At 69.6% G+C, this 44,810-nt stretch carries 35 protein-coding genes; 13 read left to right on the top strand and 22 right to left on the bottom strand.

From position 1 onward, the window contains the following. The first annotated feature begins 262 nt into the window (after positions 1–262). From FLV34_RS33610 to larE, 3 genes are read left to right on the top strand one after another with little or no spacing between them, the layout of a single operon-like run. Positions 263–1,555, top strand: coding sequence for an L-fuconate dehydratase (locus tag FLV34_RS33610; protein ID WP_147945014.1), 1,293 nt, complete (start codon positions 263–265; stop codon positions 1,553–1,555). Between the two features lies 1 nt (position 1,556). Beyond that, positions 1,557–2,270 (top strand): FadR/GntR family transcriptional regulator, encoded by a 714-nt coding sequence (locus FLV34_RS33605; RefSeq protein ID WP_142651605.1) that lies wholly within the window; start codon positions 1,557–1,559, stop codon positions 2,268–2,270. After that, a complete protein-coding gene (gene larE, locus FLV34_RS33600; protein WP_205831098.1) occupies positions 2,263–3,132 on the top strand; it encodes an ATP-dependent sacrificial sulfur transferase LarE in 870 nt (289 codons plus the stop codon). The genes FLV34_RS33605 and larE overlap by 8 nt, the downstream gene beginning before the upstream one ends. Before the next feature lie 83 nt (positions 3,133–3,215). Here larE and FLV34_RS33595 read toward each other — a convergent pair whose 3' ends face one another. From FLV34_RS33595 to FLV34_RS33585, 3 genes are read right to left on the bottom strand one after another with little or no spacing between them, the layout of a single operon-like run. Further along, positions 3,216–4,262: an ABC transporter permease gene (locus FLV34_RS33595; RefSeq protein WP_147945013.1), complete on the bottom strand. Its 1,047-nt coding sequence runs from the start codon at positions 4,260–4,262 to the stop codon at positions 3,216–3,218. Beyond that, entirely contained in the window at positions 4,255–5,820 is a 1,566-nt protein-coding gene (locus FLV34_RS33590; protein WP_142651603.1) for a sugar ABC transporter ATP-binding protein, read from the bottom strand. The genes FLV34_RS33595 and FLV34_RS33590 overlap by 8 nt, the downstream gene beginning before the upstream one ends. A gap of 13 nt (positions 5,821–5,833) precedes the next feature. Then, on the bottom strand, positions 5,834–6,910 hold the full coding sequence (locus FLV34_RS33585) for a sugar ABC transporter substrate-binding protein (RefSeq protein WP_142651602.1): 1,077 nt from the start codon (positions 6,908–6,910) through the stop codon (positions 5,834–5,836). Between the two features lie 341 nt (positions 6,911–7,251). Here FLV34_RS33585 and FLV34_RS33580 point away from each other — a divergent pair, with 341 nt between their 5' ends. Next, complete coding sequence (locus FLV34_RS33580) at positions 7,252–7,965, top strand: FadR/GntR family transcriptional regulator (protein ID WP_147945012.1); 714 nt, start codon at positions 7,252–7,254, stop codon at positions 7,963–7,965. Positions 7,966–8,049: 84 nt separating this feature from the next. Here FLV34_RS33580 and FLV34_RS33575 read toward each other — a convergent pair whose 3' ends face one another. Beyond that, complete coding sequence (locus FLV34_RS33575; protein ID WP_142651600.1) at positions 8,050–8,754, bottom strand: FadR/GntR family transcriptional regulator; 705 nt, start codon at positions 8,752–8,754, stop codon at positions 8,050–8,052. 435 nt (positions 8,755–9,189) lie between these two features. On the opposite strand from FLV34_RS33575, the gene FLV34_RS33570 reads away from it, so the two are divergent. After that, on the top strand, positions 9,190–12,777 hold the full coding sequence (locus FLV34_RS33570) for a glycoside hydrolase N-terminal domain-containing protein (protein WP_261985997.1): 3,588 nt from the start codon (positions 9,190–9,192) through the stop codon (positions 12,775–12,777). Positions 12,778–12,974: 197 nt separating this feature from the next. On the opposite strand, the gene FLV34_RS33565 is transcribed toward FLV34_RS33570, so the two are convergent. After that, entirely contained in the window at positions 12,975–13,253 is a 279-nt protein-coding gene (locus FLV34_RS33565) for a hypothetical protein (RefSeq protein ID WP_147945011.1), read from the bottom strand. Between the two features lie 671 nt (positions 13,254–13,924). On the opposite strand from FLV34_RS33565, the gene FLV34_RS33560 reads away from it, so the two are divergent. Next, positions 13,925–15,628, top strand: a complete 1,704-nt coding sequence (locus FLV34_RS33560) for an RICIN domain-containing protein (RefSeq protein WP_142651598.1) — start codon at positions 13,925–13,927, stop codon at positions 15,626–15,628. A gap of 45 nt (positions 15,629–15,673) precedes the next feature. Here the strand turns inward: FLV34_RS33560 and FLV34_RS33555 are convergent, their stop codons facing one another. From FLV34_RS33555 to FLV34_RS33535, 5 genes are all read right to left on the bottom strand, one after another. Continuing rightward, positions 15,674–17,746 (bottom strand): alpha-galactosidase, encoded by a 2,073-nt coding sequence (locus FLV34_RS33555; RefSeq protein ID WP_142651597.1) that lies wholly within the window; start codon positions 17,744–17,746, stop codon positions 15,674–15,676. Positions 17,747–17,932: 186 nt separating this feature from the next. Further along, complete coding sequence (locus FLV34_RS33550; protein ID WP_205831096.1) at positions 17,933–18,979, bottom strand: LacI family DNA-binding transcriptional regulator; 1,047 nt, start codon at positions 18,977–18,979, stop codon at positions 17,933–17,935. A gap of 10 nt (positions 18,980–18,989) precedes the next feature. After that, complete coding sequence (locus FLV34_RS33545) at positions 18,990–20,327, bottom strand: sugar ABC transporter substrate-binding protein (protein ID WP_147945010.1); 1,338 nt, start codon at positions 20,325–20,327, stop codon at positions 18,990–18,992. Positions 20,328–20,357: 30 nt separating this feature from the next. Beyond that, positions 20,358–21,167: a carbohydrate ABC transporter permease gene (locus FLV34_RS33540; protein ID WP_142651595.1), complete on the bottom strand. Its 810-nt coding sequence runs from the start codon at positions 21,165–21,167 to the stop codon at positions 20,358–20,360. Positions 21,168–21,229: 62 nt separating this feature from the next. Continuing rightward, positions 21,230–22,171, bottom strand: coding sequence for a carbohydrate ABC transporter permease (locus tag FLV34_RS33535; protein WP_222709714.1), 942 nt, complete (start codon positions 22,169–22,171; stop codon positions 21,230–21,232). Between the two features lie 181 nt (positions 22,172–22,352). Between FLV34_RS33535 and FLV34_RS33530 the strand changes: the two genes are divergently transcribed. Beyond that, positions 22,353–23,057 carry a hypothetical protein gene (locus FLV34_RS33530; RefSeq protein ID WP_222709713.1) on the top strand — a complete coding sequence of 235 codons (705 nt, stop codon included), beginning with the start codon at positions 22,353–22,355 and terminating at the stop codon, positions 23,055–23,057. Here the strand turns inward: FLV34_RS33530 and FLV34_RS33525 are convergent. Continuing rightward, positions 23,017–24,060 carry a LacI family DNA-binding transcriptional regulator gene (locus tag FLV34_RS33525; protein ID WP_142651594.1) on the bottom strand — a complete coding sequence of 348 codons (1,044 nt, stop codon included), beginning with the start codon at positions 24,058–24,060 and terminating at the stop codon, positions 23,017–23,019. The two genes, FLV34_RS33530 and FLV34_RS33525, sit on opposite strands and share 41 nt — an antisense overlap. Before the next feature lie 169 nt (positions 24,061–24,229). Between FLV34_RS33525 and FLV34_RS33520 the strand changes: the two genes are divergently transcribed. The 3 genes from FLV34_RS33520 to FLV34_RS33505 all read left to right on the top strand — a co-directional run bounded on the left by FLV34_RS33520 (position 24,230) and on the right by FLV34_RS33505 (position 27,821). Further along, positions 24,230–25,855 carry a beta-xylosidase gene (locus FLV34_RS33520; protein ID WP_147945009.1) on the top strand — a complete coding sequence of 542 codons (1,626 nt, stop codon included), beginning with the start codon at positions 24,230–24,232 and terminating at the stop codon, positions 25,853–25,855. Between the two features lie 155 nt (positions 25,856–26,010). Next, positions 26,011–26,958, top strand: coding sequence for a hypothetical protein (locus FLV34_RS33510; protein ID WP_147945008.1), 948 nt, complete (start codon positions 26,011–26,013; stop codon positions 26,956–26,958). 74 nt (positions 26,959–27,032) lie between these two features. Next, on the top strand, positions 27,033–27,821 hold the full coding sequence (locus tag FLV34_RS33505) for a FadR/GntR family transcriptional regulator (RefSeq protein WP_222709712.1): 789 nt from the start codon (positions 27,033–27,035) through the stop codon (positions 27,819–27,821). Positions 27,822–27,931: 110 nt separating this feature from the next. Here FLV34_RS33505 and FLV34_RS33500 read toward each other — a convergent pair whose 3' ends face one another. The 7 genes from FLV34_RS33500 to FLV34_RS33470 are packed head-to-tail and all read right to left on the bottom strand — an operon-like array spanning position 27,932 to position 34,384. Further along, positions 27,932–28,933, bottom strand: a complete 1,002-nt coding sequence (locus FLV34_RS33500) for an aldo/keto reductase (RefSeq protein WP_147945006.1) — start codon at positions 28,931–28,933, stop codon at positions 27,932–27,934. After that, a complete protein-coding gene (locus tag FLV34_RS33495; protein WP_222709711.1) occupies positions 28,930–29,769 on the bottom strand; it encodes an amidohydrolase in 840 nt (279 codons plus the stop codon). The genes FLV34_RS33500 and FLV34_RS33495 overlap by 4 nt, the downstream gene beginning before the upstream one ends. Beyond that, positions 29,766–30,131, bottom strand: a complete 366-nt coding sequence (locus tag FLV34_RS33490) for an L-rhamnose mutarotase (protein ID WP_142651588.1) — start codon at positions 30,129–30,131, stop codon at positions 29,766–29,768. The genes FLV34_RS33495 and FLV34_RS33490 overlap by 4 nt, the downstream gene beginning before the upstream one ends. Next, positions 30,128–31,312 (bottom strand): mandelate racemase/muconate lactonizing enzyme family protein, encoded by a 1,185-nt coding sequence (locus tag FLV34_RS33485; RefSeq protein ID WP_147945004.1) that lies wholly within the window; start codon positions 31,310–31,312, stop codon positions 30,128–30,130. The genes FLV34_RS33490 and FLV34_RS33485 overlap by 4 nt, the downstream gene beginning before the upstream one ends. 28 nt (positions 31,313–31,340) lie before the next feature. Further along, entirely contained in the window at positions 31,341–32,252 is a 912-nt protein-coding gene (locus FLV34_RS33480; RefSeq protein ID WP_142651586.1) for a carbohydrate ABC transporter permease, read from the bottom strand. A gap of 4 nt (positions 32,253–32,256) precedes the next feature. Next, the gene (locus FLV34_RS33475; protein ID WP_147945003.1) at positions 32,257–33,192 is read right to left on the bottom strand and encodes a carbohydrate ABC transporter permease; all 936 of its coding nucleotides are present in this window, start codon (positions 33,190–33,192) and stop codon (positions 32,257–32,259) included. Position 33,193: 1 nt separating this feature from the next. Continuing rightward, a complete protein-coding gene (locus FLV34_RS33470; protein WP_222709710.1) occupies positions 33,194–34,384 on the bottom strand; it encodes an ABC transporter substrate-binding protein in 1,191 nt (396 codons plus the stop codon). Positions 34,385–34,715: 331 nt separating this feature from the next. Between FLV34_RS33470 and FLV34_RS33465 the strand changes: the two genes are divergently transcribed. Together FLV34_RS33465 and FLV34_RS33460 are read left to right on the top strand one after the other, a co-directional pair. Beyond that, positions 34,716–35,744: a zinc-binding dehydrogenase gene (locus FLV34_RS33465; RefSeq protein WP_142651583.1), complete on the top strand. Its 1,029-nt coding sequence runs from the start codon at positions 34,716–34,718 to the stop codon at positions 35,742–35,744. Beyond that, a complete protein-coding gene (locus FLV34_RS33460) occupies positions 35,741–36,526 on the top strand; it encodes an SDR family oxidoreductase (protein WP_142651582.1) in 786 nt (261 codons plus the stop codon). The genes FLV34_RS33465 and FLV34_RS33460 overlap by 4 nt, the downstream gene beginning before the upstream one ends. Before the next feature lie 79 nt (positions 36,527–36,605). On the opposite strand, the gene FLV34_RS33455 is transcribed toward FLV34_RS33460, so the two are convergent. After that, positions 36,606–38,582, bottom strand: a complete 1,977-nt coding sequence (locus FLV34_RS33455; protein WP_222709709.1) for a right-handed parallel beta-helix repeat-containing protein — start codon at positions 38,580–38,582, stop codon at positions 36,606–36,608. Positions 38,583–38,690: 108 nt separating this feature from the next. Here FLV34_RS33455 and FLV34_RS33450 point away from each other — a divergent pair, with 108 nt between their 5' ends. Further along, the gene (locus FLV34_RS33450; protein ID WP_168066513.1) at positions 38,691–39,716 is read left to right on the top strand and encodes a sugar kinase; all 1,026 of its coding nucleotides are present in this window, start codon (positions 38,691–38,693) and stop codon (positions 39,714–39,716) included. A 6-nt stretch (positions 39,717–39,722) separates the two neighbouring features. On the opposite strand, the gene FLV34_RS33445 is transcribed toward FLV34_RS33450, so the two are convergent. The 3 genes from FLV34_RS33445 to FLV34_RS33435 form a co-directional block, all read right to left on the bottom strand. Further along, positions 39,723–41,531, bottom strand: coding sequence for a lectin (locus tag FLV34_RS33445; protein ID WP_147945001.1), 1,809 nt, complete (start codon positions 41,529–41,531; stop codon positions 39,723–39,725). Positions 41,532–41,646: 115 nt separating this feature from the next. Beyond that, on the bottom strand, positions 41,647–44,517 hold the full coding sequence (locus tag FLV34_RS33440; RefSeq protein ID WP_147945000.1) for a lectin: 2,871 nt from the start codon (positions 44,515–44,517) through the stop codon (positions 41,647–41,649). Between the two features lie 187 nt (positions 44,518–44,704). Then, a partial coding sequence (locus FLV34_RS33435) for an RICIN domain-containing protein (RefSeq protein ID WP_147944999.1) occupies positions 44,705–44,810 on the bottom strand: 106 nt, incomplete at its 5' end.

Below are 44,810 nucleotides of genomic sequence, written 5' to 3'. Positions count from 1 at the left end.
TCACCCGTCACCGACGACACATCCAGCACCCGCCCGTCCGGCGCGAGCACACACGGCCGCTCCTCACCCACCGGACCCACCCGCAACAGCTTCACGATCTTGACCTCTCCGCTGGTTCTCAGGGGCGTACGCGTGGAGAGCCTGTCAGATTCATCGGGTTTAAGTAAAGCCTTCGGCCGGATATCAGGGGGCTTGCCTTGACCTATGGTCGGTGTGATCCTACTGTTCCATTCATATTCATCGGATCAATTGGAGTTCGCCCATGCCGACGATCACCTCGGTGAACGTGATCGACATCAGGTTTCCGACCTCCGCGACGCTCGATGGCTCGGATGCCATGAATCCGGACGGCGACTACTCCGCGGCGTACGTGGTGCTGGAAACCGACGACGGCGACCTGGCCGGGCACGGTCTCACTTTCACGATCGGGCGGGGCAACGACCTGTGTGTGGCCGCCGCCCGGCAGATCGGGGCGCGGCTGGCCGGGCGTGATGTGGACGAGCTGGCCGGCGACCTCGGCGGCCTCTATCGGGAGATCATGGCCGACAGCCAGATGCGCTGGCTCGGGCCGGAGAAGGGTGTGGTCCACATCTCGGCCGCCGGCGTGCTCAACGCGGCCTGGGACCTTGCGGCCCGCCGGGCCGGCAAGCCGCTGTGGCGCTTCGTGGCCGACATGACCCCCGAGGAGCTGGTCGCGGCCTGCGACTTCCGTTATCTGTCCGACGTGCTGACCCCGGCCGAGGCCGTCGAGATGCTGGCCCGGCTCGCGCCCACGCGTGAGGAGCGGATCGCCGAGCTGGCCGAGCACGGCTATCCGGCGTACACCACCACCCCGGGGTGGCTCGGCTACGACGACGACAAGCTGCGCCGGCTGTGCCGCGAGGCCGTCGCCGACGGCTGGACCCACGTCAAGCTCAAGGTCGGAGCCAACGTGGAGGACGACGTCCGCCGGTTGTCGATCGCCCGCGAGGAGCTCGGCGACCGCACGCTCATGATCGACGCCAACCAGGTGTGGGACGTGCCCCAGGCGATCGAGTGGGTCAACCGGCTCGCGGCGTACGAGCCGCTGTGGATCGAGGAGCCGACCAGCCCCGACGACGTCCTCGGCCACGCGGCCATCCGGAAGGCGATCGCCCCCGTCGGCGTCGCCACCGGCGAGCACTGCCACAACAGGGTGATGTTCAAGCAGCTCCTGCAGGCCGGGGCGATCGACTTCTGCCAGATCGACTCCTGCCGGCTCGCGTCGGTCAACGAGATCGTGCCGGTGCTGCTCATGGCCGCCAAGTTCGGCGTGCCGGTCTGCCCCCACGCGGGCGGGGTCGGGCTGTGCGAGCTGGTCCAGCACATGGCCGTGGTCGACTACGTGTGCGTGAGCGGCAGCCTGGAGGGCCGGGTGCTGGAGTACGTCGACCACCTGCACGAGCACTTCACCGACCCCGTCCGCATCGGGCGAGGCCGCTACCTGCTGCCCGAAAAGCCTGGTTACAGCGCTCGTATGCACCCTGAGTCGATCGACGCGTACCGCTACCCTGATGGTCACCAATGGGGAGGCTGACGTGGGCGTCATCGAGACGGCGATCGACACGATCAAGCAGATGATCATCGATGGGGAGCTGCGCCCGGGGCAGAAGCTCCCCGTCGAGAAGATTCTGGCCGAACAGCTCGGTGTCGCCCGCAACACGCTGCGCGAGGCCGTGCGCGCGCTGGTCGCCATGAGGGTGCTGCAGACGCGGCAGGGCGACGGCACCTACGTCACCAGCCTGTCTCCCGATCTGCTGCTCGACGGGATGAGCTTCGTCGCCGACATCCACGTCGACGCCGGCGCGGGGGAGTTCCTGCACGTGCGCAGGATCCTGGAGGCGGAGGCGACGGCGCTGGCGGCCACGCGCATCCCGGACGCCGACCTCGTCCACCTGGGCGACCTGCTCGACGAGGCCGAGACGGTGGCCGCCTGTGATCCTGTCGACCACGAGAAACTGGTCGCCCTCGACCAGGACTTCCACGCGCTCATCGCCTCCCATTGCGGCAACGCCGTCCTCGCCGCCGTCATCCAGAACATGTCGGGCCGCACCGTACGAGCCCGGATCTGGCGCGGCATGAGCGACCCCGAGGCCGTTCACCGCACCCTCCGGGAGCACCGGGCCGTCCATCGGGCTCTGCTCGCGCGGGACTCCGAGCGGGCCAGGCTCCACGCCGCCCTGCACGTCCTCGGCGTCGAGGAGAGCCTCGCCGGCTCGCGTCCCTTCACAGGAGAGACCACCCATGACTGATCGTCCCGGTTCCGGGGGAGACACGCCGTCGTCCGCCGGCCGGGTGGACGTGGCGGGCGACGCCATGGACCGGCTGACGGCCCGGCTACGCGATGAGGACGCCGTCGTCGTCGCCTATTCCGGCGGCGCCGACTCCGCGCTGCTCGCCTTCGCCGCCGCGAAGGTGCTCGGAAGGCGCGCACTGGCCGTCACCGCCGTCTCCCCGAGCCTGGCCGCCTCCGAGCGGGCCGCCGCCCGCGACTTCGCGCGCGCCCACGGCCTGGCCCATCTGGAGGTGTGCACGGACGAGGGCGACAGGCCCGAATACGCCGCCAACGGCGCCGACCGCTGCTACCACTGCAAGTCGGCGCTGTTCGACGCGCTCACTCCACTCGCCGCCGCCATGGGCGCCCGGATCGCGCTCGGCACCAACCTCGACGACCTCGGCGACCACCGGCCCGGGCAGCGGGCCGCGGCCGAGCGCGGGGCCATCGCGCCGCTGGTGGACGCCGGGCTCACCAAGGCCGACGTCCGCGCGGTCAGCCGGAGACTCGGCCTGGTCACCGCGGACAAGCCCGCCGCGCCCTGCCTGGCCTCCCGGGTGAGCTACGGCGACCCGGTCACGCCGGAGATCCTGCACAGGATCGAGACCGCCGAGGCCGCGCTGCGCGATCTCGGCTTCCCGGTGTGCCGGGTGCGTGCCCACGCAGGCGGCACACTCGCCCGGGTCGAGGTTCCGGGCGCCGACATCCCGCGCGCGTGCGAGCTGCGCGAGCGCGTCGACGCCGCGGTCCGCGGCGCCGGGTTCACCTTCTGCTCGCTGGACCTGTCCGGTTTCGCGTCCGGGCGCCTCAACGCGCTGCTGCCGCTGCTCCCTTCGTGACGCGCACGTCCGCCTGACCGGAGCCGTACGCGGCGAGGAGAGGAGAGGGGGAGACCGGCGCCGCGATCGGCCTCCCCCTCTCGTCATTCCTGCGACTTTCCGCTGGTGAGGCGGGAGATCGCAAGCGCGGTGAGGATGATCGCCCCGTTGAGCGCCTGGATCCACTGCGCGGGGACGCCCGCGAGGGGGAGGACGTTCTGGATCATGTAGAGCAGCAGGATGCCGGTGAACGCGCCGAACACGGTGCCCTTGCCGCCGTTCAGGCTGACTCCGCCGATGACGGCCGCGGCGAACACCGTGAAGATCGCGCCGTCGCCCTGGGCCGCGGCCACGGAGGCGAGCCGGCCCGTCAGCAGGAGACCGCCGATCGCGGCCAGCAGGCTCGCGGAGATCAGCACGATCCACAGCACCCGGTCGGTGCGGATTCCGGCCGCCTTGGCGGCGTCGACGTTCCCGCCGATCGCGTAGAGCGCCCGGCCGAACCGGGTGAATCCCATGACCACGATGCCGACGGCGAACAGCAGCAGGCAGATCCAGATGGACGCGGGCACGCCGAGCCACATGGCCGAGCCGAAGTAGGTCATCGACTCCGGCAGGTTGAAGAAGGTCTGCCCGCCGGAGATGCCCGTGAGGAGGCCGCGCAGCACGATCAGCATGCCCAGGGTGACGATGAAGCCGTTGAGCCCGAAGCGGACGATGAACAGCGCGTTCACCGCACCGATCAGCACGCCCACCGCGAGCGTGACGGGGATTCCCCAGGCGCCGGGCAGCAGCCCGAGCCCCGGCCCCGTCCCGGCGGCGACCGTGAGCCACGCGGCCACGCCGGGGGCCAGCCCGAAGGTCGACTCGAGCGACAGGTCCATCCTGCCGGCGACCAGCACGAGCGTCTGCGCCAGGACGAGGAGCGAGATCTCCGACATGGTCTGCAGGATGTTGATCAGGTTGTCGCTCTGCAGGAAGATCGGGTTGACGATCTGCCCGACGATCGCGATCACGATGATCGCGGGAACGAGCGCGAAGTCGCGCAGCCGCGCCAGGCGGATGGCCGGGCGGCGTCTCCCCGCCTCCTCGGGAGCCGGCGGGCTCGGAGGGTGTCCCGTCGTGGCGGGAGCGGTGGTGCTGTCAGGCATCGAGGTCGACTCCTTCCATGGCGGCCACCATCTCGTGGTCGTGCCAGCCGGCGGCCAGTTCCGCGACGACGCGGCCGTGGAACATCACGAGCACCCGGTTGCACAGCCGCAGGTCGTCAAGTTCATCGGAGGCGATCACGACGCCGGTCCCGTTGTCGGCGATCTCCTCGACCTTGCCGAGCAGGAACTCCTTCGACCGGACGTCGACTCCGGCCGTCGGAGTGATCAGCACGAGCAGGCGGGGGTCGCTGGCCAGGGCGCGGGCCATCACGACCTTCTGCTGGTTGCCGCCGGACAGCCCGGAGACGGGGAGCTCCGGGCCGGGTGTCTTGATCGCGAGATTCGTGATCATCTCGCGGGCCAGCGCGTCCTTGCGCCGGCCGCTGACGAACCCCGCCTGGCCGAGCCGTTCGGGCACGGTCAGCGTGGTGTTGTCGGCGATGGACATCAGGGGAACGAGGCCCTGATGGTGACGGTCGCGGGGCACCAGGCCCACCCCGGCGGCCAGCGAATCCGGCACACTGCCGGGGCGCGGGCGGTTCCCGGCCACCTCCAGGGTGCCGTCCCGGGGAGCGCGCAGCCCGGCGATGGCCTCGGCGAGCTCGTTCTTCCCGCTGCCGCCCAGGCCCGCCAGCCCCACGATCTCCCCGGCCCGCACCCGGAGGTCGACGTCCTGGTAGACGTCGCCGTCGGACAGGCCCCGTACGTCGAGGACCACCGGGGCGTCCGCCGGAACCGCCGGGCGTACGGCGTGCTCCCGCAGCCCCGCGGCCTCACCGGTCATCGCCGCCACCAGCTCGCCCTGCGGCAGATCGGCCACCGGCGCGGTGAGGATGTGCCGGGCGTCCCGGAACACCGTGACCGTGTCGCAGATCTCGTAGATCTCCTGCAGGTGATGACTGATGAACAGGAAGGTGACCCCCTGCTCGCGCATCGCCCGCATCCGGTCGAAGAGCCGGGAGATCGCCGCGCCGTCGAGCTGGGCGGTGGGCTCGTCGAGGATGATGAACCGCGCGCCGAACGACAGCGCCCGGGCGATCTCCACGAACTGCCGCTGCTCGACCCCGAGCTCCCCGGCCGGCCTGCGGACGTCGACGTCCACCGACCATGCCTCCAGCAGGTCGGCCGCCTTCCGCCACAGGCTCTTCCAGCCGACCAGCCCCAGCCGGTTGCGGTCGTGCCTGTTCAGGTAGAGGTTCTCCGCCACGGTCAGCTCAGGGATGATCGTGGACTTCTGGTAGACGCAGGCGACCCGTTCCCGCCAGGCGTCCCGGTCGGACAGCCGCGGCGCGGGCGACCCGGCGAAGCGGACCTCGCCCTCGTCCGGCGCCTGCAGCCCGGTCAGGATGGAGACCAGCGTCGACTTGCCCGCACCGTTGCGCCCGACCAGCGCGTGCGCCTCCCCGGGCCCGATCGTGATGCGGGCGCCGTCGAGCGCCGTCGTCTCGCCGTACCTCTTGGTGATGTTCTCCGCCGCGGCGACGGGCGGGTCCGTACGGCCCGGCCCGCCGTCGCGGGCGGGTGGAGGGCTCGCGGGCCCTCCCGCGAACGCTTCCATCGGTCACGCCCTCTCAGCTCAGGTTGTTGCCCCACAGCGACTTGTCGTCGTGCTTCACGCTGGAGATCCCGCCATAGGTGCCGCCGTCGGCCGTGACGAGCGGCGCGGACAGCTGGTCCTCCAGCAGGCCCGGCCGCACCTGGATGATGGTGCTGTCGTGATCGGTCGGCCCCGGCTGGAAGGTCTTGCCCTCGATCGCGGCCTGCGCGTACGACAGCGCCCACTTGGCGTACAGGTCCGCGGGCTGGGAGACGGTCGCGTCGATGTTCCCGGCGGCGATGTCCTTGAGCTCCTGCGGGATGCCGTCGTTGGAGACGACGAAGACGTGCTTGGGGTCGTCCGGCGGCACCAGCAGGTCGCGCTGCTTGAGCACCTGCAGCGTGCCGGCGAGGGCGAAGCTCGACTGCATGTAGACGCCCTTGACGTCGGGGTTCGCGGTCAGCACCGTCGAGAGCTTCTGCGAGGCCACGGCGCCGTCCCAGTTCGTCGCCTCGCCGAACACCTTGATGCCGGGATAGTTCTGCTTCATGCAGTCGTTGAACGCCTCGGTGCGGTCCCGGCCGTTGATGGAGGCCAGGTCGCCCTCCAGCATGACCACCTTGCCGTTGCCGCCGAGCTTCTCGCCCAGGAACCTGCAGGCCTTCTCCCCGTACGCGCGGTTGTCGGCGCGCACGACCATGAAGGCGTTCCCGGTGTCGGGCCGGGTGTCCACCAGCACGGCGGGGATCTTCTTGTTCTCGAGCTGCTGCAGCGTGGGCGCCACCGCCGCGGTGTCCTGCGGCGCCATGACCACGCCCTTCACACCCTGGCTCATCAGGGTCTGCACGTTGGCGGTGAGCTTCGCGATGTCGTTCTGGGAGTTGGTGGTCTTGATCTCCGCGCCCAGCTCGCCGGCGAACTTCGGCACGTAACTGATGTAGGAGTTCCAGAAGTCCGTGTCGGAACGCGGATAGTCGACGCCGATGACCGGCTTCGCCGCCGCGTCGTTCCCGGAGCCGCCGTCTCCCGTGCCGCCGCTGCCGCCACAGGCGGCGGCGAGGCATCCGGACAGGGCTAAGGCCGCGGCGAGTGCGAACCGTTTGCGTTCCATCGTCTCTCCTTCTGAAGCACCACGGCTGCCATGCCGTCGCCGACGCTCAGGTGACGTCCGCGTCGTCGTACGGGGCATGGGTGAGGTTGGTCGTGAGGGGGCCAATCACGACAGGACATGGGATGTCTTTCTATGCTCAAAACCGCTCTAGTGTCCAGACCTTGGGTAAGGATGGTGATATTCCGTTACGCACGCGGCTCTCATCACCAAGGGATCCGACGTCTCGGCCATCACCGTACGGGTGGGAAGACCGGACACATCGCATGTCTGCGGGCCGGAAGACGCAGCACGCTACGTGGACCATGTGGAGGTCTGGTGTCCTGACACACCAAAATGCAGGTATGTCGTTGACCGAGCAGGCGATCGAGCGCATCAGGCAGCGCATCAAGGACGGGACGCTTCCTCCGGGCGCCCGGCTGCCTCCAGAACAGGACCTGGCCGCCGAGCTGGGCCTGTCCCGCAACCTGCTCAGGGAGGCCGTCCGCTCCCTCGTCACCACACGCGTGCTGGAGGTGCGCAGGGGCGACGGCACGTACGTCACGAGCCTTTCGCCGGAGCTGCTGCTCGAAGGGGTCGGCCTCGCCGTCGAGATGATGCGGGGCGACGACCTGCTCGAGATCACCGAGGTGCGGCGGCTGTTCGAGCCGGTCGCGACGGGTCTGGCCGCCGCCCGGATCACCGCCGGGCAGCTCGCGGACGTCGAGCGGCATCTCAACGCGATGATCGCGGCACAGAACGACACCGAAGCGCTCAACCACCACGACGACGCCTTCCACCGGGCCGTTTTCGACGCCACGGGCAACAAGTCCCTGGCCGCCCTCCTCGGCGGCATCGCCAGCCGCACTCTCCGGGCGCGGGTCTGGCGCGGGCTGGTGGAGGAGAACGCGGCCGGCCGTACGATCGCCGAGCACGCCGCCATCTATCGCGCGCTCGCGGCCGGCGACGCCGCGCTCGCCCAGGCGGTCGCGCTCGTGCACGTCAGCACCACGGAGACCTGGCTGCGGGAGAACCTCGGCCGGTCGCGTCCCGGCACGGACCCCGACTCGGCGCGGTGATCAGGGCACGGTGATCAGGGCACGGTGATCAGGGCACGGTGATCAGGGCGCGGTGATCCCTGTGTGGTGATCCCTGTGCTGTGATCAGGGCGCGTCGCCGTCGTCGGGCAGCCGGGGGAGGGACTCCTCGACCCCGACGAGATGGTTGGCCATCCGGATGCGCGCCCGTTCGGGATCGCGTGCCGCGAGCGCCGCCCAGATCGCCACGTGCTCGTCGTGGGTACGCCGGTCGGCGCCCTCCTCGTGGAGGCTCCGCCACAGCCGGCCGCGGACGGTGCGCCGGGCGAACGCCTCGATCAGGCCGACCAGGACCGGGTTGTCGGTGTGGGCGGCGATGATGCGGTGGAAGGCGATGTCGATCTCGATGAGGCGCTCGTGGTCGTGGGGCGCCTGATCGATGATCCGGGCCGACTCGCCGAGCAGGTCCCTGGCCTGGCAGAGCGCCTCGTCGGTGATGCTGGTGGCGGCGAGCCGGGCCGCCTCCGATTCGAGCAGACGCCGGACGGTGTAGACGTGCCGCGGGTCGCCCTGGCCGTGCAGGTCCACGACGAAGCCCATCGGAGCCAGCAACTGCGTCGCGTCGAGGTTCGTGATGTACGTCCCGTCGCCCTGCCGGGTGCTGACGATGCCGAGGATCGACAGCGCCGAGATCCCTTCGCGCAGCGCCCCGCGTGAGACGCCCAGCGACTCGGCGAGGTCCTTCTCGACGGGCAGACGGTCGCCGGGCCGCAGGACGCCGTCGAGGATCATCCGCTTGATGCTGTCCACTACATCGTCTGTGCGTGACATGGCAGGTAGGTTCCCAGGGTCGGCGGGAGCGGGGGATTCCCCGTTACCACGGCGTGCGGGGAGCGGATGCGGCCTGCCCGCACGTCGTTCGCGCATGGTCGTCGGGAATCACTGCTGCTCTACGGATACAGGACGCGGCCGCGTGCCGCTACCCGGCGCCGCATGGCCTTTCCCGCCAAAGGTTAGATGTATTCCGGCCTGATAGCGGTCGGATGACCGGCTTGCGGGGGTTTTGCATCACATCGTTGACCGATACATCAAATCTTTGTAGCTTTGCCATCACCCCCTACACAGCCTCGTCACGCAGCCGGTCCCGCCGAACCCCGCCCGTCTCCTCGATGCGGGGCTCTCGCAGCCCAAGGGCGCGGCGCCGGCCGCCGGCAAGGCAGCCATGCGCTTGGAGAGCGAATGCCAGATCTGACGCGAAGGCAATTAATGAAGATCGGCACGGTCGGAGCCGGGGCTCTGATGCTGCCGATGCAGTGGACGGCGGTCGCCCGAGCAGGATCGGTGGCACCCTCGGAGGTGCGCGCCGCCAGCGACATGGCGCTCTGGTACGACAAGGGCGCGGGCACGGACTGGCTCCGCGCCCTCCCCATCGGCAACGGACGCCTCGGCGCGATGGTGTTCGGCAACGTCGACGCCGAGCGCCTGCAGCTCAACGAGGACACGGTCTGGGGCGGCGGGCCGTACGACCAGAGCAACCCGAAGGGCCTGGCGGCGCTGCCGGAGATCCGGCGCCTGGTCTTCGAGGACCAGTGGACCCAGGCACAGACGCTGATCGACCAGAACATGCTGGGCTCACCCGCGGGCCAGCTCGCCTACCAGACGGTCGGCAACATCAGGCTGACCTTCCCCGGCACCAGCGGGTTCACCGAATACAACCGCCAGCTCGACCTCACCACCGCCGTCGCGTCCGTCACCTACCTGCTGAACGGCGTGCGCTACAAGCGCGAGGTGTTCGCCAGCGCGCCCGACCAGGTCATCGTCGTCCGCCTCACCGCCGACAAGCCCGGCTCGATCACCTTCAGCGCGACGTTCGACAGCCCCCAGCGCACGACGCTGACCAGCCCGGACAGCTCCACGGTCGCGCTCGACGGCGTCTCGGGCAACTTCGAGGGCATCACCGGCCAGGTCAAGTTCCTGGCGCTGGCCAAGGCCGTCGCCGAGGGCGGCAGCGTCACGAGCTCCGGCGGAACGCTCCAGGTGTCCGCCGCCGACAGCGTGACGCTGCTGATCTCCATCGGCTCCAGCTACGTGAACTACAAGGATGTCAGCGGCGACTACCAGGGCATCGCGCGACAGCACCTCGAGGCCGCCCAGGGCACGGCGTACGACACGCTGCGCAGCCGGCACGTGGCCGACTATCAGGAGCTGTTCAACCGGACGACGCTCGAACTCGACCGCACCGACGCGGCCGACCAGCCGACCGACGTCCGGATCACCCAGCACGGGGCCGTCGACGACCCCCAGTTCTCCGCGCTGCTCTTCCAGTTCGGCCGCTACCTGCTGATCTCCTGCTCGCGGCCGGGGACCCAGCCGGCCAACCTCCAGGGCATCTGGAACGACTCGATGAGCCCGCAGTGGGACTCGAAGTACACCATCAACGCGAACCTGCCGATGAACTACTGGCCCGCCGACACCACGAACCTGTCGGAGTGCTTCGAGCCGGTGTTCAGCATGATCAACGACCTCACGGTGACCGGCGCGCGCACGGCCGAGGTGCAGTACGGCGCCGGCGGCTGGGTCACCCACCACAACACCGACGCGTGGCGGGCGACCTCGGTCGTCGACGGCGCGTTCTGGGGCATGTGGCAGACCGGCGGCGCGTGGCTGGCCACCATGATCTGGGACCACTACCTGTTCACCGGCGACGTCGAGTTCCTGCGTAAGAACTACCCGGCGATGAAGGGCGCGGCGCAGTTCTTCCTCGACACCCTCGTCGAGGAGCCGAAGCTCGGATATCTCGTCACCAACCCGTCGAACTCGCCCGAGCTCAGCCACCACGCGAACGCCAGCGTCGCCGCCGGCCCGACGATGGACAACCAGATCCTGCGCGACCTGTTCGACGGCTGCGCGGAGGCCAGTGAGGTCCTCGGCGTGGACGCGAGCTTCCGGGCACAGGTCCTGGCCGCCAGGGACCGGCTCGCCCCGATGAAGATCGGTTCGCGCGGCAACATCCAGGAGTGGCTGTACGACTGGGTGGAGACCGAGCAGAACCACCGGCACATCTCCCACCTGTACGGCCTGCACCCCAGCCACCAGATCACCAAGCGCGGCACCCCGGAGCTGTACGACGCGGCGCGGCGGACTCTCGAACTGCGCGGCGACGACGGCACCGGCTGGTCGCTGGCCTGGAAGATCAACTACTGGGCGCGGATGGAGGAGGGCAACCGGGCGCACGACCTGGTCCGCCTCCTGGTCACCCCGGCCAGGCTCGCGCCGAACATGTTCGACCTGCACCCGCCGTTCCAGATCGACGGCAACTTCGGCGCGACCTCCGGCATCACGGAGATGCTGCTGCAGAGCCACACCGGCGAGCTGCACGTGCTGCCGGCGCTTCCGGACGCCTGGCGGAACGGAAAGGTGCGCGGCCTGCGGGGCCGCGGCGGCCATACCGTCGGCGCGGCGTGGAGCGAGGGGCAGGCCGACGAATACCTCATCACGCCCGACCGCGACGGTGTCGTCAAGGTGCGCGGCGGCATCTTCGCCGGGCGTCACAAGGTCCGCGACGTCACCGGCGGCGGCTCGGCCACGGTGGAGAAGACCGAGGCCGACGCCGTCCGGATCACCGCGCAGGCCGGTCACACCTACCGGGCGTACGCGCTGCAGAAGGTCACGGTGACCGCACCGGTCGAGGTCACCCCGGGTGAGGCGGCGAAGGCCGAGGTCACCGTCAGAGCGGTCGAGGAGCCGCTGGCGTCGGCGAGCGTGGCCCTCACGGTGCCGGAGGGGTGGACCGTCACCCCCGAGCACGCCGAAGTGGGGCCGCTGGCGGCGGACGCGAAGGCCACGGTGGAGTTCACCTTCACTCCCGCCACCGGCGCGGCGAGCGGCGCCGCGACCGTCACCGCCGTCCTCAGCGGCACCGAGGGGGGCGACGACTGGGCCGTCTCCACGACGGCCACGGTGCAGGTGTGGGGCGGCGGCGAGAAGCCGCTTGAGGAGCTCTTCAGCAACGTCGCGGTCACCGACGACACCAACACCGCTCCCGGGAACTTCGACGGCAACGGCGCCAGCATCTCCGCCCAGGCGCTGGCGTCGGTCGGCGTCACCCCGGGGGCCACCATCACCAAGAACGGGCTCACCTTCACCTGGCCCGACGTCGCGGTGGGCACCCCCGACAACGCCATCGCCTCCGGGCAGTCCCTCAAGGTGACCGGCACCGGCAAGACGCTCGGCTTCCTGCTGGCCGGGACCTACGGCGCGGTGTCCGGACCGGCCACCGTCGTCTACAAGGACGGCACGAGGCAGACCTTCACCCTCAGCTCGCCCGACTGGTACGGCGCGCCGGCTTCGGGGAGCGACGCCGCCGTCGTGGCCCCCTACCAGAACCGGCCGAACAACCAGCGGCAGAACACCCCCGCCACCATCTACTACTCCGGCGTCACTCTGCAGAACAAGGAGATCTCCCGCGTCGACCTGCCCAACATCAGCCCGAAGGCGGCGAACGGCGTCGCCACGATGCACATCTTCGCCGTCGCCCTCGACTCCGCCACGCCGCCCGAGCCGGAGGTCAAGCTGACCGTCACCGCGTCCTCCCGCTGCATCGGCAGCTCGGCATACGTCGCGGTCACGGCCGTCAACGACTCCGGCGTTCCGGCGACCATCACACTGACCACCCCGTACGGGTCCAAGACGGTGGCCGATGTGGCTCCGGGCAAGCAGGCCTACCAGTCCTTCAACACCCGGACCGCCCAGATCGAGGCGGGCACGGTCACCGTGAAGGCGACCGCCACGATCGACGGCAAGCAGGTCACCTCGTCCTACGACGTCGCGTACAGCGCGGCGAGCTGCGGCTGAGCCGCCGAGATCGCCAAGCCGCTCACACACGTGGCCGGCCGGCAGCCGATCGCCGGCCGTCCGCACCACGGCGGTGTCCTCGTCGCGAGACCTCGGTCCTCACGACGAGGACACCGCCGTGGCACAACCCGGGCCGGCCGCCCAGCCGGCCCTGGCGACTGGGTGCGATTCGCGCCGAAGCCGTCGGCACGGATGAGTCAGAGCTGTTTCAATGTCGCGCCGACTTGAACCACGAGCCAATGTTCATCTCCGAGTAGTCGCCTGGCGTCACTATGAAGCGCCTCGAAAAGCCGGAGGCCGGTCCCTTCATCGCCGGATTCCATGGTCCATCCGGCGAGGGCGCTCCTCGCTGCCAAGGTGACCAGATGTTCGGGGCCGAGCACCCGGTTACTGTCTTCAACCAGCCGAGCGGCCAGGACGGTCGCACGCTGTGGTTCTCCGGCCTTCCCCACCGCTTCAAGGTAGGTGAGCCGCACCTGCAGCGTGCGTGGGTGTTGTGGTTCGTAGGCCTGCTCGCTCTGAGCCAGAGTCTCCTGGAGTATCGCGAGCGCGCTCTCGGCGTCATCGGCCTGGCTCTGAACCGCACCGGGTTTCGTGGAGGCCGGTGGATCAACTCGGTTTCGTGCCGCCCACGGACCTGCACCCCCGAAGGGGACACGGCGTGGACGTGGCCGAACCTCCGACGTCATGGGCCGGGCCGTGCCTGACAGATACAACGCGACCGTGCGGTTTTGCGCTCAGGCGGATAGACCTTCATGACCAGGAACTCCTCATCGGGGTGGCGCTAGTGTTACCGCTATCACTGATGACCGTCAAGGAGAGCACCGCTCGACGGTGAATCTTCCACGTCCTCCCGGTGTCTTTCCAAACCGGCTGCGACCTCGTTCAGCTGCTGTTTCACCTGTTACTCCGGTCTGGCGGAACGGCCGGGCCGGTGACCGGGGCTTGACACCGTCAACGTCACGCTCTACACCGTGATGTTACCGATAACTCATAACAGCGTCGCCGATCCCGTGACGCCGAGCCGACGGGAGCGCGGCTTCCGCGCGCCTCCGCCGTTCCCGCCCTCATGCCCCCGACGACCTGCACGCCCCGACGACCTGCACGTCACCAACGAGCTTCACGCCCCCGATGAAGGAGAAGAACCATGCACCACTTACCCGTTCGCCCGGCGGCCGGGCGGCGACGGTCACCGGGCGCCGTCGCCCTGGGCCTGCTCACGGTGCTCGTCACCCTGGCGGCCACCGCGCTCACCTGGGCGGCGCCGGCCTCGGCGGCCCCCGCGCCGCTGGTGAGCGCGGCCTCCGGCCGGTGCCTCGACGTGAAGGGCAACGTCGACACCCTCGGCACCACGCTGGACATCTGGGACTGCAACGGCCAGGCCAACCAGGGCTTCGAGTTCACCTCGGCCGGCGAACTGCGCACGATGAACGGCACCCGGTGCGTGGACGCCTACAACAACCAGACCTCGCCCGGCACCCAGGTGATCATCTGGTCGTGCAACGGTCAGAACAACCAGAAGTGGCGGCAGAACTCCGACGGGTCGATCACGGGGGTGCAGTCGGGGCTGTGCCTCGACGTGGACCACGCCGGCACCGCCAACGGCACCGCCGTCATCCTGTGGACCTGCAACGGGCAGAGCAACCAGAAGTGGAGCACCACGACCGGCGGCGGGGGCAGTGCCCTCGTGGTCGACGCGAGCAGCGTCGTGCGCCCGGTCACCCGCGTGGCGTCGGGCACCCTCTATGGCCTGTCCGACGCGAACACCCCGCCGGTGTCGATCATGCAGCCGCTGAAGCTGCACCAGCTCCGCCAGCCGCCGCCGCTGCACGAGCACCGGCCGAACGGCTCCCCGGTCCCGATCGGTGACACGCTCAACGTCTGGCGCAACGCCGCCGCCATCGGCGCGGTGATCACGGTCGACATGGCCGACAGCTTCGACGGCTTCCCGTACAACTGGACGAACTGGAACGACTGGTACAGCCGGATCGACAAGATGATCGCGGCGGCGAAGTCGGCGGGCGTCACCAACATCGACGCCTGGGAGCCGTGGAACGAGCCGGACTGGACCTGGCCGTCGGCGGCGGGCGTCTCCTTCAACGAGGGATGGGTGCGCACCTACCAGCGGATCCGGCAGAGTGAGCCGAACAAGCCCATCATGGGCCCGAGCTACTCCTACCTGGACATCAACCGGATGCGGTCCTTCCTCAACAACGCCAAGGCCACGAACACCCTGCCCGAGGTGGTGTCGTGGCACGAGCTGGGCGGATGGCGGAACGTCACCGCGAACGTCCGCGCCTACCGCGCCCTGGAGCGCGAGCTGGGCATCTCGCCGCGGCCCATCTCCATCAACGAGTACGCCACGACAGGCGAGATCGACGTGCCGAGCAGCGTCAACCACTACGTCGCCCAGTTCGAGCGCGAGGGCGTGCGCGACGCCGAGCGGGCGTTCTGGTACGAGGCCGGCACGCTCAACGGCCTGCTGTACAACGGCCAGCCGACGGCGTCGTACTGGATGTACAAGTGGTACGCCGACCAGACCGGCAACATCGTCAAGGTGACCCCGACCACGAACAACGACGGCGTGGCCGCCTATGACGGCAGGACGTTCAGCGTGGTCTTCGGCGGCCAGTCCGGCAACAGCTCGATCCGCGTGGACGGGATCGGCGGGCTGGGCTCCTCGGTCACCGCGACCCTCGAGTACGTCCCCGGCTCGGGCCGCAAGACGAACGTGTCGGCGGCGACCCAGGTGTGGTCGAACGCCTACACCGTCACCAACGGCAGCGTCACGATCCCGATCGCCGGCCAGGACGCCAACGGCGCCTACCGCCTGGTTCTGACCCCCAGGTGACAGGCGAAGGAGGCCCACCGGGCGCCCGGTGGGCCTCCTGTACTCCTATTCCCTCACCAGGTGGATCATGGCGCTGGCGTAGTCGCCGGGAGCCAGTTCGGGGAACAGACCGTGGGTGAGCAGCACGGCCCCGTGGTGGACCTCTCCCGTGACCGCGTCGCGGTAGCGCGCCTGCGGATCGAGGGCGCGCAGGGGGATCCCCGGATCGGCGTGCCCGAACCGGCGGGCGCGCCGGTAGACGAGCACGGCGGCCTCGGCGCCGTCGGGGGCGAGATACTGCACGGCCGACAGCTCGCCGCCCGGCGGCAGCAGGCGGTGCTGCCGGCCGTGCTGGACCAGGTGCCGGATCCGCTTGTAGTCGGCGACGAGCTCGGCCGCCCGGTCCAGATCGGCCTGGCTCCACTCGTCCAGGGCCCCGCCGATCGAGAGCAGCCCGGCCATGGCCACGTGGAAACGGAAGTCGAGGGGGATCTCCCGTCCCGTGTAGGGGTTGGGGCTGTCGGTGACCCACGCGCCCATCACCCGGGCCGGGTAGAACTGCGAGAAGCCGTGCTGGATGTCCAGCCGGTCGAGGGCGTCGGTGTTGTCGGAGGTCCACACCTGGTCGGTGCGGCGCAGGATGCCGAGGTCCACCCGGCCGCCGCCGCTGCTGCACGATTCGATCCGCACGTGCGGGTGGGCGGCGCGGAGCCGGTCGAGCACGTCATACAGGGTGTGCACGTGGCCCAGCCACAGCCGCTCGTCCGGGCCTGCCTCGGTGAAGGGGCGGTTCATGTCCCACTTGAGGAAGTCGATGGCGTTCTTGGCCAGCAACTCGTCCAGCGTCCGGAAGAGCCAGTCCCCGACCTCCGGCCGGGACAGGTCGAGCACGAGCTGGTTGCGGTGCTCGGTGCGCCGCCGGTGCGGCCGGTGGATCACCCAGTCGGGGTGGGCGCGGTAGAGGTCGCTGTCGGGGTTGACCATCTCCGGCTCCACCCACAGCCCGAACAGCATGCCCAGCTCGTGCACCCGGTCGATCAGCGGCCCGAGCCCGTCGGGAAACCGGCGCGGGTTGGGATACCAGTCGCCGAGCCCGGCGGCGTCGTGGGTGCGGGCGCCGAACCAGCCGTCGTCCACCACGAACAGCTCCACGCCCATCCGGGCGGCCGCCTCCGCCAGCCGGATCTGCCCGTCCAGCGAGACGTCGAAGCCCGTCGCCTCCCAGGAGTTGTAGAGCACCGGCCGCAGCTCGCCGGCATGCGGCAGGACATGCCGGAGCTGGTGGTCGTGCCAGGCGCGGCTGGCGGCGCCGAAGCCGCCCTCGGTGTAGAGCCCGGCGCACACCGGCGTGATCAGCTCCTCTCCGGTGCCCAGCTCCCAGGTCACCGGGTCGTGCCCGAAACCCGCGGACAGCGTCACCCGCTCGGTGGGCAGGCGCTGGGCGACGAGCCGCCAGCTCCCGCTCCAGGCCAGCGCGCAGGAGTAGACCGCACCGTGCTCCTCGCCCGCCGTGCCGTCGTCGACCATCGCCCAGGGGTTGGCCTGGTGGCTGGTCACACCTCTGCGGCTGGTCATGACGGTCTCGCCGTACGGCAGCTCGGTGCGGTGCAGCCGGGTCTCCGCGCCCCACTGGCCGCGTACGGAGCTGAGCCGATAGCCGTTCAGCCGGGGGAGCACCCAGGTGGCGGAGTCCGCCCGTACGACGGTGACGGGCTCGCCCTCGTTGCGCAGGACCAGGTGGCGCTCGATCACGTCGCCGAACAGGCGGTAGTGGCACTCGACGGCCAGCGGGTATTGACGGTCGGCGTACGCCAGCACCAGCTCCCGATCGGTGCGGCGTTGCCCGGCGAAGACGAGCTCCAGGTCGCGGGTGCCGTCGGCGAAGCGCACCTGCAACCCGGCGTCTCCGTAGCGCAGGCCTCCGGTCGCGACCAGGTCGAAGGAGCCCTCGAGCGGGTCCTCCACCGGCCGGAAGCCCGGCTGCGGCAGCCGTAGCAGGAGCGAGGCCGCCTGCTCGGGGGTGAACCGGGGACCCCAGTGCAGGACGCGCGGCCGGTCGGCCTCGTCGAGGTGCAGCACATAGGAGGAGGACGGCCCGGACAGCACCCACAGGCGGTGTTCGGAGTCGTGATGGATCATCTCGGCCTTTCGACGGCGAAGGGAAGGACGGCATGACACACGGAACGCTCCACCCGCATGGCGCGGCGGAGGACCGTGGCGTTGGCAGGGGACCGTGGTGGGCGAAGGGCTCTGGGATGCGGCGGAGGGGCTGGGATGCGGCGAAGGGGCTGGGGTGCGGCGGAGGGGCTGGGGAGGCGCGGGAGGTCAGGTGGGCGCGGGGCCGCTGCTCTCCCGCACGATGAGCTCGGGCTCGCTCCAGGCCGGTACGGCCGCGGCGTTCTGCGGGTCCAGCCTGCGGTGCAGCAGGCCGAAGCAGGCCCGGCCGAGCCCTTCGAAGTCGAGCCGCACCGTGGTGAGCGAGGGGTTGAGGTAGGCCGACGGCGGGGAGTCGTCGAAACCGACCACGCTGAGGTCGCCGGGGATGTCCCGCCCGGCCTCGCGGGCGGCCCGCATGACACCCAGGGCCAGGTCGTCGTTGCCGCACAGAATCGCGGTGACCGAACGGTCCGCGAGCAGGGAGCGTACGGCGAGGTAGCCGGATCGGGGGCTCCAGCCGCCGGGCAGCGGCTCGGGCAGCGGACGGCCGGCGGCGCGCAGCGCGTCCTGCCAGCCCTGGGTGCGCTGCGGCAGTGTGCTTGTGGAGGAGGGGATGGCCACGTAGTGGACGGTCTGGTGCCCCAGGCCCAGCAGGTAACGGGTCGCGTGCGCGGCCGCCGCCCGGTCGTCCAGCCAGATCTGCCAGGGGTCGTCGGGACCGTCGTCGGGCCGCCGCTCGACGGCCGCAGTGACCGGGACGTCCGCGGGCAGCGCCCGCAGCGCGCGCACGCCCGCGTCGTCGAAGGCGATCACCATGACCGCCTCCCCGGGCCGGTTCAGCCGCAGGGCGATGTCCGCCGGGCCGGAGTCGCGCTCCAGCACACTGATGCCCACGGAGAACCCGGCGGTCCTCGCCGCCTCCTCCATGCCTCGCAGGGTGGCGGCGGCGCCGTACAGGGCGGTGTCGGAGGTGAGGACGGTGACCGAGCGGACCGGCCCTCCGGCCAGCGCCTGGGCCAGCCGGTTGGGCCGGTAGCCGAGCTCGGCGATGACCTGGAGGACCCTGGCCCGGGTCGCCTCGCTGACCCGGGCCTTGCCGTTGATGACGCGGCTCACGGTCTGCTGGGAGACACCGGCCACCCGGGCGACGTCCCAGATGCTCGCCGAGCGCGTCCGGGGAGCGTCCTGGGGAGGCATGTGACCGGTAACTTCCATGAGTCAGACCTTACTTGATGGCGGCGTTGGCCTCGGTGGTGATCTTCTGGGCGGCGTCCTGCGGCGACAGCTGGCCCAGCCAGACCTGGTTGAAGATGTCGAGCGCCTTGACGTTGTAGACGTCGGCCGCCTCGGTCAGCGGGTAGCCCATCGTGGTGCCCTCGGCGGCCTTCTTGAAGCCGGTGACGTCGACGCCCTTGGCCTTCCAGGCGTCGGCGAAGACGTCGTTGAGCGAGGTGATGCCCGGCCAGACGGCGCCCGCCTCGGCGACGGCCTTCTGATGGCGTTCGGACGTCAGCCACTTGAGCAGCTCCCAGGCTTCCTTCGGGTGCTTGGTGCCGGCGTAGACGGCCTCGGTCAGGCCGTTGTAGACGCTGCCCTTGCCTGCCGGGCCCGCGGGGAGGTCGGCGACGCCGAAGCCGCCGTTGGGCAGTGCGGTGTCGAACGCGCGCAGCATCCAGCTTCCGTCCATCGCGGTGGCCGCCTCGCCGCGCCCGACCACCTGGTCGAGGGACGGCCCGTTGGGCGGGTTGGTGACCGTGGCGGGCACCGCGACGTGATACTTCAGCCGCAGATCCTGGACGAACTGGATGGCCTGCACGCAGGCCGGCTGGTCGATGGTCCACCGGCCCCACGGCTTGTCCTGGAGCGTGCAGCCGTTCTGCAGCGCGAAGTTCCACCAGTCCTGCTGACCGGTCGGGGCCTGCATGGCGAGGCCGTACTGCTTGACCTTCTTGGGGTCGAAGCCGGCCTCGTCAGGGTGCTTGCCGTTCTCGTCGACCGTGAGCTTCTGCAGCGTCTTGACGAAGGTGCCGCCGTCGTCGGGGTTCCAGGTGAGGCCGTCGAGGTCGGCGGGGGTGAGCCCGGCGTCCTTGAGCGCCTTGGTGCTGTAGAAGAGGCCGATGGTGTCCCAGTCCTTGGGCAGGCCGTAGACCTTGCCGTCGACCTTCCAGCCCTCGGCGAGCTTGGGATCATAGATCGAGGTGTCCACCTTGTCCTGAGCGATGAGCGGCGCCAGGTCGGTGAGCACGCCCTCCTTGCTGAACTTGGGGAAGTAGGAGACGTGGTCCCAGAACACGTCGGGGGCCGAGCGCCCGGCGAGCTGGGTCTGCAGCTTGCTCCAGTAGTCGTTCCAGTTGTTCAGCTCGATCTGCACCTTGATGGACGGGTGGGCCTTCTCGAACTCGCGGATCGACTGCTCGATCGGCGGCTTCTGCACCTCGTCCCACATGGCGTACCTGAGGGTGACGGCGCCGCCGGTGGAACCGGAGTCGTCCGCGCCGCCGCACGCGGCGAGGGACAGCAGGGCCGCCGTCACGACAGCAGATAAGGCGATTTTTCTGGACATATGGATATGCCCTTCTCTCTTGGGGGGTGGTTACTTCAGCCCGGTCAGGGCGATCGAACGGACGATGTGCCGCTGGAACAGCAGGAAGATCACGACGAGCGGCAGCAGTGCGAGGGCGGCGGCCGCCAGGATCAGGTGATATTGGGAGGAATACTGACCCTTCAGGGCCGAGATGCCGAGCGTGACCACCCGGGTGGCGTCGCCGTTCGTGACGATCAGCGGCCACAGCAGCGTGTTCCAGGTCGTGATGAACGTGATGGTCGCGAGGGTGGCCAGGATCGGCCGGCTCAGCGGAAGCAGCACCCGGACGAGCACGGTCAGCGTGCCCGCGCCGTCGATGCGCGCGGCCGACTCCAGGTCCCTCGGAATCGTGCGGAAGTACTGCCGCACCAGGAAGATCCCGTACGGCGTGCCGAAGGCGGTGGGCAGGATCAGCCCGAGATAGGTGTCGATCAGCCCGAACTCCCGCATGATCAGGAAGAGCGGGACCAGGGTGACGATCTGCGGCACCATCATCGTCGCGAGGTAGCCCCAGAACAGCGCGTCGCGCCCGGGGAACGACATCCGGCCGAAGGCATAGGCGGCCATCGTGCTGAAGACGACCTGGCCGACTGTCACGGCCCCGGCGTAGACCAGCGAGTGCAGCAGGAACCCGGCCATGTCGTACTCCGACCAGACCTGCGCGAAGTTGTCGAACGTGAGGGGGAAGGCGGGCTCCCAGGCGGGGGTGGTGAGCACCTGCGCGGGTTCCTTGAACGCCGAGTTCAGCGTCATCAGGTAGGGCGCGACCGAGATCACGGCGCCCGCGAGGAGCGCCGAATACAGAGCGACCCTCTTCATCTCTTCATCCGGTCCTCTTCATGGGGGGTCCTCTTCATGGAGGTCGGCTTCATCGGGGATCGTCAGGAGAAGTCGTAGACGGTGCGCTTGCGGAAGTAGAGGAACTGCGCCGCGGTGACCAGCAGGATCAGCGCGAACAGCACCATCGCCAGCGCCGAGGCGTAGCCGGACCGGAAGAGCTGGAACCCCTGCTGGTAGATGTGGAAGTTCAGCACGTCGGTGGCGCCGCCGGGGCCGCCCTGGGTCATCACGAAGACCGTGTCGAAGATCTGGAACGACCCGATCGTGTTCGTCACCAGCACGAAGAACATCGACGGCCGCAGCAGCGGCAGGGTGATCGTGAAGAACCGCTGCACCGGCGTGGTGCCGTCGATCGCCGCGGCCTCGTACAGCGTGTGCGGAATCGCCTGCAGCCCGGCCAGCAGGATGAGCATCGTGTAGCCCGTGTACTGCCAGACGTTCACCGAGGCGATCACCGGCATGGCCCACGCGGGATCGGTGAGCCAGTTGGGGCCGTCGATCCCCACCATGCCGAGCACCTGGTTGACCACGCCGTATCTGGGGTCGAACACCCAGGACCAGATGATGCCGAGCGCCACCGGCATGGCCATCCAGGGCAGCACGAAGACCACCCGGAGCACCTTGCCGCCGCGCATCCGCCGGTTCAGCGCGAGTGCCAGCAGCAGCGCCAGCACGGTCTGCGCCGGGATGTTGAGCACCACGTAGTAGATCGTGTTGAGCACGGCCCGCCACACCTCGGAATCGGCGGCGAGCCCGCGATAGTTGTCCAGCCCGACGAACGACGGCGCGCCCATCAGGTTCCAGTCGAACAGGCTCAGCGCCGCCACGCCGAAGATGGGCGCCACCAGGAAGAGCAGGAAACCGGCGAGGCTCGGTGCGAGCAGGGCGTACGCCTCGGCGACGGTGCGGACCCGCATCGCGAGCCGGCGCTCCGCCCTGCGGTGGCCCGGCACGGGCCGGTCGTAAGGTATGTTATCGATCACATTCTTTCTCCATATGCCACCAGGGAACCGGAGGCTTCCGGTGATGCAGAGAAGAGTTACCGATAACATCTGGAACGTCAAGTGCCCGGCGATCGGGAAAACCGGGCGATCGAGGGAGACTCGACGGCCGAAGGTAATCGCCGTCGCCGAGCGCCTGCTTGAGGAGGCCAGGAGCCTCGGCGTGCTGCCGGCGAGCATGGTGATGCGCGACGCCCTCGACGGTGGCGAGCTGACCCGCCTCGACCTGGCCGACCTGGAGCGCACGTACAGTTACCCGTACATGGTCATCCACCGCAGCGACCTGCACGGCATCTTCCTGCGTGCCTGCCGGCGCGCGGGAGTCGGCCTGGTGACCGACGCCCGCGTCACCGGCTACGAGAACACCGCATCGGGCGCCCGGGTGCGGCTGGCGGACGGCCGGACCGACGAGGCGCGGATCGTCATCGCCGCCGACGGCCTGCACTCGGTGGCGCGCCGCCTTCTGGTCGAGGACGAGCCGGTCAGCTCTTCCTATGTCGCCTACCGCGCCGCGGTGCCCATCGAGGAGGCCGGCCGCGATGTGGACCTTCGCGAGGTCTCGGTCCACGTCGGCCCGCGCTGCCACTTCGTCCAGTACGGCCTGCGCGGCGGCGAGATGCTCAACCAGGTCGCGGTCTTCGAATCCCCGAAGGCCCGCGCGGGCGTGGAGGAGTGGGGCACGCCCGACGATGTTCACCCCGATCCCCCTGGACTCGGTCGACGTCTTCGAGACGGCCGGCACCGTGGACGCGGGCGGGTTCGCGTAGGCCGTCCGGAATCCGAGCTCGCGCGGGTGCGGGCGCCCGCGCCGCCCGCACCCGCGCGGATCAGGACGACGGGACGGGGCCCGTCGAGTCGCGGACGTTGAGGGTCGTCGCGAGCTGGAGGTGCCGGGAGGCGGGCTGGACGCCGTCCGCCATGCCGAGGACGGTCTCGACGGCCATCCGGCCCATGCCGACGAGAGGCTGCCGTACGGACGTCAGCCGGGGCGTGGTCCACTCGGTCTGCGGCGTGTCGTCGAACCCGGTGACCGACAGCTCGCCGGGGACGGCGATGTCCAGCTCCTTGGCCGCGGCGAGGACGCCGACGGCGATCTCGTCGTTGCCCGCGACGAGGGCGGTCGGCCGGTCGCCGTGCGAGAGGACCTCGCGGCCGTGCCGGAGCCCCGCCTCGACCGAGAACGCCTCGTGGCGGATCAGCGCGCGGTCCGGCGTGATCCCGGCCGAGTCGAGCGCCGCCTGATATCCGTGGAAGCGCTCCGCCGAGGGCGCGGAGCCCGCCGGGCCGCCGATCCAGGCGATCCTGCGATGGCCGAGCCTGATGACGTGCTCGGTCGCCGAGCGCCCGCCCGCCCAGTTGGTGGAGCCGATGCTGACGACCCGTGATTCGGTCGTGTCGATCGGGTCGATGGTGACGACGGGCACGTCGAGGTCCTCCGCGGCTACGAGCACCGCGTCGGGCACCGCGACGGCGAGCGCGACGATGCCGGCGACCCCGGACGCCTTCTGCTCCTCCATCCAGGCGCGGGCCGCCGCGCGGTTCGTGCTGACCGGCGCCTCGGGCGGCAGGCGCAGCAGGAGCTCGGCCCGCGCCGAGGTCGCGGCCACGAGTATCCCCTGGAGCACCGTCCCGGCATAACGGGACTCCACGAAGTCGAGCATGGTGATGAGGGTCCGGCCGCGCGGCTGCTCGTGCCGCGCCGTCGTCGGCTTGTAGCCGATGTCGGCCATGACCCCGAGGACGAGCTCGCGCGTTTTCGCCCCCACGTCGCTGCGCCCGTTGAGCACCTTCGACGCGGTCGTCGGTGAGACACCGGCCAGACGGGCGACGTCCGCCAGAGTGGCTCGCTCGGAACGGCCTCGCCGTGCCATCGGGGGCTCCCTTCGGGCTGCGAAAATTTTTCGAAAACTATCACGTCCTTCGTTCGTCCGATGCTGCGGTCATTTCCCTTATCTGACCGTTGACACCGGACGGACGCGCCACCTACTGTCCGGGCAGCAACGAACACGTTGCGAAATATTTTCGGAAGAGAAGTGAGCCATGACAAGCGAGTCCCGGTTGGTGATCGACGGCACGCCGTGCGACGACGGTGCGTTCCCGCACGTGTGGAGCCGGTGCATCGGCGCCGGGCGGGCGAACGAGGCGCTGCGCGCGGACTGGCAGCGGCAGTTCGCCGAGGTCGTTGACGCCTGCGGAGTGCGGTACGTCCGTTTCCACGGCGTCTTCCACGACGACATGTTCGTCTACCGGGAGAGCTACGGCGGTGGTTTCGGCCCGGACTCGCCCCTTGATTCGCCCGTGTACACGTTCAGCTACGTGGACAAGGTGTTCGACTTCATCCTGGAGTGCGGCGCCCGTCCGTTCGTCGAGCTGGGCTTCATGCCGCGCGAGCTGGCGACGGAGACGGAGACGGTGTTCTGGTGGGGCGCACACTGCAGCCCGCCCAAGGACATGACGCGCTGGGTCGAGCTGGTGACGCGGACGGTCGAGCACTGGATCGACCGCTACGGCCTCGACGAGGTGCGGGAGTGGCGGTTCGAGGTGTGGAACGAGCCGAACCTGGTGCCGCACTTCTGGACCGGGACGAAGACCGAGTATTTCGAGCTGTACGAGCAGACCGCGACGGCCATCAAGAGAATCGACCCGTTGCTGAAGGTGGGTGGGCCCGCCACGAGCGTCTTCGTGCCCGACGACCGCTACAGGGGCGAGGTCGAGAACCGCGCCGCGACGCACGAGACGGCCGCGGCGGCCGACGTGGACGCGCTCGACTGGCGCCCGGTGTGGATCGAGGACTTCATCGCCTGGTGCGCGGAGCGCGGACTGCCGATCGACTTCATCTCGACGCACACCTATCCCACCGACTTCGCCTTCGCCTCCGACGGCGAGGCCGTGCACATCACCCGGTATGCCGACGCGACGTTCGACGACCTGACCCTGCTGCGCACGCTCGTGAGCGAGAGCGCCTACCCCGACGCGGAGATCCACGTCACGGAGTGGTCGACGTCGCCGTCGTCGCGGGACTTCATCCACGACACGCTGTTCGCGGCGACGTACATCACGCGGGCCTACCTGCGGTGCGCCACCCTCGCCGACTCGATCTCCTACTGGACCTTCACCGACGTGTTCGAGGAGGGCGGCGCCGGGATCGGGCCGTTCCACGGCGGATTCGGCCTGGTGAACGAGGCCGGCATCCACAAGCCCACGTTCCACGCGTTCGTGATGCTGGGACGGCTCGGCGACCGGCTGCTGCGCGCGACGTCCGAGGGGGTCGTGACGCGGGACAGCCGGACGTCGGCGGTGTCGGCGGTGTTCTTCAACTACCCGGAGGACATGGCCATGAGCGGCCTGCGGGCGCAGAACACGTACGCCGCGACGCGCGCGCTGGCCGAGATCGGGCCGAGCCGCAGGATCCGGCACTCCATCGAAGGGCTGGAGCCGGGCGCCACGTTCCTCGTCGAGATCCTGGACTGGGAGCACGGGAACGTCGCCGAGGCCTGGTATCGGCTCGGGTCTCCCCTCAACCCGTCCCGGGCCGAGAGCGAGCACCTGAGCCGGGTCGCCGACGCGCTCCGCAGGTTCACGCTGACCGTGCCGGAAACCGGTGTGCTCGATCTCGACGTCGAGCTCGCGCCGTGGGCGGTGATGTCACTGCGGCAGTCGGCATGACCGCACGAGGACCCGCACGAGGACCCGCACGAGGACCCGCACGAGGACCCGCACGAGGACCCGCACGAGGACCCGCACGAGGACCCGCACGAGGGCTTTCGCCCGGGCTTGACAGTCTCGGCGCGCCCACGTGAGCTTGGGGCGGGAGGCGGCTTGTGACGAGGCGGACAGCGGCTGAGCACGGCGACGAGGTCACGGCGCCCGAGGGCGGGCGTTTCCTCTACTCGATATGCCGGTGGACCACCGCGGTGATCCTGCTGCAGTACGGCTTCGCCAAGCTCTTCGGCGCCCAGTTCACCGTGCTCGACTCCGAGCTCGACAAGCCCATGGGCGCGGTGAGCGGATTCTGGCTGACCTGGTACTACTTCGGTTACTCGCCGATCTTCGGCAATCTGATCGCACTCTTGCAGATCGGCTTGGGCATGGCGCTGGCGTTCCGTCGCACCACGCTGCTCGGTGCCGCGGGCGCCGCGCCGCTGCTCGCCGGGATCACCGTGCTCGACATCGCCTACGGGATCGCCTTCGACGCCCTGCTCGTCGCCCTGATCGGGGCCGGCTGCGCGAGCTGTCTGTTGTGGAAGCACCGTCGTGAACTGGTTGCGGTGTTCTGGAACGACCAGAACCGGATCGCGCCCCGTTCACGACGCGTACGCCCTCGGTGGGCGCACACTGTGCTCGTGACGCTCCTGCTCGCGGTGCCGGCTTCGTGCTCGTACTACGTCGCCAACTACAACAACCGGGCGCCCACGCCGCTCGACGGCACATGGAACGTGACGGCGGGCACCTTCCGGCCCCCTGGCCTTCCCGGTCCGGCCGAGCGCGTCTACTTCGAGCACAACCGCGCCTACCAGGTCGTCCTGCGGAGCGGACAGACGTGGCAGACCCACCACTTCGAGGTCGATCCGGCCACCGCCACGATCAGGATCTGGCGAACGTGGCTCAGCAAGGACGAAGAGCTGCTGTCCGGACGGTACGACCTCATCGATGACCGGCTGGTGGTCACCGCCTCGGATCTGACCTCCGGACGATCGTTGCTCTGGGAACTGCGCCGTGTGCCTCCCGAGCGGGTCCGCGGCGGCCTTGGCCCAGGTGGCGGAGAGTGATAACGGTTACATCATATGAATTACATATGCGCAGGCACGTATACTGGGCTGGTGATGATCCTCCTGGAGGCCCTGTGACTGCCACCCCTCAATCCGGTCTGACCGGGAGCGCCTCCCGTGCCTTGGAGCCGCCCAGCTACAAGCGACCCCGGCGCCTTGGTGACACCGTTGTCACCTACCTGATCGACCGCATCGTGTCGGGGGCCTATCCCGTCGACACCGTACTTCCGACCGAGCCCGAGCTGTGCCAGGAGTTCGGCGTCTCCCGCACCGTGGTGCGCGAGTCGATCAAGCTTCTGGAGGCGAAGGGCCTGGTCAAGGCCACACCGGGCCGGGGGACACGGGTCCTCGAACCCATCGGCTGGAACCTGCTGGACCCCCTCGTCCTGGAGGCGCAGATCCGGCACGACAGCACCCTGTCCATCCTCGACGACCTCATCAACGTCCGGGCGGCGCTCGAGTGCGACATGGCGGCGCAGTGCGCCCGCGTGATCACACCGGCCCAGGCCGAGGAGCTGAAGAAGCAGGCGAACGTCCTCGCGGAAAGCGTGCACGACCCGGACCGCTACGGCAGGGAGGACGTCGCCTTCCATGAGCTGATCATGGTCTTCTCCGGCAACCGTCTCGGTCACGCGATCATCCACGGCATCCACGCCAAGGCGCGGCTGTCGAGCCGGTACAACGGCGAGCCCAGCAGGGCGGAGCACCTCCAGTCGCTCGCCGAGCACCGGCAGATCGAGGCCATGATCCTCCAGGGTGACGCGCAGGGGGCCGCGGCCGCGATGCGCGTACACATAGTGGGGTCGTGGGCCAGGCGCCGGCCCGGCGTGCGCGGAGCGATGGGCCAGGAAGCCGGCTCCTGACAGGGCCGCCCCCGTGACGCCTGCGCAGCCGGCGTCACGGGGGCGGCTCATACCCCGTCCACGCCCGGACATGACCGGACAGAAGGGGCACGGGTTTCAGGGCGTGGGCATCACCGTTCGTGTGCCCGCACGGCCCCGGCCGGGATCAGGCCTTCGGCGATCAGGTCGTCCCAGAGCCCGGCGGGGATGTCGGTCTCGAACCGCCGGAGGTTCTCGTCCACCTCGTGCGGTGAGCGCATGCCGACGGCGATCGCGGAGACCGCTGGGTGCAGCAGGGGGAAGGCCAGCGCGGCGGCGGGAAGTTCGACGCCGTGACCCTCGCAGACCGTCGCGATGCGCTCGGCGCGCCCGATCACGTCCGCGCCGGGGGCACGGTACTCGTACGTCGAGCCGGGCGCGGGGCGGGCGGTGGACAGCAGGCCGGTGGCGAAGACGCCGACGGCCACCACGGCGACACCGAAGCGATGGGCCGGTGCGAGCACCGAGTCGAGCGCGGTGTGGTCGAGCAGCGAGTAGCGGTTCGCCAGCATGATCACATCGACGAGCCCGTCCTCGATGACCCTGGCGAGCCCAGCGGTGGAGTTCGTCCCGATGCCGATGGCCTTCACGACGCCGTCGGCCTTCAGCCGCGCCAGCGCCGCGAGTCCCTCCCCGGCCGCGCCTTCCCACGCCTGGTCGGGATCGTGCAGGTAGAGGATGTCCACCGACTCGAGCCCGAGGCGCTCCAGGCTTTCCCGGAGCGAGCGTTCGACGCCCGCCGCCGAGAAGTCCCACTGCCGGGTGAGGTCACCGGGGACGGCGAACCCGTCGTCGTCCCACTCGCGGGGCCGCGGGTTGGGCACGATCAGGCGGCCGACCTTGGTGGACAGGACGAACTCGTCGCGAGGACGGCGGCGCAGCTCGGCGCCCATGCGGCGCTCGGAGAGCCCGAGGCCGTAGTGCGGCGCGGTGTCGAAATAGCGGATGCCGCGATCCCACGCCCGGCGCATCGTCTCGGCGGCCTCGTCGTCGGTCACGGGACGGGCCAGGTTGCCGAGCGGCGATCCGCCGAGGCCGAGGACGCCGTTCCTCGACCCCGCCCGCTTCAGCAGCTCCACGACCTGCGCCGTCATGTGCCGAGCCGATAGAAGGCCGACGCGGTGCCGGACGTCACGGCCTGGCGCTCCTCAGGGCTGAGCTCGCCGATCAGCTCGTCCACCGCTTCCCGCCACGCGACCGGGCCGCACCCCAGCTCGGCGAGCGGCCAGTCGGAGCCGTACATGAGCCGCTCCGGGCCGAACGCCTCCAGCGCCACGCCGACCGCCCGCCGCAGGCGGGCTCCGTCGCCGTGGCTCACCAGCCCGGCCAGCCCGGAGATCTTCGCGTAGGTGTTCGGCCGGGCGGCGAGCTCACGCAGGCCCGCCTCCCAGCCGTCGTCGTCGTCCGCTTCGGCGAGCCCGCCGAGGTGGTCGACGACGAAGCGCACGCCGGGATGCGCGGCCGCGACGGTCGCGGCCAGCGGCAGCTGCCACGACCGCACCACCAGGTCGAAGCCGAGGCCGGCGGCGGCCAGCCGGTCGAGCGCCGCTCCCACGTCGGGCCGCCCGAGCCAGCCGGGATCGGGGTCGACGTGGACCAGGTGACGGATGCCGACCAGCCTCCGGCGCGCCGCGGCGTCGAGCGCGCCCAGCTCGTCGAGCTGGGCCGCGACGTCGCCTGTGAGGTCGGCCCAGCCGACCACGCCCGCGACGCGCGGGCCCGGCTGCGTGAGCAGCCGCCTCGTCTCGGCGGCGCTGTTGATCGACTGCACGACGACGGCGACGTCCACGCCGGTCGAGTCGAGCATCCGCTCGAGGTCGCCGTGCGCGAAGTCTCTGTCGATCGCCGCCATCGTCACCGGGTCGATCCACGGCTGCGGATCGGTGGCCCGGTTCCAGAGGTGCACGTGCGCGTCGACGGAACGGATCACGACAGGTGCCATACTTCGTCGATGGGCTGCCACAGGGCGCCGGGATCGCGTTCCTCGGCGATGCGCACCTGGCAGGGGTCGGTGTGCGTCCACCACTCGCGCGACACGGGGTCCTCGGCGATGCGGGCCATGTCGGCGGCGTGGTCGTCGCCGACGTACTCGTAGTAGGCGAACAGCGTGTCGCCGAAAATGAAGATCGAGTAGTTCGTGACGTTCGCGTCGCGCAGGGTCTGCTCGACCTGCGGCCAGACGTTGCGGTGCAGCTCGAGGTACTCCTCGCGGCGCTCCGGCCGGACGCCGACGACGAAGGCGTGACGCTCGACGCGGGGCTGTGCGCCGTGCTCGCCGGTCCGCTCGCTCACGATCCCACCCGCTCTCCGGCGCGCACGCCGTGGTCGTCCTGATGGGAATCCGGGACGAGGCGCAGGCCGGCCCGCCTGGGGCGCACGTGGGGCCCGTCGATCGCGGCAGGCGGATCGGCGGCCCGCACGGCGATGATGTGCTCCTCGTCCACCCGGATGCCGATGCCCGGCTCGTCGCCGAGGACGATCCCGCCGTCCTCGTACTCCTGGTCGACGTGGAGTCCGATGGGGGCCGACAGGTCCTGGACCTCGAAGGCCAGGTGGTTCGGCACGGCCACGGCGGCGTGCGCGACCGGGTTGGCGTGGTAGGCCACCGGGCTCACCGGCAGGTCACGGCTGTGCGCGACCGCGGCCACCCGCAGGAAGTGCGTGATGCCCCACACGTTGCCCACCTGGACGATGTCGACGGCGTCGGCGTCCAGGAGCGGCCGATACTGCTCGAGACCGGTGAGGTTCTCGCCGGTCGCCACGCCGGCGCGGATGCCACGCCGGACCGACGCGAGCCCGGCCGCGTCCCATCGCCGCACCGGCTCCTCCACCCAGGCGAGGTCCACGGACCGCTCCAGCGAGGCGATGTAGCGCACGGCCTGCGAGCGGTTCCACGACTCGTTGGCGTCGAGCATGAGCGCGGGGTCGGCCGAGTTGCGCAAGAGGACGTCCCGCAGCGCCAGCAGCCGGCGCCGGTCGTGTTCGAGATTCCGGCCGCCCTTGAGCTTGGCGGCGCTGAAGCCCCGCTCCGCGAAGCGCTCGTAGAGGCGCACGAGGGCGTCGTCGTCCAGTGCGATGTCCAGCCCGGACGCGTAGCCCGGGACGAACCGGTCACGTCCGCCGAGAGTGCGCCACAGCGGCTCGCCGGCGGCCTTCGCCTTGAGGTCCCACAGCGCCATGTCGATCGCGCCGATCGCGCCGAAGGTGGCGCCGGAGTGGCCGGTCTTGAAGACCCGGTCGACCATCCGGTCGTAGAGCGAGGAGACGGCCCGCGGGTCCTCGCCCTCGACGGCGCCGAAGACGCGGTCGATATCGCCGTGTGCTCCGAGCCCGACACCCTCGATACCGCTGTCGGTCTCGAGGATCAGCACATGCACGTCGGTGCGCGGCTCGGGCATGACGCCGTTGGCGTCGCCGATCAGCCGGCCCCAGTCGTGCGCAGTGGTCAGGCTGCGATAGCCGGTGACCTTCACGGGTTCTCCTTTGTGACGGTAATGCGACTCACTCCTTGGTGCCCCCGGCCGTCATGCCGGCCACCAGGAAGCGTTGTGCGAAAAGAAAGACGATCAGCACCGGCAACACCGAGATGACGGTGGCGAGCGCGAGTGTGGGCAGCTGCACCGACTGGGCGCCGGCGGAGCTCGGGTTGAACGCCGGCGTCGAGGCGAGCAGGGAGGTCAGGCCGACCTGGATCGGATAGCCCTCGCTCGACGGCAGCATCACGAAGGGCAGGAAGAAGTTGTTCCAGTTCTGGACGAAGCTGAAGAACGCGACCAGGGCCACGATCGGCGCGGCCAGCGGCAGCGCGACCCTCGTGAACACCTGGAACTCACTGCATCCGTCCAGGCGCGCCGCCGCGAGCAGGTCACGGGGGATGCTGGTGGAGAAGTAGATGTAGGTGAGGTAGACGCCGAACGGGAAGAACGACATCGGCAGGATCACCGACAGCGGGCTGCCGATCAGCCCCACCACGTTGAGTTCGAGGAAGATCGGCAGCACCAGCGCGGTGTTCGGGATCAGCATGACGATCAGCGTCAGCACCAGGAGCAGCCGCCGGAACCGGAACTCCGTCAGCGCCATCGCATAACCCGCCGGGATGCTCGCGATGAGCGTGATGACGAGCGCACCTACCGCGTACAGCGCCGAGTTGCCCACCCACGAGGTCACCGCGCCGTCCTGGAAGGCGAACAGCTGCTTCCAGTTGGCGGCCAGGTCGCCGAGGCCGCCGGGCTGGAACGGGTTGTCGACGATGAGCGCGTGTGCCGACTTCGTCGTCGCCAGCAGCAGCCAGACGATAGGTATCACGAAGAACAGCACGAAGATCGCGACAACGACCGCGATGATCGTCCGTACGCTCCAGCCGCTGACACTGTTCCGTCGCCCCGCCGGGCGACCGATGTCGACTGTCGTCATGACCTCAGTCCTTCTCGAACAGGCCGCCGCGCGTCACGAAGACGGCCGACAGCGCGAGGGCGATGACGAGCAGCAGCAGGGAGATGGCCGCCGCTCCGTTGAAGTCGTTCTGCTGGAACGCGTACTGGTAGGCGAGCTGGTTGAGCGAGTAGTCGTTCGGCACGATCGCGTTGCTCGCCTGCGAGAGCAGCTGTGGCTCGACGAACAGCTGCGTGCCGGCGGCGAGCGACATGATGCCCATGTACGAGATCCACTTGCGCAGCATCGGCAGCTGGATGCGCCGGGCGATCTGCACGGCGGTCGCTCCGTCGATGCGGGCGGCCTCGATCACGTCGGGGCTGATGTTGTTCAGCGCGCCGTACATGATGACGATCCAGCCGCCCGCGCCGGTCCAGAACGCGATGATGGCGAACACCGGAGGGAGGTTCGCCGGCACGATCACCTGCACGAAGCTGGAGAATCCCAGCAGACGCAGCAGGCCGCTGACCGGGCTGGCGGTCGGGTCGAGCACGAACAGCCACAGCATCACGCTCGACGCGCCCGCCAGAGCGCCCGGCAGGTAGAAGACGAACCTGAGCGTCCGGCTCAGCCACCGCACCCGGACCGCGTGCACGACGACAGCCAGGAACGAGACCAGCACCACCAGGGCCACCAGCCAGATCACCAGGTAGAGCGCGACATGCGCGACGGCGGGCAGGAAGCGGAAGTCGCTCACGACCTTGGTGAAGTTGGCGATTCCCGCGAAGCCGCCCTCGCTGTCGGTGAACGCGAGGAAGACCGCGTAGAGGGCGGGCAGGACCCCGAACGCGATCCCCAGCGCTGTGTAGGGAGCGACGAAGCCGTAGCTCATCGCGCTCCGCCCGCCGGCGTCGCTCCTTTCGCCCTGCCCTCCGCGCGGTGCCGTCGTGGCCGACGGGCCGGTCTCGTTCATGACTGTCATGTCACTTGACCGTATAGCCGTTGACCTGCGCCTGGTTCTTGATCGCGGTCTCCCATTCGGGGAGCATGTCGACCAGGTTCTTGCCGCTCGCGATCGCAGGAGTCATCGTCTTCGCCCAGATGGCCTCCTGGCTGAAGACGCCGGAGCCCCACCCGTTCCAGATCTGCGACCCGGCCGTGAGCAGAGCCTGCAGGTCGGTCGCGTAGTAGCCGCTCGACTCCTGCTTCTTGAGCCACTTCTCGGCGGCCGGCGCGTAGGCCGGGTAACCGGGGGCGACGTTCACCTGGTAGTCGTCGGCCGTCGTGACGAACTCGACGAACTTCTCGGCCGCCTTGAGGTTCTTGGAATGGCTGCTGATGAACCAGGTGCCGCCGCCGACGTTGCCGGTCGCGGGGGTGTCGCCCTGCCACGTCAACGGCGCCGCGACGCCGAGCTGACCCGCGGGGACGTTGAGCGACTGCGGATTGTTGAAGATGGCTCCCGCGTACCAGGCCGGCCCGGGCATCAGGAGCACCTTACCGGTGTACTTCTTCACGAACTCGGGCGTGAACACGCTCAGGTTGGGCGTGGTGCCGTTCTTGATCAGAACGTCGAGCATCGACGCGACGCGCTTGCACTCCGGGGTGCCGGTGCTGACCGACACGGACTTGGGGCCGGTGATGTCGTTCGCCTGGCACTTGCCGCTCCAGAAGTAGATCTCCGAGGCGAACGAGTCTCCGACGGCGCCGACGATGTAGCCGGGGTGCTCCTTGGCCACCTTCTCGCCGAGCGCCTGGTACTCCTCCCAGGTCGTGGGGAGGGTGTAGCCGAACTTGTCGAGCAGGTCCTTGTTGTACCAGAGCACGACCTGGGCGAGGTCGTTGCGCAGGCAGTAGACCTTGCCCTCGACCGTGCACGGGTCGAGCGAACCCGGGGTGAAGGAGTCGAGAGTGGTCTTCGGGACGAGCCCGCCGTTGAGCACGGCCGCGAACGCCTGCTTGCCGTTGCTCTTCTGGCTCGCCCACGCCGCGTCGTTGTTCTGCGTCGAGAACACGACGTCGGGCCAGCCGCTGCCGGCCCGGTCGAAGAGCTGCACCTTCGTACGGAACGAGTTGGAGCCGTTCGCCGAGCCGTCATAGGTGACGACGTCGATCTTGACGTCCGGGTTGGCCTTCTTGAAGGCGTCGGCCGCGCTCACCCTGTCGGAGTCCACCCATACAGTGATGGGGGCCTTGTCGTCCTGGGTGACCTGCGGAAAGCCGTAGGAACCGACCGAGGTGCCGCCATTGCCGCCACAACCGGCCAAGGTGAGAGCGATAGCCGATGCTCCGGCAACGCTGATCGCGCGCATCCATGGGCCCGTGCGTCCGGCTCGTGTGAAACGGAACATGTGCGAGTCCTTTTTGTCCTGTCTCCCACATCGGGGGGTGAGAGATGGTGATAAAAGTAACGGCATACGTATGATGTGCGCAAGGGTCGCCGCGGCCGGCGCCGGATCGGCGCCGGATCAGTGCGGTGCGGTGCGAAGGAGAGTGAGAACTCCCATGAAGGGTGCAGCTTATGTGGGCGGAGGCCGTCTGGAGACCGTCTCCGTGGACGTCGGGCCGCCGGGTCCCGGAGAACTTCAGATCGCCGTCGCCTACTGCGGACTGTGCGGGACCGATCTCCACATCGTGCACGGCGCCATGGACGCTCGCGTGCGCACGCCCCTCGTGTTCGGCCACGAGACGTCGGGCACCGTGGCGGCGGTCGGCGAGGGCGTGGAGGGCTGGAAGGTCGGCGACCCGCTGACCGTCATGCCGCTGGTCTGGGACGGCACCTGCGCGGCCTGCCTCGCAGGTCATCAGCACATCTGCCAGAACCTCGTGTTCGTCGGCATCGACTCCCCCGGAGGGCTGCAACAGCGGTGGAATGTGCCGGCGTCGATCGCCGTGCCGCTTCCCGCCGGCCTCGACCTGCGTACGGCGGCGCTCGTCGAGCCCGTCGCCGTCGCGGTGCACGACGTGCGGCGCTCCGGCCTCCAGGTCGGCGACCACGCGGTCGTGCTCGGCGGCGGTCCCATCGGCGTGCTCATCGCCACCGTCGCGCGCGACGCCGGCGCCCATGTCATGGTCGCCGAGGTGGACGCCTCCCGCCGGAGCCGCGTCGCCGAGCTCGGGTTCGAGGTGATCGACCCGACCTCGGCCGACCTGGCCGCCGAGGTCGGGCGCTGGACGAACGACGTCGGCGCCGATGTGGTGTTCGAGGTGTCGGGGGCGGCCGCCGCGGCCCGCTCCGCCACCGCGCTGGCGAAGGTGCGCGGGACGATCGTCGTGGTGGCCATCCACTCCGCCCCTCGCGAGCTGGACCTGCAGCGTGTGTTCTGGCGCGAGCTGCGGCTGCTGGGCGCCCGGGTGTACCAGCGATCGGACTTCGAGCGCGCCGTCGACCTGCTCGGCAGGGGCGTGATCCCCACGGAGGCCCTCATCTCCGGCGTCGTCCCGATCGAGGAGGTCGCCTCCGCGATCGACGACCTCTCGGCGGGCCGGGCGATGAAGATCCTCGTGGACGTCGCGGGGGAGGCCCGGGCATGAGCGAGCGGAGCGAGCGAACGGGTGGACACGCCGGACTGTTCGACCTGCACGGCCGTCTCGCCGTCGTGACCGGCGCCCGGCGGGGCATCGGCCGTGCCATGGCGGAGGCACTCGCCGCCGCCGGCGCGGACATCATCGGCGTGAGCGCGCAGTCGCGGCCCGACGACGAGGTCGCCGAGTCGATCCGCGCGCTCGGCCGGTCGTTCGAGAGCCGGGCGGTCGACTTCGCGGATCGTGACGCCGTCCTGGCGCTCGGCGCCGAACTCGCGGAACGGGCTCCCGACATCCTCGTCAACAACGCGGGCACGATCGAACGCGCGCCCGCCGCGGAGCATCCGCTCTCGTGGTGGGATCGGGTCATCGAGATCGACCTGTCGAGCCAGTTCGCCCTCACGCAGCTCGTCGCGCGCCCGATGCTGGAGCGCGGCTACGGAAAGATCGTGTTCACGGCGAGCATGCTGAGCTTCCAGGGCGGCATCAACGTGCCCGGATACACCGCCGCGAAGTCGGGGCTCGCGGGCCTCACCAAGGCTCTCGCCAACGAGTGGGCCGGGCGGGGCGTGAACGTCAACGCCATCGCGCCGGGCTACATCGCGACCGACAACACGGCGGCGCTCCGCGACGACCCCGAGCGGTCGCGGTCGATCCTGGAGCGGATCCCGGCCGGACGCTGGGGCCGCGGCGACGACCTCGCGGGAGCGGTGGTCTTCCTGAGCTCGGCGGCGTCCGACTATGTCTCCGGCGCCATCATCCCCGTGGACGGCGGATGGCTGGCGCGATGACGCGCTCGCCCGCGTAGGGCCCGCCCCAATAGAGAGGCGGGGAAGCCGTACGGCTTCCCCGCCTTCTGCCGTCCGGGAACTACTTGGTGACCCCCGGGAAGGTCCGCAGGGCGGGCTCGAGGCCGGCCTGCTCGATCACCCGCCGGGCCTCGGCGGGCCAGTCCGTGCCCGAGACCTGGACGTTGTCGATCAGCCGGTTGTTGTGCACGTCGGTGTCCGGCGTCTGCGTGATGCCCGAGTTGTACCAGTTGTTCTGCAGCACGTTGTCACTGGTGTTGTTGATCGTCCCGTAGGAGTTCGTGAACACCCAGACGCCGCAGTCCTGGATCACGTTGTTCTTCATCGTCACGTAGCGGGAGCCCTCGTCCAGGTAGAGGCCCACCGTCCGGTTGGTGTCGTAGACGTAGTTGCCGCTGAACACGGCGCCGGGGTTGGCCGACAGGTTGTACAGGCTGCCGCCGTCGTGGAAGACCTTCTTCACCCCGTGGATCAGGTTGCCGGTCACCTCGGTGTTCCTGAGGGTCGTCGGCGTGGTGTAGATCGGCTGGTACGCGTACAGGCCCCGGTTCTTGTAGTCCTGGCTGCCGCCCGCGTCGTTCGCGCCCCAGCCCCAGCCGGTGTCGATCCCGTCGTACGCGAGGTTGGAGACCTCGTTGTGCGCGATCACGGCGTGGTCCACGTAGGTGGTGAGGATGCCCGACATCTCCTTGTAGTCCTTCGCGACGTCGGTCACGAAGTTGTTGTCGATCGTGATGTCGCGCAGGGTCATCGCCGGGTCGCTCGGGTGGTGGGCGTCCGGCTGCACGCCGCCCGCGACGACCCCCGCGCCACCGAGATCGGTGAACAGGTTGTGGTGCACGGTCGCCTCGGTGACCCCGAGCCCGATCCCGGCTCCGTTCGCGTTGGCGTCCAGGCCGAGGCCCAGGCCCACCTGCCCGAGGTGGGCGAAGGTGTTGTCGGTGAACTTCACCCGGGTGGCCGCGGCCACCTGGACCGCCGCCGGCATCTGGTTCCAGCCGTTGCGCGCGCCCTCGAACAACGGGCAGCCCGACTGGCAGCTGCTCAGGTAGTCCGCGGGCTGCGGGTAGGCCTTCGGGATGAAGGCGCCGTTCTGCTGGTCGGCGTAGCCGATCGGCGAGCCGGGCGACAGCCAGGTCGAGTGCGAGAACTGGATGCCCGAGAAGGTCAGGTCGTGCACCGGCTTCGCGTAGCCGCCCGCGATCTGCACGAGCGACTCGAGGTAGGGGAGCACGAACGACGCGCCGTTCGGGTCCTCACCGGCGGTGGCGCGGTAGTAGAGCTTGCCGGCGGCCGGGTCCAGATACCACTGGCCCTCCTGCAGGAACGCGTAGGAGTTCTCGAGCAGCAACTGGCCCCCCGCGAACGGGCGCGCCAGCGTGTCGTATCCCCAGTTGTTGTTCTGCCATGCGGGCTGCTGCATGGTGACGGTCGTCCCGCTGATGCTCTGCACGGGGGCGTACCGGTCGGTGAAGGAGCCCTGGCTCTCCACCTCGATGCGGCTCTGGTCCGGCAGCGTCGCGAGGTAGTTCAGCGCGGGATTCTTGATCTCCATGCCGGATTCGGTGATCGTCACGTCGCTGCGGTTGATCTTGATGGCCGCGCGCGGCACCGCGGCGTCGTTCTTGTAGAGCTGCCGGCTGTCCTGCCCCTTGGGCACCGAGGCGACGAAGATGTTCTTGCCCGCGTCGTACGGCGTCCAGCCGGTCACGGCCCGGCCGCCCGAGATGATCGGGTGCGCGCCCTTCGCGGCGGTCCAGGTCACCGGCTTGGCGCTGGTTCCCGAGTCGTCCGCGGTGAAACGCAGTGGCTCGTCGAGCCGGTAGGTCCCGTCCCTCAGCTCGACCGTCACGGCGCTTCCGGCCCGCGCCGACGCGCGTGCCATGGCCTGCGCCGCGGTCAGGGTGCGCAGCGGCTTGCCCGGCGTGCCCTGATTGTGATCATCCCCGTCCGGGGAGACGACGATGGTGGTGCGGCCGGGGTGGGGCGGCACGGCGAGCGCCGGCGCGGCGCCCCAGACGACGATGCCGGCGGTCACGACGGAGACGCTTCCGATGAGGGAGGCCAAATGGCGGTGTTTCACTTGTCTCGGGCTCCCTTGGTGCATGTGATGTAACACATAATAGGTATGATGAAACCCGCGATCATGGACGTTCGTCAAGAGGGGTGGTTCTCGGGCATGCGCGAACAACGGAGCGAAGGCCCCGTTAGCGGCGAACGCGTCCAGGTATCCACGCTGGGTGAGGCCATGGTGCGGCTGTCGCCCCCGGCAGGCGAGCGGCTGCGCGACTCCGGCTGGTTGCGGGTGCACGTCGGCGGCGCCGAGGCGAACGTCGCCGTCGCCCTGGCGTCGGTCGGCGTGTCCGCGCGCTGGACGGGGGCGCTGCCCGACTCGGTGCTCGGGCGCCGGGTCGCGGATTCGCTGTCGAGCGCCGGGGTCGTCCTCGACACCGTGCGGTGGACGGCGGGCGAGCGCCTCGGACTCTACTTCGCCGAGATCGGCTCCCCGCCCCGCCCGACGAGCGTCCTCTATGACAGGGCCGGCACCGTGTTCGGTTCGCTCCGCGCCGATGATCTCGACTGGGCCACCGTGTGCGAGGCCCGGATCATTCACCTCACCGGCATCACCGCCGCTCTCGCGCCGGGATCGGACGAGCTCGTGCTGCGCGCGGCGCGCGAGGGACACGAGCACGGCGCCCTGGTCGTCTACGACGTCAACTATCGATCGGCGCTGTCCTCGCCGGAGGCGGCCGCCGCGTTCGCCGCCGAAGTGGCACCCCACGTCGGCCTGCTGCTCTGCCGGGCCGAGGACGCGCGCGATCTCTTCGGCCTGACCGGCGATCCCGCGACGCTGGCGAACGAGCTGGCGAACAGGCTCGCGGTCGGCCGCGTCGTGGTGACGGCCGGGGCCGACGGCGCCGTCGCCCACTGGGACGGCGAGTCCTTCGCGGCCCCCGCACTGCCCACCGTCGCGGTCGACCGGATCGGCGCCGGGGACGCCTTCGCGGCCGGCGTGCTGTGGGGCGTGCTCGATGATTCCCCCGAGGACGCGCTCCGCAGGGGTACGGCGATGGCCTCCCTGGCCATGAGCGTCCAGGGAGACCAGTGCCGCTTCAGCGCGGAGGAGGTGCTTGAGCTCGCCCGGGGCACCGGGCGGGAGGTCCGCCGGTGATCCCGGTCAGACCCGGTTCCACTTCTGGTTGTTCTGTCCGTTGCACGTCCAGATCTGCACCTTGGTGCCGTTCGCCGTGCCGGCGCCGGACACATCCAGGCACTTGTTGGCGCCGACGGCCGTGATGGAGCCGTCGGAGTTGAGCCGCCACTTCTGGTTGTTCTGGCCGTTGCAGTCCCAGATGATCACGCTGGTGCCGTTCGCCGTGGCCGCGCCGTTGACGTCGAGGCACTTGTTGCCGTAGACGCGCAGCTCACCGGCGCTGGTGGAGGTCCACTTCTGGTTGTTCTGGCCGTTGCAGTCCCAGATCTGCACCGCGGCGCCGTTCGCCTGCGAGGCGCCGTTGACGTCCAGGCACCGCCCCGACGCCACACCTCTCAGCGCGCTCGTGCCCGCCGAAGGCGAAGGAGAAGGCGAAGGAGAAGGCGACGGGGAGGGGGAGGGGGATGGGGATGCGCCGGCGAGTTCCTTGATCCGGATGTTGCGGAACGACACCGTGTTGCCCGCCCCGTGGTTCTGGATGCCGATGTAGCCCTGCTGGAGCGAGCGGGCCGGATCGGTGTTGGTGAAATCGTTGATCTTGGTGCCGTTGAGGAACACCTGCAGCCGCTCACCCTCCACCAGCAGCTCGAACGTGTTCCACTGACCGGGCGGGTTCAGCGCCGCGTCGCGCGCGGTGATGTCCGCCGACTGGACCCCGTAGATCGCTCCCGTGGTCTTGTCCGCGGTGTCGGTCGCGTCGATCTGCACCTCATATCCGGTTTCGAGCGCCGTGTTCGGGTCGTTCGTGGGCGGGAACCCGACGATCACCCCCGAGTTGGAGTCGCCGGTCATCCTCCAGTCGAGCTTGAGGGAGTAGGAGTGGAACTCCTTGGCGCCGTAGTACAGCATCCCCATGCCGCCCTGGGAGGTCAGCGTGGCGTCGCTGTTGGTGAACGACCCCGGCCCGACCTGCGACCAGCCCGTCGTGGACCCGTTGTACAGCGCCGTGTACCCGGTCTCCGGGCGGCAGTCGGCGTTGACGGCCTTGGCCGCGTACCGGATCCCGCCCAGCAGCAGGGTGCGGAAGTTCGAGTCGGCGTACGACTCCTGGGTGTGTCCCAGCCCGGTGTAGAAGGCCCGGCCGGAGGACTGTGGGTGGCACCAGGTGATCGGGTGATCACCCATGCCGCCGCCGCTGTAGCTGCTCTCGTCCAGGCTCTGCAGCACCCGGACGTTCGGGCGGGGGTTGGAGCGGAAGCTGTACCACTCGTCCGTGCGCGACCAGGTCGTGCCCAGGTGAGAGGTAGCGGCGTGCGCCCGGTCCTCGTTCCGCACGGTGGCCTGCTGGATCGCCGGGTGGTTGTTGAACCAGGCCCCCATCAGCTGCCCGTAGTACGGCCAGCCGTACTCGGTGTCGGCGGCCGCGTGGACCCCCACGTAACCGCCTCCGCCGTCCACGTACGCCTGGAAGGCGGCCTGCTGACTGTCGTTCAGCACGTCACCGGTGGTGCTGAGGAACACCACCGCCTTGTACTGGGCGAGGTTGGACGTGGTGAAGGCGTTCGCGTCCTCGGTGGCGTCGACGGCGAAGTCGTTGGCGGCCCCCAGATCGCGGATGGTCTGGATGCCCTGGGGGATCGAGTCGTGCCGGAACGCCGCCGTCTTGGAGAACACCAGCACCTTGAAGGCGGCGGCGTGGGCGGGGATGGCGGGGGTCATCGCCGCGGCGGCGGCGAGCGCCACCGCGGTCACCGACAGGCGTCGCAGCACGGATGTCTTCCGGTCGCTCCCCGCGATGCGCCCGAGCGCGGCGGGGGTCAGATGTCGCAGCATGGCTGTCCTTCCGTCGCCGCCCGGCGCTGCCCCTTTCGACGATGAAAGAGGCATCGCGCCGGGCGGTCGCATCAATGGGTGACCGGCCTGGGGCCGGGGGTGGTGCCGGGTGGACTCAGACGTGGGTCCATTTCTGGTTGTTCTGGCCGTTGCAGGTCCAGATGATGACCTTGCTGCCGTTGCCGGTGGCGCCGCCGTTGACGTCGAGGCACTTGTTGGCGCCGACGGCGGTGATGGAGCCGTCGGAGTTGAACCGCCACTTCTGGTTGTTCTGGCCGTTGCAGTCCCAGATGATCACGCTGGTGCCGTCGGCCGTGGCCGCGCCGTTGACGTCGAGGCACTTGTTGCCGTAGACGCGCAGCTCACCGGCACTGGTGGAGGTCCACTGCTGGTTGGACTGCCCGTTGCAGTCCCAGACCTGTGCCAGCGCGCCGTTCGCCTGTGAGGCGCCGTTGACGTCCAGGCACCGCCCCGACGCCACGCCCTTGAGCGCGCTCGTGCTCCCCGACGGCGACGACGGAGAGGGGGAGGGAGACGGGGACGGAGACGGGGAGGACGACGTGCCGGTGCCGAAGGTGAAGGCGTCCAGATCGAACAGGTAACCCTGTCCTGTCGGGCCGCGGAAAACCAGGTAGAGCGTCGTCGTGCCGGACGGCACGTTGCCGAGGTTCGCCGAGACGTCGGTGAAGGTCTCCCAGCTGCCGGTGCTCGCGACGTTCGCCGTGCCCAGCAGCGTGCCCGTGACCGAGCCCGCCCGCACCTCGATCCGGCCGCCCGCACCGGCCGAGGAGACCCGGGCGGTGATCCTCGTCGCGCCGGCCAGGTTGTAGGGCTGGAAGGAGATCCAGTCGCCGTCGTCGGTGAAGCCGACCGTCTTGCCGCCCTCGGCGGCGGTGTGATCGGCTGTCTGGACACCCTGCTGCGCGGCGAAGTGCTCGGCCTGCCGGTGGCGCGGCTGGAGCGTACGGAGACTGGTGGAGGTCAGGCCGTCCTCGTCGGTGTAGGAGGCCTCGAAGACGCCGAAGATGTTGGCCGCCGAGTCGTGCTCGCCGTCCACCGGCACATTCAGCGAGCCGCTGCAGCCGCTCTTGGAGGTGATCTGGTGTGCGTGGCTGTCGTGACCGAGGAAGTAGGTGACGGTCACCTTCGAGCAGTCGATCGTGCCGTCCTCCGGGTCGCTCACGGTGACCTGGAAGGGCACGGTGTCTCCGAAGGAGAACAACTGCCCGTCGGCCGGGGTGGTCAGCGTCACCGTCGGGGCGGTGTTGCCGACGGTCACGATCACACTCGCGCTTCCGGTCAGCCCCTGCGGATCGCGGACGGTGAGGGTGGCGGTGTAGGTGCCGTTCGTCGTGTAGGTCTTGCTCGGGTTGGCGGCCGTGGAGGTCGTGCCGTCGCCGAAGCTCCACGAGTACGACAGCGTGCCGCCCTCGGGGTCGGAGCTGCCCGCGGAGGAGAAGTTCACGGTCAGCGGAGCCTGTCCCGAGGTCTTGTCGGCGGCGGCCTTGGCGATCGGGTTGCGGTTGGCCTTGCCGATGTACTCGATCCGGTACAGCGCCTGGTTGTTGTTTCCGGTGCCGTAGTCGAGCACGTACAGGGCGCCGTCGGGCCCGAACGCCATGTCCATCACCTGGGTGCCGCTCCACGGGAACGCGGAGATCTCCCCGTAGTTCCCGTCGCTCTTGACCTCGATGGCCTTGATCCAGCGGCGGCCGTACTCACCGGCGAAGAAGCGCCCGTCCAGCACCTGGGGGAACTTGACGGCCGAGTTCAGGTTCGGGTCGTAACGGTAGACCGGACCGCCCATCGGCGACTCGGAGCCGCTGCCGAACTCCGGTGGCGAGCCCGAGTCACCGGCGTACTTGATCCACGCCGGCTTGGCCGCCGGCAGCGTGGTCAGCCCGGTGTTGCGGAAGGAGTTGTTGGTCGGGCCACCCGCGCAGTTGTACTTCGGCCCGCTGCTGTTGGAGGCGAAGTCCCACTCGTTGTACGTCTCGCTCGTGGTGTTCGTGCCGGTGCAGTACGGCCAGCCGTAGAAGCCCGGGGCGGTGACGCGGTCGAACTCCACCTGGCCGCTCGGCCCTCGGCTGCTGTTGGTCACTCCCGCGTCGGGACCGTAGTCGCCCAGGTAGACGATGCCGGTCGCCTTGTCCACGCTCATCCGGAACGGGTTGCGGAAGCCCATCGCGTAGATCTCCGGGCGGGTGTTCGCCGTGCCCGGCGGGAACATGTTGCCGCTGGGGATCGTGTAGCTGCCGTCCGGCTGCGGCTTGATCCGCAGGAGCTTGCCGCGCAGGTCGTTGGAGTTGGCCGCCGTGCGCTGGGCGTCGTACTGCGGGTTGCGGTTGGTCCGCTCGTCGAGCGGGGAGTAGCCGCTCGACTCGAACGGGTTGCTGTCGTCGCCGGTCGTCAGATAAAGGTTGCCGGCGGCGTCGAAGTCGATGTCGCCGCCCACGTGACAGCACATCCCGCGGTCGTTCGGCACCTCCAGCACGACCTTCTCGCTGCTCATGTCGAGCGTGTCGTCGGACTTCAGGGTGAAGCGGGACAGGTTCAGGTGTCCCTTCCACTGGTCGAACTGCGACTGCGAACCGGTGCTGGGCGCGTCACCGCTCGGCGTGTTCAGCCGCGGCGAGTAGTAGAGCCAGACATAGCGGTTCGACGCGAAGTTCGGGTCGACCGCGACACCTTGAAGGCCCTCCTCGTCATGGGTGTAGACGCTGAGCCTGCCGGCCACCTTGGTGTTGCCGTTGACATCGGTGACGCGCACCGTGCCGTCACGGGCCGTGTGGATGACCGACCGGTTCGGCATCACGGCCAGCGACATCGCCTCACCCAGCTCGGAGCCGCCCGAGGCGAGCGACACCTGCTGGTAGTCGGAGGCGGGGATGGTCAGAGCGTCCGCCGGGGAGGCCGTGATCGCGAGGGCTCCTGGGGTGATCAGCGCCATCGTGGTCAGCATCGTGAGCCACGGACGTCGGGACATCGGTTTCCTTTCTCACAGGTCGATCGGTCAGGGCAGCAGCGCGCGCCGCCGCGCTGCTGCCGGGTCTTCGCGGGGTTTCTGCCGGGTTTCTGCCGGGATTTTTCGCCGAGGCGTCACGTGCGGCCGTCGCGGGACGAGGGATCACCCCGGCGACGGCACGTGCCCGGACGGTGTCAGGCTGGGGGTGTCAGACGCGGGTCCATTTCTGGTTGTTCTGGCCGTTGCAGGTCCAGATGATGACCTTGCTGCCGTTGGCGGTGCCGTTGTTGTAGACGTCGAGGCACTTGTCGGCG

Origin of the sequence: Microbispora sp. CSR-4 (assembly GCF_008033685.1) — a bacterium.
Classification (GTDB): Bacteria; Actinomycetota; Actinomycetes; order Streptosporangiales; family Streptosporangiaceae; genus Microbispora.
Note: the sequence above shows the minus strand (reverse complement) of the source record. Positions and strands in the feature narration are given on the sequence as shown.

Coding starts and splice junctions, on each gene's coding strand:
- FLV34_RS33610 (WP_147945014.1), top strand. CDS start 263: ATGCCGACGATCACCTCGGTGAACGTGATCGACATCAGGTTTCCGACC.
- larE (WP_205831098.1), top strand. CDS start 2,263: ATGACTGATCGTCCCGGTTCCGGGGGAGACACGCCGTCGTCCGCCGGC.
- FLV34_RS33595 (WP_147945013.1), bottom strand. CDS start 4,262: ATGCCTGACAGCACCACCGCTCCCGCCACGACGGGACACCCTCCGAGC.
- FLV34_RS33590 (WP_142651603.1), bottom strand. CDS start 5,820: ATGGAAGCGTTCGCGGGAGGGCCCGCGAGCCCTCCACCCGCCCGCGAC.
- FLV34_RS33585 (WP_142651602.1), bottom strand. CDS start 6,910: ATGGAACGCAAACGGTTCGCACTCGCCGCGGCCTTAGCCCTGTCCGGA.
- FLV34_RS33580 (WP_147945012.1), top strand. CDS start 7,252: ATGTCGTTGACCGAGCAGGCGATCGAGCGCATCAGGCAGCGCATCAAG.
- FLV34_RS33575 (WP_142651600.1), bottom strand. CDS start 8,754: ATGTCACGCACAGACGATGTAGTGGACAGCATCAAGCGGATGATCCTC.
- FLV34_RS33570 (WP_261985997.1), top strand. CDS start 9,190: ATGAAGATCGGCACGGTCGGAGCCGGGGCTCTGATGCTGCCGATGCAG.
- FLV34_RS33560 (WP_142651598.1), top strand. CDS start 13,925: ATGCACCACTTACCCGTTCGCCCGGCGGCCGGGCGGCGACGGTCACCG.
- FLV34_RS33555 (WP_142651597.1), bottom strand. CDS start 17,746: ATGATCCATCACGACTCCGAACACCGCCTGTGGGTGCTGTCCGGGCCG.
- FLV34_RS33550 (WP_205831096.1), bottom strand. CDS start 18,979: ATGGAAGTTACCGGTCACATGCCTCCCCAGGACGCTCCCCGGACGCGC.
- FLV34_RS33545 (WP_147945010.1), bottom strand. CDS start 20,327: ATGTCCAGAAAAATCGCCTTATCTGCTGTCGTGACGGCGGCCCTGCTG.
- FLV34_RS33540 (WP_142651595.1), bottom strand. CDS start 21,167: ATGAAGAGGGTCGCTCTGTATTCGGCGCTCCTCGCGGGCGCCGTGATC.
- FLV34_RS33525 (WP_142651594.1), bottom strand. CDS start 24,060: ATGGCACGGCGAGGCCGTTCCGAGCGAGCCACTCTGGCGGACGTCGCC.
- FLV34_RS33520 (WP_147945009.1), top strand. CDS start 24,230: ATGACAAGCGAGTCCCGGTTGGTGATCGACGGCACGCCGTGCGACGAC.
- FLV34_RS33500 (WP_147945006.1), bottom strand. CDS start 28,933: ATGACGGCGCAGGTCGTGGAGCTGCTGAAGCGGGCGGGGTCGAGGAAC.
- FLV34_RS33480 (WP_142651586.1), bottom strand. CDS start 32,252: ATGACGACAGTCGACATCGGTCGCCCGGCGGGGCGACGGAACAGTGTC.
- FLV34_RS33475 (WP_147945003.1), bottom strand. CDS start 33,192: ATGACAGTCATGAACGAGACCGGCCCGTCGGCCACGACGGCACCGCGC.
- FLV34_RS33465 (WP_142651583.1), top strand. CDS start 34,716: ATGAAGGGTGCAGCTTATGTGGGCGGAGGCCGTCTGGAGACCGTCTCC.
- FLV34_RS33460 (WP_142651582.1), top strand. CDS start 35,741: ATGAGCGAGCGGAGCGAGCGAACGGGTGGACACGCCGGACTGTTCGAC.
- FLV34_RS33450 (WP_168066513.1), top strand. CDS start 38,691: ATGGACGTTCGTCAAGAGGGGTGGTTCTCGGGCATGCGCGAACAACGG.
- FLV34_RS33445 (WP_147945001.1), bottom strand. CDS start 41,531: ATGCTGCGACATCTGACCCCCGCCGCGCTCGGGCGCATCGCGGGGAGC.
- FLV34_RS33440 (WP_147945000.1), bottom strand. CDS start 44,517: ATGTCCCGACGTCCGTGGCTCACGATGCTGACCACGATGGCGCTGATC.